Below are 56324 nucleotides of genomic sequence, written 5' to 3' on the forward strand. Positions count from 1 at the left end.
TAAAAAGGACGTGCTCAGGCACGTCCTTTGGGGAAAGGGGTTATTCGCTCCAGCTGACCCAGCCCAGCATCCAAGTAAGGAGAATCAGACCACCAAATACGATGCGGTAGTAGGCAAAAGGCACATAGTTTTTACTGGAGACAAATTTCAGCAAAGCTTTTACTGCCAATAAACCGGCGATAAATGCTGCGATAAAACCGATGGCAATTTGTCCGACATCTTGCAAGGTAAAAAGTTTGTAGTTTTTTAAGATGTCGTAACCTGTGGCCGCAATCATCATTGGTACAGCAAGGAAGAATGAAAATTCAGTAGCCGTTTTACGTTCCAGCCCCCACAGCATACCACCCATGATGGTACTGCCTGAACGTGATGTCCCAGGGATAAGGGCACAAATTTGGGCGCATCCTACAACAAATGCGTCAATTGGGCGCATATCATCGACATGGTTGACTTTAGGTTTTGCTGTTGCTTGGCGTTTTTCAACCCATAAAATGAAGAAGCCTCCCAGTACCAGCATGGTAGCAACGGTAATCGGGTTGAAAAGATGCAATTTAATTTGTTTACTGAATAAGAGGCCAACAATCGCAGCGGGGATGAATGCGATAAATAAATTCAGCACAAAGCGATTGGCTGTTCGCTCTTTGCCTAGTCCTTTTATGATATGGGTAAATCGTTGGCGATATTCGAATACGACGGCTAATACGGCACCGAGCTGGATGGCAATTTCGAATACTTTACCGTTACTTTGGAAATTCATTAAGTCGCCGAATACAATCAAGTGACCGGTACTTGAAATAGGGAGGAACTCGGTTAAACCTTCGATAATACCGAGAATAAGTGCTTTAAATAAAATCAGAATGTCCATAAGTTTTCAGACGGCCTTGAGGCCGTCTTTCTTTTGTTGAATAGTTAAAGTGGTTTTGAGGATTGTTCGCGACGGGCTTTGACGATGAGGTCATCTATGGTTTTCATACCGACTTTCCAGTCGCCACCATTGAAATTGACTTTGTATTTACCACCGACAATGACAGTTGGTGTGTTTTCAATTCGATAAGTTTCCGTCAATTGCTGCATTTTTGCAGCAGCCGACGCGGCAGCAGGGCTATTGTAGGCTTGAAGCAGTTTTTGACTGTCAAAACTTGTCTGTTTACCAACCCATGATCGGAATACATTTGCATCAGCCAGGTTGATTTTTTGTTCGTAAACTGCTTTGAAGATGACTGGATTGGCCTGATATTTTAAACCTGAAAGATTGACGGCAGCGGCTACTTTAGCCAAGCCTAACATTTCAGGCATCCAAACGACGTGTTCTGTCCGTAAGGAAACATCTTTGGCAAAGGTTTTGCTGTGTTGCAACAAAACTGGATCGAGATGGTAACAATGGACGCAGAAGTAGCCGAAAAATTCTAGCACTTCAATTTTTCCGGCTTGTTGCTGCGGAATAGGGCGACTGAGGACAGTATAGTCCACGCCCTCGGTAGCAGCCTGCGCACTCAGACTGAGCAGGCTCAGGCTGAGTGCGGAAATGGTTTGTTTTATATGCTGCTTCATCAGTGATTCCATTATTTGCTAGAACGAATCAAGCTGTTGATATTATGGCCTTGCAGGTTTTTTTGCAGTTTTACAGCGGCTTCCTGCGGCATGGTATTACTTTGAACTCGGTAAATGGTTTTGTCGCCGTTTTGCGATTCAACCACTTTGGAAGAAACACCTAAAATAGCTAGTTTTGCACGTTGTGAGTCTGCGCTGGAGCGGTCTGCATATGAACCAAGTTGCAGGAAGGCTTTTTTACCGCTGTTCACAGCTGCTTCGGCTTTTTCTGCTGACTGTTTACTTGCAGTGTTGCTGCTTTCTTTTGTTGTAGAGGCATTTGCTGCTTTACGTGCTTTTTCGATGCTGCCGCTGTTGAGGATTTGCTCAGGTGTCGGCTTGTTTTGTTTTTTGGCTTCGGCTGCTTTTTTCTCAGCCAATTTGCGCTCGGCACGCTCTTTTTGTTTGTCGGTCAGTTGGTCGGCTGCTTTTTTATCTTTTGCAGTTTTATCAGTAGCTTCTTTTTCAGCTTTGGCTTTTTCTGCGCGTTTTTTCTCTAATTCGGCTTTTTTCTCGGCCAGTTTTTTCTTGGCGGCTTCTTTTTCTGCTTCCGTTTTTGCGGCTTTTTCTTTGGCTTCACGTTCGGCTTTATCGGCGGCAGTTTTGTCTGCTCTTTCTTTGGCTTCGCGTTCAGCTTTGTCGGCGGCGGCTTTTTCAGCTTTTTCTTTAGTTTCGCGTTCGGCTTTTTCTGCTTCAGCTTTATCCGCTTTTTCTTTGGCTTCACGTTCTGCTTGTTCAGCTTTTTCCTGAGCTTCTTTGGCAGCCTTTTCAGCCTCTTCTTTAGCTTTGGCTTCTTTCTCTGCTGCTTCTTTTTCAGCAGCTTCTTTTTCTGCTTTGGCTTTTTCTTCATCTGCTTGGGTAGATGAAGTGTCGGTAGCTGGGCGTTTCTCTGTTTTGTCCTGAGGTTTCAGGATTTCAGGTTCTTCGCTTTGTTTAGGCTGAGTCAGCTCTTTGAAAACGTTTTGGTTGCCTTGGTTCAAGAAGAACAAAATACCGGCAATAATACCTGTTGCCAGTATCAGGCCGAAAAAGAAACCGGCCAAGCCTTTGCCATATTGTGTAGATTTTTTCATGACTTACCTTGTAATAATGTGTTCAGACGGCCTGAGGGGAGACTGTCTGAGTTTAGATTCGATATTTTATCAATAACCGTTATGGACGGCAAAATCCTGATGCTTTGTTTACTCTAGTTTTACTTAAACATAAAGATTCAGGCCGTCTGAAAAGTTAAAGGGCGCGACGGAAGCCGATGGCTTTCATCACATGGGTTTTGCTGACTTCTTCGTCGCCTGCCAAATCAGCCAGCGTACGGGCAACGCGCATGATGCGGTGGAAGCTTCGAGCGGAAAGGGACAGTTTTTCGAGCATGGTTCCCAAGGCTTCTTGCGCTTCTTTTTGGATGCGGGCTTTACCATCGAGCTCGCTGATACTCAGTTCGGCATTGACTTTGCCTTGTCTGTTGTATTGGATTTTGCGTGCGGCGGTAACGCGTTCCAATACTGTGGCACTGGATTCGCCTGCTTCTTGTTGCATCAATTCGGCAGCGGAAAGGCTGGGTACTTCGATGGTTAAATCAATACGGTCGAGCAATGGCCCTGAAATTTTGTTGCGGTAGCGGGCAACACTTTCAGGCGTGCAACGGCAAGGTTTGGACGGATGGCCAAGATAGCCACAAGGGCAGGGGTTCATGGCGGCGACAAGTTGGAACTTGGCCGGATAAACTGCTTGGCGTGCGGCGCGGGAAATATGGATTTCGCCGTTTTCCAAAGGTTCGCGCAATACTTCTAATACTTTACGGTCAAACTCGGGTAATTCGTCTAAAAACAACACACCGTGATGCGCCAATGAGATTTCGCCCGGACGTGGGTCTGAACCACCGCCTACCATGGCTGCCGAGCTGGCGCTGTGATGAGGGCTACGGAAAGGACGGTTGCTGTCGAGTTGCTGTTGATGGTTGGGCAGGAGCGAACGCAATGCCCATACTTCGACCAATTCGTCTTCGGTCAAAGGTGGAAGGATACCGGGCAAACGTTGCGAAAGCATGGATTTGCCTGTACCCGGCGGACCCATCATCAGCAGGCTGTGTCCGCCTGCCGCTGCGATTTCCAAAGCGAGGCGGGCGGTATGCTGGCCTTTAACATCGGCTAAATCAGGAATTTTACTTTGTTCAGAGGGCCTTTGCGTCAGCTTGCATTCGGTTTGTGTCAACGGTTCGATGCCGTTTAAATGGGCGGCCACTTCGCCTAAAGAACGCGCTCCATAAACCGCGATACCGCGCATGACGGCAGCCTGTTCGGCATTTTCTTGCGGCAAGACGAATGAACGGCCTGCCTGCATTCCCTGCCATGCCATGGCCAGCGCGCCGCGCACGGGACGCAGCAGGCCGGACAGTGCCAATTCTCCGGCAAACTCATATTGCACGAGCTTTTCAGGATTGATTTGTCCCGATGCGGCAAGAATGCCTAAGGCAATAGGCAAATCGAAACGGCCGGATTCTTTTGGGAGGTCGGCCGGTGCGAGGTTGACGGTAATTTTCTTGGCGGGAAAGTCGAAGCCGCTTTGGATGATGGCGGCACGTACACGGTCGCGGCTTTCTTTGACTTCAGTATCGGGCAAACCGACGATATTGAAATGTGGCAAGCCGTTGGCAAGGTGGGCTTCCACTTCGACCAACGGCGCATTCATGCCGCTTAAGGCGCGGCTGTAAACCAAAGCAAGCGACATGTTTCAGACGGCCTTATTCGGCAGCTTCAGTTTGTTGTTTGATTTCGGCAACAGCTTCTTCCGCAGCAGCTTCGGCAGCTTTCAAAGCAGCTTCTTCAGGCTCTTGAGCGGCTTCGAGTTTGGCCAAACGGGCTTCCAATTCGGCCAGTTTGGTACGGGTTTTAATCAAAACCTGTTGTTGGATGTCGAATTCCTCGCGGGTCACCAAATCCATGCGGTTGAATGCGCTGCCGAGCATGGCTTTAACGTTTTTTTCCATGTCTTTGGCAGGGCTGTTGGCGATGGTTTCGCTGATTTTGGAGCTGACTTCTTCAAAAAGTTGTTTGCCGAACATAATCCGTATCCTTTATTCAGAATGTATATAGAAATTCAAGTGGCTATTGTATAAGGAAAAAGGCCGTCTGAAAACGGGAATTTTGAGACGGCCTTTGCTTTCTATCGTAAATATTCCGTGTATTTTAACGTTCAACACGGGCTTCAAAAATAGGCATCAGCCACGCGCCGCCTGTGAAGCCTTTGCATGAACCGGTGGTGTGTTCCTCACTGCGGACAAACGTTTTACCATCCCACACCGCTGCATTGCCAGACCAGCAGTCGCCGATCCCTCGGCCTTTGAAGCTGCCGCTAAGGGTGGCTGTTTTCTCATCGAATCCGCCGTGCCCGCCGTATGTCATTGGCGGCAGCACTTGTTCAATTTTGGTCAATTCTTTATCGGCAATGGCATAGTAGCCGCTGGTTTGATAAGCACCGCCGATACAGATGGCCGAAATCAAAACCTGACGATCGTTGAGCGGATGGACATACAGGCTGCGGTTCCAATCCATTTGCTCTTTATTGTGCAGGGCGTAACAGTAATTATCGTCGCCTTCGGAAACGCGGTTGCTGTCGCTCAAGAGTTTCATGACGGCGCTGTGGCGTGGTGTGCCTTGTTCCAGCATATCGCCCTCTTTTTTCGGCACGGCAACGGCGCGGATGACGGGTTTGGGCTGCGGGCTGAGGACTGCCTGACTGCTGCCGCCTTTGCGAATCAGCGCGGAAGGCGTATTCAGACGACCTTGGAATTCGTCCGCTTTCAACATCGCCGCCGCTGCGCCTTTGTCGGACAAGTGCCATTCATATTTTCCAGAACGGATGCTGATTTTGCTCTCTTTTTTCAATGCTTCGAGTAAGGCGCTGGTTTGCGCGCTGCTCAATTTGCCTGTGCCTTTTTTGTTCAACGCCAATTTGCCCAGTGATTTGCCGTTCAGCATCAATTCGCTACGGGCTGCCACGCAGGCGAGTTGGCGGTCATCGTCGTTAAATGGCAGCAGGGAAACTTCGCCAATTACTGCGGCATTCGCCCCTGCTTGTCGGGTAAACAGGATAGAAACCGGCGGTTCTATTTCATCTGCTTGGTATCCGGCAAGACGGCAGGTGCCGGTATTGTCGCAAGCAATGTCCCAGTCTTTGTAATTTTGATAAAAGCCTTGAGGCGGAGCAGCCAGTGCGGTGGCAGGCAAAACAGCCAGCAGCCATTTTTTCATGATGCATTCTTTCAATTTTATTTATGTAGATTCACAAAGACAGCATAGCAATCCAAGGTTTCGTTGCGCTGTTTTTGTGAGAATACGATGTGCCGTTCGTAAAAAGGTTTTGAATTTTTAGATGTAAAAAGGCCGTCTGAAACTCCCGTTCAGACGACCTTTATTATTTTTTTACACGCCTGCGGCTGCTTTTAATGCGGCTGCTTTGTCGGTGCGCTCCCAAGTAAATTCAGGCTCCTCGCGGCCGAAGTGGCCGTAGGCGGCGGATTTTCCGTAAATTGGGCGCAGCAGGTCGAGCATTTGGACGATGCCTTTAGGGCGCAGGTCGAAATGTTCGCGAACCAGGGCGATCAGTTTTTCTTCGCTGATTTTACCGGTGCCGAAAGTATCGATGGAAATCGAAGTCGGTTCGGCAACGCCAATGGCGTAGGAAACTTGGATTTGGCATTGGGTTGCCAAACCGGCGGCTACGATGTTTTTTGCAACATAACGGCAGGCGTAGGCGGCGGAACGGTCCACTTTGGACGGGTCTTTGCCGGAGAATGCGCCGCCACCGTGCGGAGCCGCGCCGCCGTAGGTATCGACGATGATTTTACGGCCGGTCAAACCGCAGTCGCCTTGCGGGCCGCCGATAACGAAGCGGCCGGTCGGGTTGATCAGGTATTTGGTTTCGTCGGTCAGTAGTTCAGACGGCAGAACCGGTTTGATGATGTGTTCGATCACGGCGTTTTTCAGCTCTTCGTAACCGATAGACGGATCGTGCTGGGTAGACAGGACGACGGTGTCGATGCGTTTTACTTTGCCGGTTTCGCTGTCGTAAACCACGGTCAGTTGGGCTTTGGCATCAGGGCGCAGCCAAGGCAGGCGGCCGTCTTTGCGCAATTCGCTTTGACGCTGCATCAGGCGGTGGCTGTAATAGATGGCAAACGGCATCAGGGTAGGGGTTTCGTCACAGGCATAGCCGAACATCAAACCTTGGTCGCCCGCGCCTTGGTTCAAGTCGATGCCTTCGCCTTCGTTCACGCCTTGGGCGATGTCCGGAGATTGTTGGTCGTAGTACACGCCGACTGCGCAGCCGTTGGCGTCAAAGCCCAGCTCGGAGGAGTTGTAGCCGATGCGTTTGATGGTTTCGCGTGCGACTTTGATGTAGTCCACTTGGGCAGTAGTAGTAATTTCGCCTGCCAATACGCACAAGCCTGTGTTGACCAAGGTTTCTGCGGCGACACGCGCTTTGGGGTCTTGCGCCAAGATGGCATCCAAAATCGCATCGGATACTTGGTCGGCAACTTTATCCGGATGGCCTTCGGATACCGATTCGGAAGTAAACAGATATTCGCTCATTGCTATTCTTTCATTAAAAACAGGCTGCTGTGTTTTCAGACGGCCTTTTATTTCGGACAGCGGAAATCATAACAAAAACTCCGCTTTTTCTCTATACAAGTGAGAAACATTCGCACTTGTCTGCTGTTTCGGAATCCTGTTGCACGTTTCTTACAGGCAAAAAAATTCCCGCATTAAGCGGGTTTGGATTGCTCTGGCGAGCCACATCGGTTTTTCAACCGTCCACCTTACCTTTCTTTCGGAAAAGCAGGTTGGCATGGAATTCCCAACTCTTAATGCAGCGCGGATAGTAGCAGAAAAGCAGGTGTGCCGCAATATATTTGCCCGAAGTCTGTTTTGTTACCTTCCTTTTGCAAAAAAGAACTTTTAGTATTAAACTTCTAAAATGAAATAATTCCTTTATTTCACACAAAGAACGTACTTATTTACATAAAATAGTTGAGTATTCGCGCGTATATACACTTTTGCTTTTGTATGTGCATTTGTACAATTTATTGAATAAGAAGAAAAAAGTTTTGAAAAGGATAAATCATGAGTAATAGACAAAAAAGACGAAATCCTCATGCTTATAAATATGTGGATAGACCATCATCTAATAAACGTCAGCAGAATAGACAATACCGTAATCATAATGATGGTAATTATGTAATTCTTCAAAAGGATCCTTTTGAAATTGTAATGTGGCTCTGCGGTATTGCTTTTATGGCCCTTGTATTTATTTTTACTTAAATAGAATTTCCTTTCTTATATTAAATGCCTTGCGTTTTCGCAGTATTTTTTATTTGAAAGGAAATTCCTATGGACAATATGTACATTAAAAAAAATGAACACAACTCTAAAAAAGAGCTGAAAAAAGATTCGAGACCTTCTAATAGGTTCGCATCTTTTATATCATTAATGATAGTAATTGCTGCTTTTTTTATGGTTATTGTGCCTAAGAAAACAATTAAGGTTGAAAACAAGACTGGAATACCAGCCTCGTCTATACCTTATGAATTTGCAGGTAACGGTTGGAAGTCATATTTAAAACTTACTTTTACATCAACAGGTCCTAGAATAGAAAGAACGATTTTTTCACCACAAGGTGAAAGAAGTTTTGCTTTTTTCATAGGAACGTATTGTGGAAGCAATGTTTGTTTTTATGATCAAGAAACAGATTCTGACGTAGTAATCAGCCGTATTGATGATGAATCAATACAGTATGATGCATCTTTCAGAAAAAAAGGAGACAAACAAACTCTTGTTTTTTCACATTAACCACCAAAGAAGCCTTCGGGCTTCTTTTTTTTGGTTAAGCTTTATATATATCATCAATCTGAGTCATAATTTCCAGTGATTTTGATAAAATCAAAATCACCCAGACGGCCTGTTTCGTTTACAATCTGCTCACTTCATTTTGGTAAAACCTTATGCAAACGCTTGTTACCTTTGTTTTTAAATTTTTGGCCGCGCTGCCTTTGGTTTGGTTGCACAAATTAGGCAACCTGCTCGGTGGTTTGGGTTTCCGCGTGTTGTCGAAAGATCGTCGAAGGGTATTCGAGAACATGAAACTTGCCGGATTGAACCCGACGGACGAGGCGGTGAAAAAAGTTTTCCGTGAAACGGCAAAAGGCGGCTTGGAATTGCCGGTGGCGTTTTTCAGACGGCCTGAGGAAATTGAAAACCTGTTTGTCAGCGTCAACGGTTGGGAACATGTTCAGACGGCCTTGAGTGCGGGCGAAGGTTTGCTGTTTATCACGCCGCACATCGGCAGCTATGATTTGGCGGGCCGCTACATCAGCCAGCAACTGCCGTTTCCGCTGACGGCGATGTACAAACCGCCGAAAATCAAGGCTTTTGATGCAGTGATGCAGGCAGGGCGCGTGCGCGGTAAAGGCAAGACTGCACCGACCAGTATTCAGGGCGTCAAACAAATCATCAAGGCTCTGCGCGGCGGCGAAGCGACCATTGTGTTGCCGGACCATGTACCGTCTCCGGAAGAAGGGGGCGACGGCGTGTGGGTGGATTTTTTCGGCAAACCTGCCTATACCATGACGTTGGCGGGCAAGCTGGCGCAAGTCAAAGGCGTAAAGGCTTTGTTTTTCTGCGGCGAGCGTTTGCCCGACGGCAAAGGCTTTGTCCTGCACATCGAGCCTTTGCGCGGCGAATTGAACGGCGATAAGGAGAACGACGCGCGCGTGATCAATGAAAATACCGAATATTGGATACGCCGTTTTCCGGAACAATATTTGTTTATGTACAACCGCTACAAACATCCCGAAGGTGCGCCTTTCCCTCCGCCGGAAGTATAGGCTTGCCGAATGTAAAAAACCTGCTTGGACTCAAGCAGGTTTTGTATTTGGTCGGAATGAGAGGATTCGAACCTCCGACCCCTTCGTCCCGAACGAAGTGCGCTACCGGGCTGCGCTACATTCCGAATGTGGGAAATTATAGGATAGGAGAAGCCGGTTTGTACAGGGGTCGATAAATAATTAATAATTGGCTGCCGATGGGTTTGTTTTGTTTTAGGCCGTCTGAAGCGATGTGTTTCAGACGGCCTGTGTTTTTGTTTGCCGCTTCTGCTGAAGCATTTGTCCTAATGGCATTATAATGTGGGCAATTGTTTTTTAGATTGTCTGCTATGTTTTATCTTTATCAGTCCGACCGTTTGGAAGCGCTTGCCGAAATGTGCGCGCATATTCATCAGGCCTTGCCTTTGGGTGCGGTATTGGCGCAGGAAGAAGTGGTGGTGCAGAGCCAGGGGATGCGGCGGTATCTGAATGTGTTTTTTGCGCGCAAACTCGGCGTGGCGGCGAATTTGAAGTTCAGCCTGCCTGCCGGTTTGGCATGGCAGCTGATGCGTAAATTGGTTCCCGATGTGCCGCCGCTCAGTCCGTTTTTGCCTGAAGTCATGCGTTGGCGTTTGCTGGATTTGTTCCGCAGCGAAGCGTTTCAGACGGCCCCGGAATACGAAAACGTGCGCTTGAAGCTGGAAAGTTATTTGCATAGTTCGGCATCGGCGGATTATCAGCTTGCCGGACAGATGGCGGATATTTTCGACCAATATTTGGTGTACCGCCCGGATTGGATTGATGCGTGGCAGGCCGGGAAGCTGCTGGGTTTGGGTGATGATGAGGATTGGCAGGCGCGGCTGTGGCGCTATTTGGACGATGGCAGCCAATCGGCGCCGCACCGCGTGGCCTTGTGGGAAAAGCTGTTGGCGCAGTTGGATAAATCGGTCTTGCCGCAAAGGTTGTTCGTATTCGGCATCTCGACAATGGCGCCGATGTATTTACAACTGCTGCACCAAATTTCCAAGTATTGCGATGTGTTTGTGTTTGCGCTTAACCCGAGCAGCCAATATTGGGGCGAGGTCATCGATGAGGCGCAGATTTTGAAAAGGGTCGATGAGGCGGATTTGTCGCAGGCAGGGCATCCGCTGTTGGCTTCTTTGGGCAAGCAGGGGCGCGATTTCTTTGATTTTCTGTCGGAAGTGGAAACCGAGCAGGATATTCAGGTTTATGAAGAAGGAAAAGACGATACCTTATTGCATTGCCTGCAAAACGATATCCAAAACTTAATCATGCCGTCTGAACGCTTGTATCAACAGGAAGAAGGTGAAGTAGGTTTGGTTCAAGTCCACGATGCGGACGGCAATCCAGTGAGTATCGAGCCGGACAAATTGTTGAATGACGGCTCCGTCAAAATCGTCGCAGCACACAGCCCTTTGCGCGAATTGCAGATTTTGAAAGAAGAGCTGTCGCTGGTGTTGCAAAAAAATCCCGACTGGCAGCCGCACGATATTGCTGTTTTGACGCCAAACATCGAGCCGTACAGCCCGTTTATCGAAGCCGTTTTTGGACAGGAGCATGCAGGCAGTCAGGCTTTGCCGTATTCGATTTCGGATGTGAAACTCAGCCGCCGTCAGCCCTTGCTGTATGCTTTGGCGCAAACTTTGGACTTGCTGGAAAGCCGGTTTGAAGTGGACAAGGTTTTGCCTTTGCTGGAAAGCCGGTTGGTGTTGCAACGCTTCGGTTTGAGCGAGGAAGATTTGCCGCTGCTGCATGAGGCTGTTGCCGGATTAAATGTGCATTGGGGTTTGGACCAAACCATGCGCGAGGGCAAAGACAACCTCTTTACTTGGCAGCAGGCGGTAGAGCGTTTGGCCTTGGGCTGGATGCTGCCTGAAGGCGGCAACGGTATGTGGCAGGGTGTGAGCGCGTGGCATAGCAATGTCAATCAGCTGGACGTGTTCAGCGGTTTCGCCGAATTTATCCGTACTTTGGCCGATATGGCGGCGCAATGGCAAGAGCCTGCCAATGTGGAAAGCTGGGTGCAGCGTTGCCGCGATTTGCTGGAGAAACTGTTTACTCCGGATACGGACGACCAATACGCCAAGCAACAGTTTGAGCAATCTTTGGCGAAATGGCAGGAAGAGGCGCAGTTGGCCGAATTTGACGGATTGTTGCCGTGTAAAACCGTTATCCGCCATATCCGCCGCTTTTTGGACAGCGAAAGCCAAACCGGATTTTTGAGCGGTGGCATTACTTTTTGCAGTATGGTGCCGATGCGCAGCCTGCCGTTTAAAATGGTTTGCCTGTTGGGTCTGAATGACGGCGATTTTCCGCGCAATACCAAAGCGGCAGTGTTCGACCTGATTGCCAAACATCCGAAAAAAGGCGACCGCGCCCGCCGCGACGACGACCGTTATCTTTTCCTTGAAGCCTTAATCAGCGCACGTGAAATGCTGTATTTGTCTTATATCGGCCGCGATATACGCAATGATGCCGAGTTCGCGCCGTCTTCGTTAATCAGCGAGCTGCTGGATACCATTGCCGCCATGACAGGGAAAAGCGGGCGCGAGTTGTCGGAGAAATGGGTGAAACATCATCCTTTGCAGGCGTTCTCACGCCGTTATTTCCAAAAGGACGCGCTTTCAGACGGCCTCTTCAGTACGCGCCAAGATTACGCCGATGCGTTGAACCAACCGCAAGCGGAAGCGCAGCCGTTTTTCATTGAGGCTTTAAGTCAGGAAGAGCCGGGCAAAACCATTTATCAAGGCGAGCTCATCAGTTTTTGGCGCAACCCTGTCAAAGTTTGGCTGAAGAAAAATTTAAGCTGGGGTCAGCCGTATCTGGACGGTGCATGGGAGTCTGCCGAACCGTTTGAACCGCAACATGAAGGTCGGATTGCTGATGCCTATTTGGATGCGCGGCGCAAAGGGGAAGATTTTGAAGATACGGCCATTCGGCTGAATGCCGAAAGCCTGATGCCGGTAGGCGAATTGGGCGGTTTGTGGCAGAAGCAGTATCAGATATCTGCGAAAAACGTGGATACCGAGTTGATACGCAGTAACAAAAGGCCGTCTGAACCTTATGAAGAACACTTTGACGACTTGATTTTACAAGGCACCATCGGCAATCTTTACGAATGCGGCCGTATTGTGTTCCTAAATCAAAAAGACAATGCACCCAACCGCATTGCCCGTTTATTAGAGCATTTGATTTTTTGTGCCGTCGCCCCTAAATCCGTTGCAAACCGACAAACCCATATTGTCAGCTTGGGGCAGACCGAAACCTATGCCGCCATCGAGCAACAAACAGCAAAAGAACTTTTGAAAGAATGGTTGGTATATTTCCGAATCGGACAAAATACCCCCTTACCGTTTTTTGCCAAAACCAGCCTTGCCGCAGCGGAGGAGTACAACAAGAAAGAGGATTGGGATGCTGCCTTGAGAAAAGCCCATGAGGTTTTTAACGGCAACAAAATGAGCAAAGGGCAGAAAGAATATACCGAAGTGAAGCTGGTGTTTGGCCATTCGGATGAATCGCCTCTTGATGAGCCGCTATTTGAAAACCTCGTCGTCAATCTGCTTGTGCCGCTTTTGACCGGCGTGGCAGGGAAAACCGATACAACAGAACAGGAGTAAAGCATGGCCACTTATGCAGAATATTTGGATTTTGATACCGAAGAAGACAAATTGAAACAGCAGCAACTCTATCAGGCAACCGAGCTGTCGGCGCAAACGGTAGCGGCGGTCAAAAAGATCAGCCGTCTGCAAAACTGGCTGCTTGCCGCTGCGCCATATTGCCCTGATTGCCGCGTGTTTGTGCCGTTTATTCAAAAAATGACGGAGTTGAATCCCAATATCCGCGTCAACTATATTGCCCGAAACGATTTTGGCGACAGCAGCCGTTTTGAGAATCCGCGCCAACAGGAAATCGTCCGCGCCAATCAAAAAATTCCTGCGCTGTTTTTGATGGGTCATGAAGAGGAAGGGCCTGTGTTTAACGAGTTTCCGCAAGTGGTGTTGAATCAAATTGCGGCAGATGAAACCCGTCGCACGGAATTGCGCGACGCGTACCGTGCCGGCGAGTTTAATGCCGATATTGAGGCTCAGGTTGTAGCGGCCTTGGCATGGGCAGAGCAGCGTTGTTGAGTAGATATTGTTGGTGTGTAAGACTATATTTTGAGCCACTTTGATAAAGGGGACAATTTCTAGTGTAATTTAGTTCTTACCTAGATTTTCTCATTATGTATTTACGTTCTGGAACTTCAATGGTTTGAACAATTTCAAATCCCTCTTTTTGGTAGAGGTCTCTAGCTATTTGATTTGACTCAAAAACCGTTAGGGAAATACTTTCTATTTCTTCATTTTCAAACATTTCTTGAAGAAAGTATTGAAAAGCTTTTCTACCTAATCCTTTTCCCTGCTTCTGTGGAGCTATGAGAAATCTTCCAATATGAAGATTTTTATCTTCTAGTTTGATTTTCTGGATGATGCCTACAAACTCTTCTCCAACAAAAATGGAAAAAATCCCTTCCATCTTTTGCAAGGATTGGGCAATCAAGGGATAAGAAATCTTTGGCCCCATCCATTGCTTCTGAAAACTTTCTCCCAAAGCATTAGACCACTGACAAATGAGTTGGGCATTTTCTAACTGAAGTCCTTTTTCAAAGTGAATTTTCATATTTGCTCCTAAAACTTCTCTTATATCCAACTATTATACTCTTTCTCATATTTTTTCCGAATAATTAAGTATGATTCAACTTTATTTTTTTCTTGTTGGAACGATTCTTGCTTCCTTTCTTTGCTTTGTAATAAAAAGGCCGTCTGAAAAGATTTCAGACGGCCTTTTTTGATGCTTAACGCTTTATTAAATCTCGATTTTATTCGGCGTAAAGGTTTGCCATTTGTTGCAGGCAGGGCAGTGCCAGAAGAAGACTTGGGATTTGAAGTGGCAGTTGCGGCAGCGGTACATGACGCTTTTTTGCAGCTGGCGGCCGATAATGGAACGAATCATATCGGTATCGGCTTTCCATTCCGGATTCATACTGCTGAGTTTCAAGCCAAGCAGGCGGTACACGCCGTTGAGGTCGGGTTTTTGGCGGACGAGTTCGACAGCGATTTGCGCCGCTTCGGTTTCGCCTTTGAGCAGCAGAGCCTTTTCGTAGATGACGTTGATCAGGTCAAGATCGGGAAAGGTTTGCATATAGCCGATGAGGCGGTTGAGGCCTTCTTCCTGTTTGCCTTGCGCAGCATAGGCTTCATAGAGTTTCTCGCCCACCATGCTCAAATAGGCGTGGTTTTGCTGCTCGATGGCGGAATACGCTTCCACTGCGGCAGGGAAGTTACCCTGACGGTATTCGATGTCGCCGAGGATGATGTTGGCGCGCGTACATTTTTTGTTGGCTTCGAGTGCTTTGCCGATGTTGTAGCGGGCGGCGTCGAAGTTGGATTTGAACAGCGCGGCTTGGGCGATTTCGCAATAGAACTGGGCGATTTCAAACTGGTAGGTCTGTTCGTCATGGCTCAAGAGCTGCGCCATTTCGATGGCTTTTTCCCAGTCGCGGTCTTGTTGGTAGATGCTCAAAAGGTGTTGGCGGGCTTCGCGTGCCATATCGCCTTCCTGCAAGCCGAGGAAGATTTGTTCGGCACGGTCAACCAAGCCTGCGCTTTGGTAGTTTTGCGCCAATTCAAAAAGCACGCGCGCGCGTTTTTCGTTGACTGTGTCGGGCGAATCGAGCAGGGCGCGGTGCATATTGATGGCTTTGTCGTTTTCGCCGCGTTGGCGGTAGAGCTTGCCTAGGGTCAGGTTTAAGTCGTATGACTGCGGCTGCTGGTCGATTACTTCCGCCAATTCTCGCGCGGCACGGCCGCTGTTGCGGTCAACAAGGGCATCAAGGCTTTTGTAAAACCCTGCCGGTATGCTTTTGGCCTGTTTCAGGACGGTCTTCATATCGACGCGCGCGGCAAACCAGCCCATAGCGAAGAAAACGGGGAGGAGGACGATGGGCAGTAAGATGACCCACAATTCGTTGTCCATGGTATTCCTTTATTGATTGGTGGCGTTACGCTTTGGGAGTGGTTTCGGAAGTCGTTGCCGGTGTTTCGGTTTTGACCGGGGTCAGGTCTTTTTCGGAAAGGTGGGCGTATTTTTTCACTTCGGCACGCAGGCGGTTGTTTTCGCTGCGCAGGGTCAGCAGACGGCCGAAGAGGGCAAACATACCGAACACGATGCCGATAATAAAGGCGCCGAAAAGCACGACAATCAGCGGCAGATTGACGTTTTGGCCGGGCAGGTAGAAGAAGGATACGGTGTGGGTATTGGTGATGGCCAGCAGGAGGAAAACAAGAAGAATCAGGATTTTGATGATGGTAGAGATGAGTTTCATGGGTTACTCCGGGTTGGCTGCGGTTGGGGCAGGCCGTCTGAAAAATGGTATCAGTTTAAACGATTTGCCGGATTTCGGATAGGACGGCATGTTTCAGACGGCAGGGGGACGGAATCTTTAATGCTGACGGGTACTTGTCAAACCCATATTGAAAGGCGTATTGTTCAGTCTTTAATTATTATCTTACAAATCAGAATAAGAAAGGCAATCATCATGAGCAGACCAGTTCCAGCCGTATTCGGCAGCGTTTTTCACGCTGAAATGCCCGTTATCGCTTATCGTGAAGGTAAATGGCAGCCGGTAGAGTGGCAATCTTCCACAGACCTGACAATCGCCCCAGGCGCGCATGCTTTGCATTACGGCAGCGAATGTTTTGAGGGCTTGAAGGCATTCCGTCAGGCAAACGGCAAAATCGTGATGTTCCGCCCGACCGCCAACATCGCGCGTATGCAGCAAAGTGCGGATATTCTGCACCTGCCGCGCCCTGAGACTGAGGCTTATTTGGATGCTTTGATTGAATTGGTCAAACGCTCTGCCGAAGAAATTCCTGATGCGCCAGCCGCGTTGTACCTGCGTCCGACTTTGATCGGTACCGATCCTGTGATCGGCAAAGCTGGTTCTCCTTCCGAAACAGCCTTGCTGTACATTTTGGCTTCTCCTGTCGGCGACTATTTCAAAGCCGGTTCGCCCGTTAAAATCTTGGTGGAAACCGAACATATCCGTTGCGCTCCACATATGGGCCGTGTGAAATGCGGCGGCAACTATGCTTCAGCCATGCCTTGGGTGTTGAAAGCCAAAGCAGAGCACGGTGCAAACCAAGTGTTGTTCTGCCCGAATGGCGACGTTCAGGAAACCGGCGCGTCTAACTTTATCCTGATTAACGGCGATGAAATCATTACCAAACCGTTGACAGACGAATTCCTGCACGGCGTTACCCGCGATTCTGTACTGACTGTTGCCAAAGATTTGGGCTACACCGTTACCGAGCGCAACTTTACTGTCGACGAGCTGAAAGCCGCGATTGAGAATGGTGCGGAAGCGATTCTGACCGGTACGGCTGCGGTTATTTCTCCGGTAACTTCTTTCGTGATTGATGGTAAAGAAATTGAAGTGAAGAGCCAAGAGCGCGGTTATACAATCCGTAAGGCGATTACCGACATTCAATACGGTTTGGCAGAAGACAAACATGGCTGGTTGGTCGAAGTTTGTTAAATAGAACGCATTCAATAAAAAAGGCCGTCTGAAATATTTTTTCAGACGGCCTTTTTTATTGGTTTTTAGAGAGGGAAGACAAATAATAAAATGCTAAATTTTACAAACAAACGGTAGCATTTTAAGATAATCGGTATATAATGCGCAATTATGTTGTAAAAATACACATTGAAAATATCGAATTTTATTGATTTTTCGATGAAGTTAAAAACATTTATAGATATTTATTTTGTATATTTTGTAAATTTAGTTAAATGGGGAATGCTAAAAACATATTGTGTTAGAATTCCCCTCCTTTTTGGCTTCGCGGGATTAACTCTGTCACGCCAAAAAAGAAAACAATGCAAGATAAAACCATTTTTATTTTGCTATAAAAATCAAAAATAACTTAACTTTGGATGAACTAATCAATTAAAAAGGGACTCTGATACATTTTCCGTCAAAAATAACCGGATATATGGTACGCGGGCAGATTGCCTATAAAAGCCATCCAAGGGTTCTGTCCAAACACCATTACCGTTTTCAATCAGAAAATCGGCAGAAGGGGAAACGCTGCCGATTTTCTCAAAGTGGCCAGCTTCAGTTTGGCCTTTATACAGGCAATTGCTGTTACGACAGAATCCGTCTTACCTCTTTATTCATCGAACTTTTTTGTTGCACGCTTGTGCGGTGGGAAAGGACGATATTTGATACAAGGAAATACGCTGATTATGTCACATAAACTTGCCCCTCTTGGCCGTACCCATATCCGTCAAGGCTCCTCAACTCCTGAAACCACTTCCGAATCATCTTCTCCTCTAAAAGAATGGATACACACCCAAAATTTTGGGGGAAGTCCGTCTGTTTTTCCTGAACCCAAGCAATTAAGCGGTAAAAATACTGTAACGAGAGATGCGGTTCATGTGGCTGAGGCGGCAAGATTGAACAGTACCTCATCATCTTCAGACGGCGTTGTAACAAAAATGCGTGTCGTACGGGCCAGTGTTGCTTCTGCAAGTAGCGTTTCTGGTAAAAATACCATTGCGTCTAAAGTAACGGACAAACAGGTTGTTTCAAAAGAGCCGGTAAACAAACCGGTTAATCAATCGATGGAAAAAATTTTGGCTGAAAAGCAAAAAAAATACGAAGAGGCTAAAGCAAAAAAAATAGCCGAAGCCGCCACAGCCAAAGCAAACGCCGTCGAGCATGCAAAAGAAGCGCATAAAGCAGCAGTCGAAAAAGCGATTGCAGAGCGTAAAGCCAAACAAGACGCTGCCCGCAAAGAAAAAGAGGCAGAAGACAGAATTGCCGAAGGAAAAAAAACAGTCGAAATTGTGCATAAAAAGATTTTGAACGATTCAGACGGCCATAACAAAGTCGTGAGCGTTTCTTCCGGCAAAAAAACAGCCATGAGTCACGATAGCCACCTCAGTTCAGTCAAAGAAAACAAAATTGACGATCATACCGAAAACAGGGCAGGTGTCTCTGGAAAATACCGCGTGTATCAATCTAAAGAGTATGGTAATTATGTTCGTGTGAATGATTTTGGTGCCGATGCGCAGGGTAAAAAAGACAGCCTTCAGGCATTTAAAGCGGCTTTAGAGGCAGCTCATAAAGAAAAAGCTATGGTCTTCTTGGATGGGACTTACTATATTTCCAACCAGATTGTGATGGATAAAACTGTTTCCGGTGCGCGCGGTTTGTTTGGATCGGGGATGGGTAAAACCAAGGTAACGTTTGATAAAGCGCAGACAGGTGTGTTCAATCCGGATACCAACCATGACGATATTCGTCAATTTGCCGGTATTTTGGTTGATGGACAAAACAATAAAACCATTGCCGACTTGTCGGTTCAATATACCAACCCTGATTTTTACCGCAAAGGCTTAAGCTATTTTGGCAAGGTAAACGGCATTTTGGTAAACGATGCGGACAATACTTTAATCAGTAAAGTAGAGGTTTCCGGTGCCAATCGTGCTGGTGTGATGTTTACGTCGACCGCTTCTTTGGAAACGGAAAAAGGTCAAAAGCTGACTTTTAAAGCACGCGTACAAAACGGTGAAATTGATGAAAAATATGAAGCGCTGCCTTTGGGTGAAAACAACCGTATTGTCGATTCGTATCTGCACCATAACCGCGTTGCCGGTGCGCTGATCGGTTTCCAACAAAACTTTATCGGCGAGGGAAACCGTTTGGATTGGAACGGCCACGAAGCAGACGGCGGTACCGGCTACGGTATGGCTGTTGCTGCGGGCAGCTACAATTACGGCATCACATACCGTAAAAACACGACCGACCACAACTACCGCAAAGGCTTGGATGTGCATGATGGTACAGGCATTGTCATTGAAGACAATGTGTTAACGGGTGATAGGCTGTATGGTATTGTTGCCTACAACCGCCAGTTTTCTATGGATAAAGTCAAAATTACCGGCAATACCATTATCCAAGACCCGAGCTTCCGTTTGAATGTTGATGATGACTTGAGCAAGTACTACCACATGTATTCAGGGATTCAGGTGCAAACCAATACCCAATACAAAGATTTGCACTCGGCTGATAAAGGCTATTTCGATATCAGCAATAATGTCATTAAAAATCTGACGGTTTATCAAAACAATATTCAGACCTACGCGATTGAGTTCCGTAACCATGAAAGCAAAATGGATTACACGCTCAATATGGCAAACAACAAGATCAGCGGTGAATCCACCAAATATCTAATTGCCGTCATCAACGATACCTACGACCGCGTTTTATCTAAAAACGGCATTGGCAGCGGTACCATTACCATCAGCGGCAACGATTCCGATATCGGTAAGATCATGAAAGGCGCAGTACCGGTTTATGTGGAAGAACACCATGGCAATGTCGCGATGCATGGTGCGGTGACAATTCACAACAACAAAATTTCCGTGCGTGAAAAATCTGACGGCTATGTTGAATTTGCTTATTTGAAAAGCAATGCCAAAGAGTACAACATCACCAATAACACATTGAAACTTGGTGGTGCCCTGAATGATGCTTTGGTAGACGTACACAGTACCAACCCTAAGGGCAAGGCATCTTTAAATGTAGCCAATAATAAAATCATGACGGACATTAAAGGCGAACTGTATGATTCATGGCTACGCTTTGAAAACGACATCAAAACGTATTCTGAAGGCAATAGCCATAATGGCGCAGCACTGAAAAAGGTGAATACGACCGGCAGTAAAGTTGCATTGAGCGATATCTTGTCAGAAGCCAACCATATTGTTGAAACGACTAAAGAGACTGTGTATCACCATACTAAGAACGTGTATACATCAGGAGTAGAAGAACATCATACAACGACAGGGATTTTGTAAGTTGTTGAAGCCGTAAATATCGATAAATAAAAAAAGGCCGTCTGAAAATTTTCAGACGGCCTTTTAATCTAACTCACATTATTTAGCCAGTTCGGCACGCAGTTTGTGGGTTACGTTCATCATTACTTGGAGTTGTTCCAGAGTTTCTTTCCAGCCACGTGTTTTCAGGCCGCAGTCTGGGTTAACCCACAGGCGTTCAACCGGTACAACCTCGATGGCTTTGCGCAACAGGTGCTCAACTTCAGCTTCAGTCGGTACGCGAGGGCTGTGGATGTCGTAAACACCTGGACCGATGTCGTTCGGGTATTTGAATTCGCCGAATGCAGTCAAGAGCTCCATGTCGGAACGTGAAGTTTCGATGGTGATGACGTCAGCGTCCATAGCGGCGATAGCAGGCAGGATGTCGTTGAATTCAGAGTAGCACATATGAGTGTGGATTTGGGTGCTGTCTTCGCAACCGGTAGAGGACAGGCGGAAAGATTCACCGGCCCAGTTCAGGTAGGCGTCCCAATCGGCACGTTTCAAAGGCAGACCTTCGCGGATGGCAGGTTCGTCAATTTGGATGACTTTGATGCCGGCTTTTTCCAGATCCAATACTTCGTCGTTCAAAGCCAGTGCGATTTGTTTGCACACGGTAGCGCGAGGAATATCGTTGCGGACGAAAGACCATTGCAGAATGGTTACAGGGCCGGTCAACATACCTTTCATCGGGCGTTTGGTCAGGCTTTGTGCGTAAGTAGACCAAGCGACAGTCATGGCTTCAGGACGGCTGACGTCACCGAAGATGATAGGTGGTTTAACGCAACGTGAGCCGTAGCTTTGTACCCAGCCGTATTGGGTGAATGCAAAACCGCTCAACAGTTCGCCGAAGTATTCAACCATGTCGTTACGCTCGGCTTCGCCGTGTACAAGTACGTCTAAGTCCAGTTTTTCTTGCTCTTCAACCACCAAGGCGATTTCTTTTTTCATCGCGGCTTCGTAATCGGCGGCAGACAGTTCGCCTTTTTTGAAGGCTGCACGTGCTTGGCGGATTTCGGTAGTTTGCGGGAAAGAACCGATGTTGGTAGTCGGCAGCAGAGGCAGGTTCAACCATGCTTGTTGCGCTTTGATACGGTCGGCAAATGGAGATTTGCGTTGGTCTGCGTTGGCAGGCAAATCGGCCAGGCGTTTGGCAACGTCTGCACGGTGGATTTCGCTGCTGTTGGCGCGTGAGTCGGCAGCAGCTTGGCTGGCGGCCAGTTCTTCGGCAACAGAATCACGACCTTCGTTCAATGCGGCTTTTAGAACGCGCAATTCTTGGGTTTTTTGCAGGGTGAATGCCAACCAAGAGTACAGGTCAGGTTTGTTGGCTTTCAGTTTTTCTTCAACTGACAAGTCAAATGGAGTATGCAGCAGAGAGCAAGAGCTGGAGATCCACAAACGGTCGCCCAGTTTGGCTTGCAGAGGCTCAACAGTTTCCAAAACTTTGTTCAGGTTGGCGCGCCAAATATTGCGGCCGTCGATAACGCCGGCAGACAGAACTTTGTCGTAGTCGGCAAATGCGTCCAGCTGTTCAGGAGCGCGTACCAAGTCGATGTGCAGGCCGTCAACAGGCAGGGATTTCAGCAAAGCAGCGTGCTCGGCAACAGAACCGAAGTAAGTGCTCAACAGGATTTTGGCGCTTACTTTGCTCAAAGTAGCGTAAACGTCTTTGTATGCTTCTACCCATTCTTTAGGCAGGTCGACAGTCAAAGCAGGTTCGTCGATTTGAATCCACTCGGCACCGGCTTCAACCAAGGCAGTCAGGATTTCAACGTAAACAGGCAACAGTTTAGGCAGCAGGCTCAGACGGTCGAATTCGACAGCGCCTTTTTCTTTACCAACCCACAGGAAAGTCAACGGACCAACAACGGTCGGTTTGGCTTTCAGGCCCAAAGCTTGGGCTTCTTGCAGTTGTTGAACGTAGTGTTTGGCGTTGGCTTTAAATTCGGTATCGGCGTGGAATTCAGGCACCAAGTAGTGGTAGTTGGTGTCGAACCATTTGGTCATTTCGATAGCGAATTGGTCTTTGTTACCACGGGCCAGTTGGAAGAATTGTTCCAAAGACAGGTTTTGGCTGTCGAATCCGAAACGGGCAGGGATGGCACCGGTGGCAACTTGCAGGTCGAGGATGTGGTCGTAGAAAGTGAAATCGCCTACAGCAACGTAATCAGCGTTGGCAGCAGCTTGGTGTTTCCAGTTTTTCTCGCGCAAGTCTTTAGCAACAGCCAGCAATTCTTGCTCGCTGATTTCTTTGCGCCAGTATTTTTCTTGTGCGAATTTCAATTCGCGGAAGGCACCGACGCGCGGGAAGCCTGAAAAATGCAATGTTGTCATGTTAACTCTCCTAGTTGGAATTTTGAATCAGGCCGGTATGGCCTGAATGTTCGATATTGTAAATCAGAATGGGGAGGCCGTCTGTTTTATTAACGGGGGCGCACACCCAAAATATGGCAGATGGCGTAAGTCAGTTCGCTGCGGTTGAGGGTGTAGAAGTGGAAGTCTTTGACACCTTCGCGCGAGAGGACTTTGACCATGTCGATGGCGATGCTGGCGGCAACAAGGTTGCGCGTGCCTTGGTCGTCATCCAAACCTTCGTACATTTTAGACAGCCAGCTTGGGATTTTGACGTTGGTCACTTGGGCCATTTTGGTCAATTGTTTGAAATTGGTTACAGGCAGGATGCCGGGAACGATTTCAACGTCAATGCCCATCATCACGCAACGGTCGCGGAAGCGCAGATAGCTTTCCACGTCGAAGAAGAATTGGGTAATAACGTGGTTTGCACCCGCATCGATTTTGCGTTTCAGATTGATCAAGTCGGCTTGTGCGGATTTGGCTTCCGGGTGCACCTCTGGATAGGCCGCTACGGAAATGTCAAAGTCGGCAACGGAGCGCAACAGTTTGACCAAATCTTCGGCATAGAAAGGTTTTTTCTCGTAGCCGGGCGGCTCGTCGCCACGCAGGGCGACAATGCGGCGGATACCGCTGTCCCAATAATCTTTGGCGATTTGGCGCAACTCGTCAGGGCTGGCGTCGATACCGGTCAGGTGGGGGGCGGCGTCAAGGCCGGTTTCTTGTTTGATGCGTTTGACGATGCTGTGTGTGCGGTCGCGTTCGCCGGAGTTTGCACCATAGGTTACGGAAACGAATTTCGGATGCAAGGTTTGCAGGCGATGGATGGAATCCCACAGCATGGTTTCCATTTGTTCGTTTTTCGGCGGGAAAAATTCGAACGAAACATTGATGTCGCCTTTCAAATCAGAAAGGCTGTTGTTTAAAGCGGCGATTTCTCGAGCGTGATTCATGGTTATGCACCTTCTGCATATCTTTTATTTGTTGTCAGGTTGCATAATAAATTTGAGGTTGGTATGAGTCAATTTCGAAATTTTCCGAAATTGTATGAATAGATTTAATAAAGACCTCAGGCCGTCTGAAAAACTGCCTGAGGTCTTGTTTGATAGGGAAGGGGGGAAAGATTATTCTGCTTCATCTATCCACGCTTGTTGCACGGCTTCGAGAATACGCTCGCCGCAACGCGCCGGATTATCGTCAAATTCAGGCAAAGCCATAATCAAATCACGCAGTTGGGTAAAACGTACGGTTTTCGGATCGATGCTGTCGCCGTGTAAGTCGTAGAGTTCTTCGGCGATGCGTTGGGTATCTGTCCATTTCATGAGGTGTTCCTTTATTGGGTTTGGGCTATTAGTAATTATTTTAATCAAGAAGAAGTCGGACTGCCAGATTGTTTTACGGAAGATGGGCAGATAAATGATGGCGCTATTTTTTAACAAAATAGCATAGTTGCGTTAAAATACGGCAAGACACTTAAAATTCACGGCAATCTGCCGTTTTATACTTTCTATTCCGCTTTGTATGATTTGGTTTTCATACAAAATTTACACTTTGTTATGCAACCAAATTTTTTGGAATGGCTCTTAAGAAAATCCATCGCTTAAAAATAAAAGGAAAAAAAGATGAATAACGCACTCAACGCCAAGCTGTCCAAACTGATTTACGCGCTTGCTTCCGATGATCCGGAGTATCTGTCTAAAGCAGGCGCATTTGACCGTTTGCTGTTGTTGGTTCGCGAATTTTATCGGATGCTGGACGAAACAGAAGGTTTGAAGCAGCTGGTGTTCCGTCTGTATTACGGCAAGCATTATGGTTTGATTAAACTGGATGCCGCTTCACCCAATGACGATGCAGGCGCGTTGAGGTTGAAACGTTGGATGGTTTATTCGCGTATCGCAGAGCGTATCGAAAATTGCGGCAAGCATTTGTCGGTCGTGCTTGAAGATACGGTGTTGGAAAATGGCACGGACAAATCTCATTATATAGATGAAGCCACTGCCATTATCGAGCGTTTCGGTTTGGTAAGGGATGAGGCTGCACTTTCGGCCATTGAGGCGGAGGAAGCGTTGAAGGCAGAGGCTGAACTGCCGACAGTAAACAAATCTCAAAACACGGCTCCCCGTTATAACGACAATGTGCATCAAATCAGAATGCAAGAAAAAATTGAAAATTATTCAGCTACGCAGAAGGTGGCTTCCATGCAGATTTCGCGTATGCGTTTTATTTTTCCTCATATCAAATAGTTTGCTGCATAACCAAAAGGCCGTCTGAAACCACAAATTCATGGTTTTCAGACGGCCTTTTTCATTAAGCCTTGTTCTAGTGGTCTTCACGTGCATGGTTGATCGTATATTTGGGAATTTCTACGACCAAATCTTCATCGGCAACGACTGCCTGACAGCTCAAGCGTGAATCGGCTTCCAAGCCCCATGCCTGGTCGAGCAGGTCTTCTTCCAATTCGGTCGGCTCTTCTAAGCTGTCAAAACCTTTGCGGATGATGACGTGGCAAGTGGTGCAGGCGCAGGATTTTTCGCAGGCGTGATCGACTTCGATGTCGTGGTCGAGCAGCACGTCAAGGACGGTTTGGCCTTCCGGCGCGTCTTCGATAACCGCGCCTTCAGGGCATAATGTCGCGTGTGGGAGTACGGTAATTTTTGGCATTTTTATTGTCTCGGTTGTTTAAGAGTGGTTGTGGTTAAAGTGGTTTCAGATGGCCTTGGATATTCAATATTCAGGCCGTCTGAAAAATAGGTTTATAACATGATGCCTTTACTTTTTAAATTTTCCAGACATTCGTCCAAGTAAGCATCATCATGTTCGGCATAAATCGGCGAAGTAGCTGTTTCAGCCGCGTGCGAATGGTATGGGGCAACGGCTTTGCCGCGGTACAGCGGGTCTTTCCACAACGGGTCGGGTTTGTAGCCGCGTTTTTCCATTTCTTCCATAATCAGCGTGTGATAAAGATAGAGCTTGTTAGGCGAATGGGTAAAAACGTAATTAACCGTCGCATGCGGCCTGCCCCAGCCCGCTCCGCGTAAAGCAGCGCATTCACGGTGTTGCCCCAAAAGCTGGGCGCGGGGGAGTAGGGGGATAAGGGTTTGGTGCCAGAGTCTCATTGTGATTCAAATAATTTTGAGTAATCTTCGTAAGCTATCTTCAAATCCTTTTTTGAGTAGGTAGTATAAATGTGAAGACCTTCTTCAATTTCAGTAGTTAGCTTTGAACCACTTGTCCCAAAGTATTCGTCTTTATATAAACGGACTTTGGAATTTTTGGGTTTATATGCATTTTCTGAAGAGATGAGATTTCTTAATATGGAAGGATTTTGTTGGTGCTTTTCCTTGATAAAGTCGATAAATGCACTTCTGTTTACTTCAAAGATTTTTTCTTGATGATGTTCTTCGACGGTTTTTTCAAAACCTAACTCTGCTATTTCATTTTTAGGAAATACAATTTCGCCTCTTAATGAGAGAAAAAGCCTTTTCGCAAGATTTTCATCAATTGCAAAAAGCTCAGTTTCTCCTATTTGGCTTTTGCCGAAAATTTCATGAAGTAAGGTTTCTTTTTCTTTATAGTTGTCGGTTTTAATGGCTAGAATGCGTTCTAACCCGGCAACGTTTGCGTAGCCGTTGTTTTCCAAATGGCGCATTCTAGTTTCAAAATTATTTTCGTCAGTAATACCAATTTTATATACGCCTTTGATGACGGTTTTCATCAGGTAGACAATGCCTGCTTTTTCCATTGTTGTCCTTTATTTTTATTTCTGTATGAAGATATCTTTTCAGACGGCCTTTTTATCAAAGGCCGCCTGAAACCATTTGCCGTCAAATATTATCAACGCTTTGTCCTGTCAATGCGCGTTGGATGTTGCGGTTCATGCGTTTGGCGGCGAAGTTGTCGGTGCTGTGGCTGAGCTTGGTGACGGCGGCACGGATGTCTTCGGCTTTGCCGTCTTTCAGACGGCCTTGCAAGTTGGCGATGTCTTGTTGAATCTGTTGCAATTCTTCGGCTTCCAACAAATCTCTGTCTAACTCAAGGGCTGCGTTGACGGCGTCGGTCAGGCTTTCGGCTTCGACTACGGCTTCGGCGCGTGCGCGTGCGGCCATGTCTTCGGCAGCGTTGCTCATGCTGTCTTTGAGCATTTGGGTAATGGTGCCGTCGTCCAAGCCGTAGGAAGGTTTGACTTCGATTTGCGCCTGTACGCCGGTGCTTTGTTCTTGTGCGGAAACGGACAGCAAACCGTCGGCATCAACTTGGAAGGTCACGCGGATACGCGCTGCGCCTGCTGCCATGGGCGGAATACCGCGCAGGGTAAATTTGGCAAGGCTGCGGCAGTCGGAAACGAGTTCGCGCTCGCCTTGAACGACGTGTATCGTCATGGCAGTTTGACCGTCTTTGAAAGTGGTAAAGTCCTGCGCACGCGCGGTAGGAATGGTAGAGTTGCGAGGAATGATTTTCTCGGCAAGACCGCCGTAGGTTTCCAGACCAAGCGATAAAGGTGTAACGTCAAGCAGTAGCCATTCGCCGTCGGTTTTGTTGCCGGCAAGGACGTTTGCTTGTATGGCGGCACCGAGTGCAACCACTTCGTCAGGATTGAGGTTGTTCAGCGGGGTTTGGCCAAAGAATGTGGCAACTGCTTGTTGAACGTGCAACATGCGGGTAGAGCCGCCAACCATAATCACGCCTTTGACATCTGCCTTGGTTACGCCTGCGTCTTTCAAAGCCTGTTTGACGGGCTCGATGGTTTTTTGTACCAGATTTTGGGTCAGATTGTGAAACTCTTGGCGGGTAATGACGGTATGAACTTTATGGCCGTCTGAAAGTGTGGTTTCGATGACGGCTTCGGTTTGAGTGGTCAGTTTTTCTTTGGCGGTACGGACAAGGGAAAGCAGAAGTTGGCTGTCTTGTTCGTTGAGTTTGGAAAGGTCGTTTTGTTCGAGCAGGTAGCAGAACAAACGATGGTCGAAGTCATCGCCGCCCAATGCGCTGTTGCCGCCGGTGGCTTTAACTTCAAACAATCCTTTGGTCAGTTGCAATACTGATACGTCGAATGTACCACCGCCCAGGTCGTAAACGACAAACGTGCCTTCTGAAGCGTTGTCCAGTCCGTAGGCGATTGCGGCGGCGGTCGGCTCGTTGAGGAGGCGCAATACATTCAAGCCTGCCAAGCGTGCGGCATCTTTGGTGGCTTGACGTTGGGCATCGTCGAAATAGGCAGGTACGGTAATGACGGCACCGACCAAATCGCCGCCTAATGTTTCTTCGGCACGCGATTTAAGGGCTTTGAGGATTTCAGCCGATACTTCGATAGGCGTTTTTGCACCTTGACGGGTGTTTAACTCGACCACGCGCTCATTGGGTGTAAATCGATAGGGCAGGTATTGCGCCTCTTGTGCGAGGTCGGTAAGGGTGCGGCCGATCAGGCGTTTGGCAGAGCTGACTGTATTTAGCGGATCGGTTTTTTGGGCAGAAAGGGCGTTTTTGCCGACTTCAACTTCGCCATCCAAATAACGGACAACCGAAGGCAGGGTGGCGCGGCCGTCTGAATCAGGCAGGCAGACTGCGCTGCCGCTGCGGACTGTGGCAACCAAGCTGTTGGTTGTGCCTAAATCAATGCCTACGGCGAGGCGGTGTTGATGGGGGGCGGCGGACATGCCGGGTTCTGAAATCTGCAAAAGAGCCATGATTGTGTGCCTTCTGATGCTGTATTTATTAGGATGGGGCAGATTTTAGCAGATTTTTGGCAGATAGTTGAGTGGTTTGCTAGGAAATAACCATAAGGCCTATTGTTGTTTTTTAATTGAAAAGAAAGTGGATTTTGAATCCGGACTTGTATTTTTTAAGAAATGCGGATAAAATTCAGCCTCTTTGCCTTGCCTTTTACTTCGCATGGTGAAAGGCTGTTTTTAATCATCCATAAGGAGATAACATGCGTCATTACGAGATCGTGTTTATCGTTCATCCTGATCAAAGCGAGCAAGTGCCTGCTATGGTTGAGCGTTACAAAACCATGATTACTGAAGCCAGCGGTAAAATCCACCGTTTGGAAGACTGGGGCCGTCGTCAATTGGCTTACCCAATCAACAAAATCCACAAAGCACATTATGTTTTGATGAATATCGAAACTACTCCTGAAGTGGTTGAAGAGCTGGAAACTGCTTTCCGCTTCAATGATGCCGTACTGCGTCACCTGACCATCAAAACAAAACACGCTGTAACTGAAGCTTCTCCAATGTTGGGCGGCGAAAAAGCAAAAAATTTGCTGAACGGTGCAGCTGAAGAAGTTGCAGCAGCCGAATAAGATTGAACAATCTGATTAAGCTTACCGCCCGTATCTTACAGGTTCAGCCTTTGAGATACACGCCGGCAGGAATTCCTGTTTTAGATGTTGTGTTGCAACATGAATCTTGGCAGGAAGAAAACGGACAGAAATGTCTGGTCAAATTTGAAATTCCTGCGCGGATTTTAGGTAAGCAGGCTGAGGAATGGCAGTATCGGCAAGATGCCGTCATCGAGTCGGAAGGATTTTTGGCGCAACGCAGCCAACGCTTCCCCAAGCCGGTACTACGCATACAGAACATTAAAGAATATAAAGGTTAAACGACAATGGCTCGTCAATCATTCAAACGTAGAAAATTCTGCCGCTTTACGGCTGAAAAAATCCAAGAAGTTGATTACAAACAAGTTGATTTGTTGAAAGACTTCATCTCTGAAAACGGCAAAATCATCCCTGCCCGCATTACTGGTACTAAAGCACACTACCAACGTCAGTTGGCTACTGCTGTGAAACGTGCCCGTTTCCTGGCTCTGTTGCCTTACACCGATCAACACAAATAATTTTGGAGTTTAAATCATGCAAATTATTCTGTTAGAAAAAATCGGCGGTCTGGGTAACTTGGGTGACATCGTAACCGTTAAAAACGGTTACGCACGCAACTTCCTGATCCCTGCCGGTAAAGCAAAACGTGCAACCGAAGCCAACATGAAAGAATTCGAAGCACGCCGCGCTGAATTGGAAGCCAAACAAGCTGAAATCTTGGCTGATGCTAAAGCACGTCAAGAAAAACTGGAAGGCCAAACCATTACTGTTGCTCAAAAAGCCGGTGTTGATGGTCGTCTGTTCGGCTCTGTTACCAATGCTGACATCGCTGAAGCAATTGTTGCTGCCGGTATCCAAGCTGCTAAAGCAAACGTACGTCTGCCTAACGGCCCATTGAAAGCTGTTGGCGAATACGAAGTTGAAGTGGCTCTGCACACTGACGCTGTTGCTAAAATTACCGTTGCTGTTGTTGCAGCCGCTGAGTAATTGATTCATTCAAGGCCGTCTGAAAATCAAGGGTTTCCTTGGATTTCAGACGGCCTTGTCTATGTGCTTGAGTCGAAGCAAATAGGTACCGAGTTTCTATATTTTTTGGCTGATTAAAAAGATGGCAGTTGGCATAGAGAGATGATGTGTTGGACGAATATTCTTTCGTATTCGGATTTATCATAGTATTTAATAAAGAGATTATTTATGAATAAAATCAAAATCTTTGGGATGGGTCTGGCTGCTTTGGCTCTAGCTTCATGTAGTACCCCGCAAAAGCCTGCTGTCGATACAGCGAAACCTGTTGAGCCTGTTTCTTCTGCAAAACGCCCTGTATTTGATGCAGCGGCTGAATCTGTTGCCAGCAGCGGTTTTAATGAGAACGTCAATGTTCAGCAGTTTATCCAATATGAAGTAAAAAACCGCCGTTTCAGTGCGGAAGAGTTGCGCAATTTCTTTAATGGCGTGGTGTATAAAGGCAACATTATTACCATTATGTACCGCCCAAGCACTTCGCGTCCTTGGTATGAATTCCGCACCGGTAACTCTGGTGCAGCCAAATTTAACGGCGGCAGACAATTCTATGCGGCAAACCGTGCCGTAATCGATGATGTGGCACGCAAATACGGCGTACCTGCCGAATTGATTGTGGCGATTCTCGGTATCGAAACCAATTACGGCAAAAATACGGGTAGCTTCCGCGTTGCCGATGCCTTGAGTACATTGGCCTTTGATTATCCACGCCGTGCCGAGTTCTTCCAAAACGAATTGAGCGAACTTTTGCTGATGGCAAAAGAAGAAAAAGAAAATATCTTTGACTTCAAAGGCAGCTATGCCGGCGCGATGGGCATGCCGCAATTTATGCCTTCCAGCTACCGTAAATGGGCGGTGGACTATGATGGTGACGGGCATCGTGATATTTGGAATAATGTCGGCGATGTGGCGGCTTCTGTCGCCAATTATATGAAACAGCATGGCTGGCAGACCAGCGGTAAGATGGTTGTGCCGGTCAGTCTGACGATTACTCCGCACTTGCAGGCGATTATCGATGAGAAAACTGCCTTGACGCGCACTGTCGCAGATTTCAAAGCTTTGGGTGTCGTGCCTCAAGCTGCTGTTGCCGATAATGAAAAGGCAGTATTGTATGCTTTGGAAACCAGCCCGGGCGTATTTGAATACTATTTGGGCCTGAATAACTTCTACACAGTATGGCAATACAACCACAGTCGCATGTATGTAACAGCGGTACGCGATATTGCGAATGCAATCAATAACAATGGCCTGTAAGCCATAAGAAAACCACCCTCCGGGGTGGTTTTTAAATATTGAGGATTTGTAAGGGGGTTAAGCCATCAGTCTGATTTTCATGGCGTAACGTTTTTTGCTGTGTCCTGAAACAAACTGTCCTCCTCGGGCAGGGGATAAAAACGCATTGCCTTCTGCGGTTGGCTCGGCACAAGTATATTGGCCGTTTCGATCGCTCCAAAGGGCATACACAGGCAGATTGTGGGTGCGGATATCCAGTTTCAAGCCGTTAAATGCAACGTGTGCATCCTGGTCGGAGGAAACAAATTCGGTATGGGAGATATAGTCGGCATCGTATGGCGCGCCGTTGAAATCAAATTGTGTACCTGCGGCGGTAAAGTAGGGGTGGAATCCCGGAGACGTGCGGATGGGTGATTCGCCGTAATTGCAGACAGTTAGGATGGCGATGGCTTCATTTTCGTTAGGCAGACTGTAATCGAGCAACCATTCGACGTGTTCATAGCCTTTTTCTGTGCTGATTAATTTTAAGCCGATATCTGATTCATTTTGATGGCGGATTTCCCAGTCTGAAGTTCTGCCGAAACCATGTTGGGCCAGATGATTTTTGCTGTCAGGTCCGAATTGAGGTAGGCAGACGTGCATGCCGCCGCGTAATTTTGTGTCATCGCCTACTTGAACGCTGGTTTTCGGAAATAAGACTTCCCATCCTTTTAGAATCAGGGAATCAATATATCCGCCCATTGTATTTACTTGCATAGTGGCTGATTGGTTGCGTAGTATGATTTCGGACATGATGTTTCAAACTTCAAATTACTTATCATTTATGTAGCATTCTAACATTGCAATGACATGCTGTCGCTGTCGGTTTGATAGAAAATCCTTAATAAAAATCAAAAAAATGCTAGAATATATGCCATTTTCTGAGGCCGTCTGAAGAGCGGATAATTCTTTTCAGACGGCCTTCCGATTTATTTCCCGTAGAGAAACAACATGGCTTATCAAGTTCTTGCACGAAAATGGCGTCCGAAAACCTTTGCCGATTTGGTCGGTCAGGAACACGTCGTCAAAGCCCTGCGCAACGCGCTGGACGAAGGCCGTCTGCACCATGCCTATCTGCTGACAGGGACGCGCGGTGTGGGTAAAACCACGATTGCTAGGATTTTGGCCAAGAGTTTGAACTGCGAAAATGCCGTGCATGGCGAACCATGCGGTCAGTGTGAAAGCTGTACGCAAATCGACAGCGGCCGTTATGTGGATTTATTGGAAATCGACGCGGCATCGAATACCGGTATCGACAATATCCGCGAAGTGTTGGAAAACGCACAATACGCGCCGACTGCGGGTAAATACAAAGTCTATATCATCGACGAAGTGCATATGCTTTCCAAAAGCGCATTCAATGCCATGCTGAAGACTTTGGAAGAACCTCCTGAACACGTTAAATTTATTTTGGCGACCACCGATCCGCACAAAGTCCCCATTACCGTATTGAGCCGCTGTCTGCAGTTTGTTTTGCGCAACATGACAACGCAGCAGGTTGCGGAGCATTTGGCGCATGTCCTGGATCGTGAAAACGTTCCTTATCAGCCACAGGCTTTGCAACTTTTAGGCCGTGCCGCCGCCGGCTCGATGCGCGATGCGTTGAGCCTTTTAGATCAGGCGATTGCCATGGGTTCGGGTAAGGTTGCCGAACAAGATGTCCGCCAGATGATCGGAGTGGTCGATAAACAATACTTGTTTGAATTGCTTGAAGGAATCATCAATCAAAACGGTGAGGCCTTGCTGGAAAAAGCTCAGGAAATGTCCACCAGAGCGATTGGTTTTGACAGCGCATTGGCAGAATTGGCCATGCTGTTGCAACGTTTGGCTTTGATTCAAACCATTCCTTCCGCCTTGGCAAATGACGACCCTGAACGTGAAACCTTGCTGCGATTAAGTCAGGCTTTGAGTGGCGAGCAAATTCAGCTTTATTATCAATGTGCTATTCATGGCAAACAGGATTTGCCGCTGGCTCCGGACGAATATGCCGGTTTTGTCATGACGCTTTTGCGCATGCTTGCATTTGCGCCGTTGGCTGCTTCGGGCTGTGATACACAAAGTCAGATTGAACACACGGATTTGCATTCCGACCATCAGAAAGCTGAGGCCGAAAAAAAGCCTTTTCAGCTGCCGAAATCTGAGCTGATAGCAGCACCGGCGGTTGAGAAAGGGGTTGTTCCGAGCAAACAGGATATCGTTGAAAGGCTGTCTGAAGAAACTATTCAGTCTGCTCAACAACAGACGGATGTACCGCCTTGGGAAGACATGCCGAGCCAAGTATCGGCTGAGCCGCCTCAAATTCAAGCGGCGCAGAAGCAAGAAGCTGCGGAGCCATTGCCTGTTGCAAAAGTTCAGACGGCCCCTGAGCTGGAAGAATATCCGCACATGGATGAGGAAATTCCGCCTCCGTATTTTGATGAAGCATATACATATGAAGATTCGCATCATGCTGATGTGATGGAAGTACCACAGCCGGTTGTGTCTGAAGAAGAGGAGGGAGATGAAGAAGAGCTTCAGTTCGCTCCTTTGCCTGAGTTTAAAACTGAGAATTGGCACAGCATTATCGAACGCTTTGCCCGTAAATTAGGCGCGGCGCAGATGTTAGCGCAAAATGCGGCATGGACGAGTTATGATGCGGAAGCAGGTTTAATCATGCTGTCGTTGACGGATGAGGCCAAAGCTACTGCCAATAAAGAGCGCTTGGACAAAATCTGCCAGACGTTGAGCGAGGCATACCATCTTGGTAATTTAAGGCTGCAAACTGAGCCTTGGCAGGATGATAAAGGCTGGGAAACGCCGGTGATGCGCCGCAAACGTATTCAAGAAGAAGGGCGGCAGCAGGCGCAAGATTTGCTGGAAGCGGATACAACGGCGCAGAAAATCTTGCAAACCTTTGAAGCGCAATGGCTGCCGGATTCTTTAGAGTTGGCAGGACATTCTTAAAATACTGATATACAAGGCCGTCTGAAAGGCAATAGCGTTTTTCAGACGGCATGAGTGAAACCCATTTATTCAAACCCATAGGAGTAAAACATGTTCGGAAAAGCCGGATTAGGCGGCCTGATGAAACAGGCTCAACAAATGCAGGAAAACATGAAAAAGGCACAAGCCAAGCTGGCTGAAACCGAAGTTGAAGGTGAAGCAGGCAATGGTTTGGTGAAAGTTGTGATGACGTGTTCGCATGTTGTCCGCAAACTTGAAATCAGCCCTGATTTGATTCAAGAAGCCGCTGACGACAAAGAAATGCTGGAAGATTTGGTATTGGCCGCCATTAATGCCGCTTCTGAAAAAGCCGAAGAAACCACCAACAAAACCATGGGTGCATTCACCCAAGGCCTGCCTGCCGGTATGGGCGATTTCTTCCGTTGATTTAAAAATAAATAAAAGGCCGTCTGAAGCCAGATTTGGGTTTCAGACGGCCTTTTTTATTATGAGGACTCATGGGCTTTCTTTGGGAAAGAACAATCGTTCCTGATTGATGTAAAAAAGCCTGAACAGCAGTTCAGGCTTTTGAAATTTGGCTCCCCGACCTGGGCTCGAACCAGGGACCTGCGGATTAACAGTCCGTCGCTCTACCGACTGAGCTATCGGGGAATGGGGCGTATTATAATGGCTGGAAAAAATGTGTCAATCCATATTTTCAAGAAAATGGTGCAAAATATTTCAAATGTTTGAATGTTAAAAATATTTTGTAATCAAGTTTCACATACTCCCCAGCCGTTTCAGACGGCCTTTAGTATTTGGCGTTAACCAATTTGCCGTTTTGGAATACTTGTTGCTGCATCACCGTGCCGTTGTAAGCGTAAGTGGTTAACGAGCCGTTACTTGGCGTGGCACGGAACTGCATCAGTTGGTTGCGGCTGAGGACGTAGGGGTCCGTGCGTTTTTGGCTGTTGTCGCTGTAAAAGTCTTGCACGACATATTCGTTGTTGCGTTTGCTGATCAGTTGGCGATGGAAACCGCCTTTGACTGCACTGTTGCTGGGTGTGCCGTGTGCATCAAAATAGGTCACGATTTGTTCTTCTGAGATACGGATGCCGTCTGAATCCGTGCCTTTGGTGGTTTTGGTTTTGTCCAAGCCGACAGGGATGTTGATGGATGTACCCAAGCCAACGTGGCGGCCGATGCTGGTGCCGACACCTAAGCCGACGGAAACGCCGGGTGTGCCGACTGTACATGCGCTGAGTGAAGCGACCAAAAGGGCAGGTAAGAGAACTTTTTTCATAATGTGTATCCTTGTAATAAGAAATGTTTGTAATGTGGGAAGTATAGTATTTTTGCGGGGTGGCTGGTGTTAGTATTGGTAAAAGGGCGCAAGGCCGTCTGAAAAACAAGATAGAAACGAATATATCATTCTGGTGTAGAATGTGCCGAAATAATGATTTAATAAGAATGTGAATGAATAATGAAAACTTTGAAATTTACGAAGATGCACGGCTTGGGCAATGATTTTATGGTGGTCAATGCCATCGAACAGGACTTTGATCCATTGGCTGCGCCGCTTGCACAATGGGCAGACCGCTATCGCGGCGTGGGTTTTGATCAGTTTTTGGTAGTGGAGAAGCCTTCTTCTGATGCGGTCGATTTTCGGTACCGCATTTTCAATGCCGATGGTCGGGAAGTAGAGCAGTGCGGCAATGGAGCGCGTTGTTTTGCGCGTTTTGTCGCGGATAAGGGTTTGACGGATAAAACGGAAATTTTGGTCGAAACGGCCAAAGGGATTATTGTACCGAAGCTGTTGGATAACGGTTTGGTTACCGTCAATATGGGTAAACCGCGTTTCATGCCGTCTGAAATTCCGTTTGTGCCTGCACATGGTGAAAATGAAGATGCGCTGACACATATTGTCTTGGTCGGTTTGGAGTCTGTACCGGTAAGCTGTGTGAATATGGGTAATCCGCATGCGGTGATTTTGGTTGATGATGTTGAGACTGCGCCGGTGGAATATTGGGGCGGCGCTATTGAATCGCACGAGCAGTTTCCTGAACGGGTCAATGTCGGCTTTTTGCAGGTTGAAGATGAATTGTCAGTCCGCCTGCGCGTGTTTGAACGCGGGGTGGGGGAAACTCAGGCTTGCGGCACTGGAGCGTGTGCGGCCGTGGTGGCAGGCTTGCGCAATGGCTTGCTGAAAGCGGGTGCGCCTGTGCGTGTTACTTTGCCTGGCGGCGAATTGTTTATCAGTTGGGAAGAAGGTGGCGATGTGCAAATGACCGGCCCTGCGGAAACCGTTTTTGAAGGCGAGTTGCAGTATTCATGATGGTTTCTTTGGATTTTTGGTGTGCCATTGCGTATGCTGCGGTATCGTTGGCGTTTATTTTTCGCGCGCAGCGGTTTCAATGGCTTTGGGCTGCGGTGTTGTTGTGGCTGGGGATTTCGGCACTGGGCGCGCAATTGTTGCCCGGAATGTGGGGCTTTACGCATACAGGCCCTTTGTTCATCCCTCATTTTTACCTGACCGCCGCCAGTATTTTCTTCTTTATTGACGATTGCAGTAAAACGGAAGACAAAAAGTTTTGGTCGGCAGGCGAATATGCCGGTTTGACCTTATTTGCGGTTTCCAATGTCGTCATGACTTTGGCTTTTATTTTCTTGGCAGGCGTGGTTTATTTCATCTTGCCATTAGCAGGCGCGGTTTTTGCATGGGCGGCCTTGCTGAAAATTTATGCTTTGAAACCTATTTATTGGTTTGCATTGCAGGGCGTCCTGATGTTGGTGTTTTATCTGCACAGAGTGGTTGTTTGCAAGCAGCCTGCCTCTCTTTTCAGTATGCGGCAGATGTGGGCAGGCTGGATGGTTGCCGTCGTGATGCAGGCTGTGGTTGCCGTTGCATTGATTTTTGAGCGCAGTGGATATTGACCGCGCTTGAACCAAAAGTTATAAAGAAAGAAATTTTCGATATTGGTTTTTCAGACGGCCTGAGTTTAATATGCAGGCTGTATTACATCTAAATCAGGAGCAGGAAATGAAAATTGCAAATAATATTACCGAGCTGATCGGCAACACACCTTTGGTGAAACTGAACCGCCTGACCGAAGGTTTAAAAGCGCAAATCGTCGTTAAACTTGAATTCTTTAATCCGGGCAGCAGCGTGAAAGACCGTATTGCCGAATCTATGATTGAAGCGGCCGAGCAAGCCGGTAAAATCAATAAAGATACCGTTATCGTCGAGGCAACTAGTGGCAATACCGGTATCGGTTTGGCCATGGTGTGCGCGGCCCGCGGTTATAAATTGGCCATCACCATGCCTGAAAGCATGAGTAAAGAACGCAAAATGCTGTTGCGTGCGTTTGGTGCAGAATTGATTTTGACTCCTGCTGCTGAAGGCATGGCAGGCGCTATCGCTAAAGCCCAGTCTTTGGTGGACGAACATCCAGATACTTACTTTATGCCGCGCCAATTTGATAACGAGGCTAATCCTGAAGTTCACCGCAAAACCACTGCCGAAGAGATTTGGCGCGATACAGACGGTAAAGTGGATATTTTCGTGGCCGGCGTGGGTACGGGCGGTACGATTACCGGCGTGGGTGAAGTATTGAAAAAACACAAACCCGAAGTTCAAATCGTGGCTGTCGAGCCTGAAGCTTCTCCGGTATTGAGTGGTGGCGAAAAAGGCCCACATCCGATTCAAGGTTTGGGCGCAGGCTTTATCCCTAGCGTTTTGAATACTACTGTTTACGACAGTATTGTCAAAGTACCTAACGAAGCAGCGTTTGAAACTGCGCGCGCTATGGCTGAAAAAGAAGGCATTTTGGTAGGTATTTCTTCCGGTGCTGCGGTATGGAGCGCATTGCAACTGGCTAAAAAACCTGAAAACGAAGGCAAGCTGATTGTTGTCTTGTTGCCATCGTATGGCGAACGCTATCTTTCTACACCTCTGTTTGCCGATTTGGCATAATATAGGATTGTCGTTAAAAGGCCGTTTTCAGACGGCCTTTTTTGCGTATGGGCTTGAGATATCGTATGAAATCTGTTGTAATTCAGTTAATGAGCTTTGAATACCATTATTCAAAAGTTGGTTTCTTTAACGAATCATGCTTATAATGCGCATTATGAAAAAATACATTCTTCCTATCCTTGCTGTGGCGGCACTTGCCGGTTGTGAATCGATTTATGTTCCAACATTGAAAGAAGTGCCAGTTCGACCAACCAACGTTAAGAAACCTAAGGCTGATTCACAAGTTTCAGCTACCGGTTATCATTTAGCTCCTTCGCATTGGGCAGATGTTTCCAAGATTCATGATGAAGCACGTCGCTTGAGTACCCAAGTGAGCCAAGGTAGTCTGACCAAAGTTCAGGCCGCCCAATATTTGAACCGCTTCCGTATCCAACAAGTGGGACGCAACTCCGTCGATGACAGTATGTACGAAGTTTATCTGCGTTCTGCCGTTGACAGCCAACGTGGTGAGATTACTACCGAGCAATCCAAACAGTACATCCAAGGTGCTTTGCGCGGTTGGCAACAACGTTGGAAAAACATGGATACCAAACCAAGCAATCCTGCGTTTACCAACTTCCTGATGGAAGTTATGGGTATGCAGCCTTTGAAATAAAAAGTCATAAACCGAGAAGGCCGTCTGAATATTCAGACGGCCTTCTTCTCATATTTATATATGTGTAGTCGAATTGTATCCAATTAAGAACCAAACAGCTTGTCAGCCGCTTGGCGGGCTTTTTCTTGAATATCTTCGGTCAGGTAGTTTTTCATTTGGGAATAAACCAAAGCAATGACGGCAATGTCATCACTGAAGCCAAATGGAATCAAAAGGTCGGGAATGCTGTCGATAGGGCTTAGAAAATAAACCAGTGCACCGACAATAATCATTTTAGCCCGTTTGGGCGTGTGTTCGGATTCCCAAAGGTAATAAAGTGCATAAAGCTGTCGGACGACAGGTTTGCCCAGGCGGCCGGCAAAGCGTCCGAGTTTTTTCATAAAACCGGATGTGTCCAATTTTCGACGGCGGAAGGAGGGGATGTAGTCTTCCGGATCGGGTGTGTTTTGATGAGGGGAGTGTGTCATGATGCAGCTTCCTTATAAGGTATGGAAACATTGTTGGTGTTGTGCTGTATTTTAGTCCATCTAGAGATGGATGAAATGTCTTTGAATGTATAACTATGTAAGAGTAGTGGTGATAATGCAATGGTAATAAGTTAAGAATGGCTTATGCCTTTGTAAAGATTAGGTATCAAGAGTGAGAATTTATCTCACAATAGATACAATTCTCAAACAATAATGATGTTATCGTAAGTGCTTTGATGGGGAGATGGCTTAATTGCAGGAAAGTAACAAAAAAGGCTAGCCACGCAAAAAAAAATCTAAGAATGATTGTTTGATTTTATTAGTCTTTTGGTAAAAATCATTAGAGCATTCATAAATTGCACTGTTCAAAATGAGATAAAACAGGTAAATTATGGTTTATGTAGCTTATTGTAGTGCTGAGCTATAGGTTTTGAGCTGATAATAAATCTAGAGGAACTGACCATGTCCGCCAAATCACGCCCGGTATTTTTGGAAATTCCGAATATCCGATTGCCCATACCGGGGATTGTATCTATTCTTCACCGTATCAGCGGCGTCGGCTTGTTTGTGATGCTGCCTGTTCTCTTGTATTTCTTCTCCGGAACGCTGGATCGCGAAGCATCGTTTGAAGCATATCGTTCTGCTATCTCCAATCCGTTTGTGAAGCTGATTCTTATTGGTCTGTTGTGGGCATATCTGCACCACTTTTTGGCCGGTATCCGCTTTCTGTTTTTGGATGTGCATAAAGGCTTGGAATTAAATACTGCCCGTGCTACTGCTAAAGTTGTATTTGCTTCTGCTTTGATTCTGACCGTCGTTTTGGGAGCTTTGTTATGGTAGAACGTAAATTGACAGGTGCGCATTATGGTTTGCGCGATTGGGCAATGCAGCGTGCAACTGCGGTCATCATGTTGGTGTACACCGTAGTTCTTTTGGTTGTTTTGTTCACGTTGCCTAAAGAATATTCGGCATGGCAGGCATTTTTTGATCAAACTTGGGTGAAAGTGTTTACCCAAGTGAGCTTCTTGGCCGTATTTTTGCATGCGTGGGTAGGTATCCGTGATTTGTGGATGGACTACATTAAGCCTTTCGGCGTGCGTTTGTTTTTACAAGTTGCTACCATCGTTTGGTTGGTAGGCTGCTTGGTGTATTCAGTTAAAGTAATTTGGGGGTAAATATGAGTTTTCCTGTTCGTAAGTTTGATGCCGTGATTGTTGGCGGTGGTGGTGCAGGTTTACGCGCAGCCCTCCAATTGTCTAAATCTGGTTTGAATTGTGCTGTTTTGTCTAAAGTGTTCCCGACCCGTTCTCATACCGTGGCGGCTCAGGGCGGTATTTCTGCTTCATTGGGTAATGTGCAGGAAGACCGTTGGGATTGGCACATGTACGATACCGTAAAAGGTTCCGACTGGCTGGGCGACCAAGATGCGATTGAGTTTATGTGTCGCGCCGCGCCTGAGGCAGTGATTGAATTGGAACACATGGGTATGCCTTTTGACCGTGTGGAAAGCGGTAAAATCTACCAGCGTCCTTTCGGTGGCCATACTGCCGAACACGGTAAACGTGCGGTAGAACGTGCATGTGCGGTTGCCGACCGTACCGGTCATGCGATGTTGCATACTTTGTACCAACAAAACGTCCGTGCCAATACACAATTCTTTGTGGAATGGACAGCGCAAGATTTGATTCGTGATGAAAACGGCGACGTAGTCGGTGTAACCGCCATGGAAATGGAAACCGGCGAAGTTTATATTTTCCACGCTAAAGCCGTGATGTTCGCTACCGGCGGTGGCGGTCGTATTTATGCGTCTTCTACCAATGCCTATATGAATACCGGCGACGGTTTGGGTATTTGTGCGCGTGCGGGCATTCCGTTGGAAGATATGGAATTCTGGCAATTCCACCCGACCGGTGTGGCAGGTGCAGGCGTGTTGATTACCGAAGGCGTACGCGGTGAGGGTGGTATTCTGTTGAATGCCGACGGCGAGCGCTTTATGGAACGCTATGCACCGACCGTAAAAGACTTGGCTTCGCGCGACGTGGTTTCCCGTGCGATGGCGATGGAAATCTACGAAGGTCGTGGTTGTGGCAAAAACAAAGACCATGTATTGCTGAAAATCGACCATATCGGCGCTGAAAAAATTATGGAAAAACTGCCGGGCATCCGCGAGATTTCCATCCAGTTTGCCGGTATCGACCCGATTAAAGACCCGATTCCCGTTGTGCCGACTACTCACTACATGATGGGCGGTATTCCAACTAACTATCACGGCGAAGTTGTTGTTCCGCAAGGTGAAGATTACGAAGTACCTGTAAAAGGTCTGTATGCGGCAGGTGAATGCGCTTGTGCTTCCGTGCACGGTGCAAACCGCTTGGGTACTAACTCCCTGTTAGACTTGGTGGTATTCGGTAAAGCTGCCGGCGACAGCATGATTAAATTCATCAAAGAGCAAAGCGACTGGAAACCTCTGCCTGCTAATGCCGGTGAATTGACCCGCCAACGTATCGAGCGTTTGGATAATCAAACTGGCGGCGAAAACGTTGATGCATTGCGTCGCGAACTGCAACGCTCCGTACAACTGCACGCCGGTGTGTTCCGTACCGATGAGATTCTGAGCAAAGGCGTTCGAGAAATCATGGAGATTGCCGAGCGCGTGAAACGTACTGAAATCAAAGATAAGAGCAAAGTGTGGAATACCGCGCGTATCGAAGCTTTGGAATTGGATAATCTGATTGAAGTAGCGAAAGCGACTTTGGTGTCCGCCGAAGCGCGTAAAGAATCGCGCGGCGCACACGCTTCAGACGACCATCCTGAGCGCGATGACGAAAACTGGATGAAACATACCCTGTATCATTCAGATACCAATACTTTGTCTTACAAACCGGTACATACCAAGCCTTTGAGCGTGGAATACATCAAACCGGCTAAACGCGTTTATTGATGAGTTTTCAGACGGCCTTTACCTTAAAGGCCGTCTGAAACCTAACCATACCCACATTGAACTGCTTGAATTCATAATACAAAATCATTGAGCAGTTTATGAGAAAAGGAACACTTCTCATGGAAAAAATGAGTTTTGAAATTTACCGTTACAACCCGGACGTTGATGCCAAACCTTATATGCAACGTTACGAGTTGGAATTGGAACCAACCGACGTTAAGCTTTTGGACGCTTTAGTGCGCCTGAAAGCACAAGACGATACATTGTCTTTCCGCCGTTCTTGCCGCGAAGGTATTTGCGGTTCTGACGGTATGAACATCAACGGTAAAAACGGCTTGGCATGTCTGACCGATCTGCGCAGCCTGAAACAGCCGGTTAAAATCCGTCCTCTGCCAGGTCTGCCTGTTATCCGCGACCTGATTGTGGATATGACCCAGTTCTTCAAACAATATCACTCCATCAAACCTTACGTTGTCAACGATAATCCTATCGATGCGGACAAAGAGCGTCTGCAAACTCAGGAAGAGCGTAAAGAGTTGGACGGTTTGTACGAGTGTATTTTGTGCGCCTGCTGTTCGACTGCCTGCCCATCATTCTGGTGGAATCCTGATAAATTCGTTGGTCCGTCTGGCTTGCTGAATGCTTACCGTTTCATTGCGGATAGCCGTGATACCATCACTAATGAGCGTTTGGATAACCTGAACGACCCATACCGTTTGTTCCGTTGCCACACCATTATGAACTGCGTAGACGTATGTCCTAAACACTTGAATCCGACCCGAGCCATCGGTAAGATTAAAGAGATTATGTTGAAACGAGCCGTTTAAGAAATGATGGTTTTTGACGATATTGCCAAACGGAAAATCCGTTTTCAAACCCGCCGGGGATTGTTGGAATTAGATTTAATCTTCGGCAGGTTCATGGAAAAAGAATTCGAGCACCTGAGTGATCAGGAGTTGTCCGAATTTTCCGAAATCCTCGAATTTCAAGACCAAGAGTTGCTTGCCTTGATTAACGGACATTCGGCGACGGACAAGAAACACCTGATTCCCATGCTTGAAAAAATCAGACAGGCATGACGTGTTATAGAGCTTGTTTGCGATGCCAATCCGAACAAGCTCTTTCCATACTGAGGCCGTCTGAAAAAAAGGACCGTGCCGCTTGGGCGGCAACGAAAGCCCCAACTTACAAAGGAGTTTAAGAATGTCTAAATCAGTCAAGCTCACCACCCCAAATCAAGAGACCTTGGAACTGCCAGTATTGGAAGCAAGTATCGGCCATGATGTGGTTGATATTCGTACTTTGACTAAAAATACAGGTCTGTTTTCCTTCGATCCCGGATTCGTGTCCACTGCAAGTTGCGAATCTAAAATCACTTATATTGATGGCGATGAAGGTCTGTTGTATTACCGTGGTTATCCTATCGAGCAGCTGGCCGAAAAATCTGATTACTTGGAAGTTTGCTACCTGTTGATTTACGGCGAACTGCCTACCCCTGAACAGAAAAAAGAATTTGATGCTACAGTCAGCCACCATACTATGGTGCATGAACAGTTGACTTGGTTCTTCCGCGGTTTTCGCCGTGATGCGCATCCGATGGCAATGATGGTGGGTGTGGTTGGCGCGCTGTCTGCGTTCTATCAAGACAGCTTGGATATTACCAATCCTGAACACCGCAAAATCGCGATTTACCGCTTAATCTCCAAAATTCCGACCATTGCGGCAATGTGTTACCGTTATTCCAACGGTTTGCCGTTCAATTATCCAAAAAATAACCTTTCTTATGCTGAAAACTTCTTGCACATGATGTTTGCCACACCGTGTGAAGAATACAAACCTAATCCAGTATTGGCTCGCGCGCTCGACCGTATCTTTATTTTGCATGCCGATCACGAGCAAAACGCGTCAACTTCAACCGTACGTTTGGCCGGTTCTTCCGGCGCGAACCCGTTTGCCTGTATCGCTGCCGGTATCGCCTGTCTGTGGGGTGCTTCACACGGCGGTGCAAACGAGGCCGTGTTGAAAATGTTGGATGAAATCGGCGATGTTTCGAATGTTGCTGAATACATGGAAGGCGTGAAACAACGCAGATACCGTCTGATGGGATTCGGTCACCGCGTATACCGCAATATGGACCCTCGCGCCAGTATCATGCGCGAGACCTGTTATGAAGTCTTGAAAGAATTGGGCTTGGAAGATAGTCCTAAATTCAAGCTGGCGATGGAATTGGAACAAATTGCACTGAAAGACCCATTCTTTGTTGAACGCAAGCTGTATCCAAACGTCGATTTCTACTCCGGTATCGTCTTGTCCGCATTGGGTATTCCAACTGAAATGTTTACCGTTATCTTCGCATTGTCGCGCAGTGTAGGTTGGATTTCTCATTGGCATGAAATGATTAGCGATCCGGCACTGAAAATCGGTCGCCCACGTCAACTGTATACCGGTGCAGAGCGTCGCGATTACGTTCCGGTAGATAAACGCTAATAAACAATACATTAATATATTGTTGAAAAGTCGTTTGAAAAAATCGAATTGCCGTTTTCAATGAGGTTGGTCGTAATTAATTAAGTTGATAGCAGGTAATTTGATTTGAAATAGGGTAGAATAAAGTGTCATTTCAGACGGCCTGAATTCCGTTCGGAGAACACGGGATTCTACCCTTTGTTTATATTTTAAAGAAAAGAGCTCACGCCATGATGGACGAAAAACTCAATTTCTCTTATCTGTTTGGTTCTAATGCGCCATACATCGAGGAGTTGTATGAAAAGTTTCTGGATAATCCGGAATCTGTCGATGAAAAATGGAAACAGTACTTTACCGATTTGAGTAAACAGCCGGGCGCAGTCGCTGTCGATGTTGCCCATACACCGATTCGTGAATCATTTGCCACTTTGGCTAAAAAGAAAATTGCCGCAGCCGTCGCAGGCGGTGTGGATGAGGCAATGATGAAAAAGCAAGTCAGTGTTTTGCGACTGATTTCTGCCTATCGTATCCAAGGCGTGGGTGCAGCCCAACTTGATCCGCTCAAACGTATTCCTCCTCAAAATATTGAAGCTCTCGATCCTAAATTCCACGGTCTGTCAGATGCCGATATGGCGCTTCAGTTCAATATGGGTGAGGGCGATTTTTCCGGTCAGAGCAAACTGCCTCTGTCCCAAATCATCAGCAACCTCAAACAAACCTACTGCGGCCATATCGCGGTAGAGTACATCTACATTCCAAATACCGAAGAGCGCCGCTGGGTTCGCAATTATTTTGAAAGCGTACTGTCTACGCCAAGCTACAACGTTGAACAAAAACGCCGTATCTTGAAAGAAATGACTGCTGCCGAAACTCTGGAACGTTACCTGCATACCAAATATGTTGGTCAAAAACGCTTTGGTGTAGAAGGCGGCGAAAGCGCGATTGCCGGTTTGAACTACCTGATTCAAAACGCCGGTAAAGATGGTGTGGAAGAAGTCATCATCGGTATGGCACACCGTGGCCGTCTGAATGTTTTGGTTAACATTTTAGGCAAAAAACCGGCTGATCTGTTTGCCGAATTCGAAGGCCGTGCCGAAATCAAATTGCCTAGCGGCGACGTGAAATACCATATGGGCTTCAGCTCCGATATCGCCACTCCGCATGGCCCGATGCATGTTTCTTTGGCGTTCAACCCGTCACACTTGGAAATTGTTAACCCGGTAGTGGAAGGTTCTGCACGCGCCAAACAAAAACGTTTGGGCGAAAACGGTCGCGATAAAGTCTTGCCGGTATTGATTCACGGTGACTCCGCATTTATCGGTTTGGGTGTTAACCAAGCGACATTCAACCTGTCTAAAACACGCGGTTATACCACCGGCGGTACTGTTCACATCGTGATCAACAACCAAATCGGCTTTACGACTTCTGATACCCGCGATACCCGTTCAACCGTACACTGTACCGATATCGCGAAAATGGTTTCCGCTCCGGTTATCCATGTGAACGGCGATGATCCTGAACGCGTTTGCTTTGCCATCCAAGCTGCCTTGGATTACCGCAAAAAATTCCATAAAGACATCGTGGTCGACGTTGTCTGCTACCGTAAATGGGGCCACAACGAGGGCGATGATCCGACCTTGACCCAACCGATGATGTACAAAAAAGTATCGCAACACCCAGGTGCGCGTGCTTTGTACACCGAGCAACTGATTGCTGAAGGCGTGGTAACTCAAGCTGAGGCTGACGGTTACATCCAAGCCTACCGTGATGCTTTGGACAAAGGCGAACATGTTGAACAAACAACTTTGAGCAACTTCCAACGCACACAAATCGACTGGAGCAAATACCAAGGCAAAGATTGGCGCGAAAAAATCGAAACCGGTTTGCCTGCCGCCGACATTGAGCGTCTTACCGAGAAGTTTACCGCCGTACCAGAAGGCTTTGCCCTGCATCCGACTGCAAAACGTGTGATTGAAGCGCGTAAAGCAATGGCATCCGGCAAGCAAGCCATCGACTGGGGTATGGCCGAAACCTTGGCATACGCAAGCCTGCTGACCAAAGGTCATGGCGTGCGTATCTCTGGTGAGGACTCCGGCCGCGGTACATTCTCACACCGTCATGCCGTTCTGCACGATCAAAAACGCGAAAAATGGGACGACGGTACTTATGTTCCTCTGCGCCATATGGGCGAAGGCATGGGCGAGTTCCTGGTTATCGACTCCATTTTGAACGAAGAAGCCGTGATGGCGTTCGAGTACGGCTTTGCCTGCTCCGCACCTGACAAGCTGACCATTTGGGAAGCTCAATTCGGTGACTTCGCCAACGGCGCGCAAGTGACTATTGACCAATTCCTGTCTTCAGGCGAAACCAAGTGGGGTCGCTTGTGCGGTCTGACCACCATCCTGCCGCACGGCTACGATGGTCAAGGCCCTGAGCACTCTTCTGCACGCGTAGAACGTTGGTTGCAACTGTGTTCTGAGAACAATATGCAAGTCATCATGCCGTCTGAAGCGTCGCAAATGTTCCACCTCTTGCAACGTCAAGTCTTGGGTTCATACCGCAAACCGCTGGTGATTTTCATGTCCAAACGCCTGTTGCGCTTTAAAGGTGCAATGAGCCCGCTGGAAAACTTCACCGAAGGTTCGACTTTCCGTCCGGTTATCGGCGATACCGCCGAACGCGCAAGCAACGATAGCGTGAAACGCGTGGTATTGTGTGCCGGTCAGGTTTACTATGACTTGGAAGCTGGCCGTGCCGAGCGTAAACTGGAAGATGATGTTGCTATCGTCCGCGTTGAGCAGCTGTATCCGTTCCCATACGACGAGGTTAAAGCTGAACTGGCGAAACATCCGAACGCAAAATCTGTGGTTTGGGCACAAGAAGAGCCGAAAAACCAAGGAGCGTTCTACCAAATCCGCCACCGCATCGAAGACGTTATCAGCGAAGAGCAAAAACTGTCTTATGCCGGTCGTCCAAGCAGCGCATCGCCTGCAGTGGGCTACTCAAGCAAACACATTGCTCAATTGAAACAATTGGTTGAAGACGCTTTGGCATTGTAAACCAAGTAGCATTCCGTCTGAGTCTGCTCAGGCGGAATGCCCATATGCAGAATTAAAAACACACAACAGGCCGTCTGAAAGGGCCATTGGAGACACAAAATGATTATTGATGTAAAAGTACCTATGCTGTCTGAAAGCGTATCTGAAGGCACGCTCTTGGAATGGAAGAAAAAAGTTGGCGAAGCAGTTGCCCGTGACGAAATCCTGATCGATATCGAAACTGACAAAGTGGTTTTGGAAGTACCTTCTCCACAAGCCGGCGTATTGGTTGAAATCGTAGCGCAAGACGGTGAAACCGTTGTCGCCGACCAAGTTTTGGCCCGTATCGATACAGCTGCTACTGCCGCTGCTGAAGCACCTACAGCCGCTCCTGTAGAAGCAGCCCCAGCTGCCGCTCCTGCTGCTGCACAAAACAACGCCGCGATGCCTGCCGCCGCCAAACTGGCTGCCGAGACCGGTGTTGACGTGAACGCATTGCAAGGTTCTGGCCGTGACGGTCGCGTATTGAAAGAAGACGTACAAAATGCCGCTGCCAAACCTGCAGCAGCCGCAGCCCCTGCCGTTGCACTTCCTGCCGGCGCACGTCCTGAAGAACGCGTACCAATGAGCCGCCTGCGTGCCCGTGTTGCAGAACGCCTCTTGGCTTCTCAACAAGAAAACGCCATTTTGACTACATTCAACGAAGTCAACATGAAACCGATCATGGACTTGCGTGCGAAGTACAAAGATAAATTCGAGAAAGAACACGGCGTGAAATTGGGCTTTATGTCCTTCTTCGTTAAAGCCGCTGTTGCCGCCCTGAAAAAATACCCGGTTGTGAATGCTTCTGTTGACGGCAAAGACATCGTTTACCACGGCTACTTCGACATCGGTATCGCAATTGGCAGTCCACGCGGTTTGGTTGTACCAATCCTGCGCGATGCCGACCAAATGAGCATTGCCGACATCGAACAAGCAATTGTTGATTACGCGAAAAAAGCAAAAGACGGCAAAATCGCTATCGAAGATCTGACCGGCGGTACATTCAGTATTACCAACGGCGGTACTTTTGGTTCTATGATGTCCACCCCGATCATCAACCCGCCTCAATCTGCGATTTTGGGTATGCACGCTACTAAAGAGCGTGCCGTGGTTGAAAACGGTCAAGTTGTTGTCCGTCCAATGATGTATCTGGCTCTGTCTTACGACCACCGTATCATCGACGGCCGCGAAGCTGTATTGACCTTGGTAGCCATTAAAGACGCGTTGGAAGACCCAGCTCGCCTGTTGTTGGATCTGTAATCGTTTCAGACGGCCTTTTATTTGTTAATGAAAAGGCCGTCTGAATTTTTATTTAGATGTAGCGTAATGTAGTATCGTGCTACAATAGGCTCAACGAACGATTGAGGCCGTCTGAAACATTTGATTCGAATGAATCGACAGATATGGACTTTCAGACGGCCTTTTCTTAAAACCATCAAAACGCAGTCATTCAAAATAAAAAAGAAACAAAAAGTATCGTTTTTATTTTGAGATACTGCAAAAAGCAAAGGATGACACGATGTCTCAATATGATGTAGTAGTGATTGGTGCTGGCCCGGGCGGATACGTTGCCGCCATCCGTGCCGCGCAACTGGGTTTCAAAACCGCTTGCGTTGATGCAGGCGTTAACAAAGCAGGCAATGCCCCTGCATTGGGCGGTACTTGCTTGAACGTAGGCTGTATCCCTTCTAAAGCCCTGTTGCAATCCAGCGAACATTTTCATGCTGCGCAACACGATTTTGCCGAACACGGTATCACTGTCGGCGACGTAAAATTCGACGCGGCCAAAATGATTGAGCGCAAAGATGCCATCGTGACCAAGCTGACCGGCGGCGTGAAATTCCTGTTCCAAAAAAACAAAGTAACCAGCCTGTTCGGTACTGCTTCCTTTGCCGGTAAAAATGGCGATGCTTACCAAATCGAAGTTGATAACAAAGGCGAGAAAACTGTTATTGAAGCCAAACACGTCATTGTAGCCACCGGTTCCGTACCGCGTCCGCTGCCACAAGTCGCTATCGACAACGTGAACGTGTTGGACAACGAAGGCGCATTGAACCTGACCGAAGTACCTGCCAAACTTGGCGTGATCGGTTCCGGCGTGATTGGTTTGGAAATGGGTTCCGTATGGAACCGCGTGGGTGCAGAAGTTACTATTCTTGAAGCTGCGCCGACCTTCCTGGCTGCCGCAGACCAACAAATCGCCAAAGAAGCCTTCAAATACTTCACTAAAGAGCAAGGTTTGAGCATCGAATTGGGCGTGAAAATCGGCGACATCAAATCTGAAGGCAAAGGCGTTTCCGTTGCTTACGAAACTGCTGCCGGCGAAGCCAAAACCGAAGTATTCGACAAACTGATCGTTGCCATCGGCCGTATTCCAAACACCAAAGGCCTGAACGCCGAAGCCGTAGGCTTGGAAAAAGACGAACGCGGCTTTATCAAAGTGGATGGCGAATGCCGTACCAACCTGCCTAACGTATGGGCAATTGGCGACGTGGTTCGCGGCCCGATGTTGGCACACAAAGCCAGCGACGAAGGCGTTGCCGTTGCCGAGCGCATTGCCGGTCAAAAACCGCATATCGACTTCAACAACGTACCATTCGTGATTTACACCGACCCTGAAATCGCTTGGGTGGGTAAAACTGAAGAGCAGCTCAAAGCCGAAGGCGTGGAGTACAAAAAAGGTACTTCAGGTTTCGGTGCAAACGGTCGCGCATTGGCAATGGGCAAAGCCAAAGGTACGGTTAAAGTATTGGCAGATGCCAAAACCGACCGCATCTTGGGCGTACACATGATCGGCCCGGTTGTCAGCGAATTGGTTACCGAAGGCGTGACTGCGCTCGAATTCTTCGCCAGCAGCGAAGACATCGCACGCATTATCCATGCCCACCCAACCTTGTCCGAAGTGGTTCACGAAGCTGCATTGGCGGCCGACAAACGCGCTTTGCACGGTTGATAGACATTAAGGCCGTCTGAAACTTTTCAGACGGTCTTAAGGCCTTTGACAAATTGAATGTTCCGAGAGCTTCGTTTTCTGATTTATAATTCCGTCAGACAAACAAACAGCATTTACATTCATTATGAACAAAGAAATAGTCGGTATTTTCTTTATACCGATGGGCATCATCAGCATGTGTATGGCCGCATTGTGGCAGATGTATGTGATGATGACCGAAACTTATACGCTCAACCGTTTCAAAGATAAAGAATTGGTTTGGCGCGTGGCATTGTTGTTTATCAGTTTCAGCCTTGCCGTTTATCTGCTCTGCCCGAATTCGCGTAAAAAAGGCATTGTCTTTTTTATTCTCGGAGGAGGCGGCGCAACCATGTATCTGCTGGCGCGGATGTGGTTGCCCTTCAGTAAATAGTAGGGCCGTCTGAAAATATGGGATTGGCCGCAGGGCGATTCCTAAAACCCACTCACCTTAAGGAGAAATCCATGAATTTACACGAGTATCAGGCTAAAGAACTGCTGGCTAGCTACGGTTTGCCCGTACAAGGCGGTATTTTGGCACACAACGGCGAAGAAGCCGCTGCAGCTTACGACAAATTGGGCGGCAAATTCGCTGTTGTCAAAGCACAAGTACACGCCGGCGGCCGCGGTAAAGCGGGCGGCGTAAAAGTCGTTAAAAGCCGCGAAGAAGCTAAAGAAGTGGCTGAAAGCCTGATTGGCACCAACTTGGTAACTTACCAAACCGATGCCAACGGCCAACCTGTCAACAGCGTTTTGGTTTGCGAAGACATGTATCCTGTTCAAACCGAGCTGTACTTGGGCGCAGTGGTTGACCGTTCTACCCGCCGCATTACATTCATGGCTTCTACCGAAGGCGGCGTGGAAATCGAAAAAGTTGCTGCCGAAACTCCAGAAAAAATCTTCAAAGTAACCGTTGATCCGCTGGTCGGCCTGCAACCTTGCCAAGCTCGCGAAGTTGCGTTCCAACTGGGCTTGAAAGACAAACAAATCAACGAGTTTGTTAAACTGATGACCGGCGCGTACAAAGCGTTTGTCGAAAACGACTTCGCACTGTTTGAAGTAAACCCATTGGCAGTTCGCGAAAACGGCGCACTGGCTTGCGTGGACGGCAAAATCGGCATCGACAGCAACGCGCTCTACCGCCTGCCAAAAATCGCTGAATTGCGCGACAAATCTCAAGAAAACGAACGTGAGCTGAAAGCTTCTGAATTCGACCTGAACTATGTTGCCTTGGAAGGTAACATCGGCTGTATGGTTAACGGTGCCGGTTTGGCGATGGCTACTATGGACATCATCAAACTCAAAGGCGGCCAGCCTGCCAACTTCTTGGACGTTGGTGGTGGCGCAACCAAAGACCGCGTGGTTGAAGCGTTCAAACTGATTCTGGAAGACAAATCCGTTAAAGGCGTATTGATCAACATCTTCGGCGGTATCGTACGTTGCGACATGATTGCGGAAGCCATCGTGGCAGCCGTTAAAGAAATCAACGTCAACGTTCCTGTCGTTGTTCGTTTGGAAGGTAACAACGCCGAACTCGGCGCGAAAATCCTGAACGAATCAGGTCTGAAACTGACTTCTGCAGACGGCCTGAATGACGCAGCCGAAAAAATTGTTGCAGCCGTAAACGCCTAAGGAGAAAAGAATGAGCGTATTGATTAATAAAGACACCAAAGTATTGGTTCAAGGTTTCACCGGTAAAAACGGTACTTTCCACTCCGAACAAGCTCTGGCTTACGGCACTAAGGTTGTCGGCGGCGTTACTCCAGGTAAAGGCGGTCAAACCCACCTGGATCTGCCTGTATTCAACACCATGAAAGAAGCCGTTAAAGAAACCGGCGCGGACGCATCTGTAATTTACGTCCCAGCTCCGTTTGTTTTGGACTCTATCGTTGAAGCAGTTGATTCAGGCGTAGGCTTGGTCGTTGTGATTACCGAAGGCGTGCCTACTTTAGACATGCTCAAAGCCAAACGTTACTTGGAAACCAACGGCAACGGTACCCGCTTGGTCGGCCCTAACTGCCCGGGCGTGATTACTCCGGGTGAGTGCAAAATCGGTATTATGCCGGGCCACATCCACACTCCAGGCCGCATCGGTATTATTTCTCGTTCCGGTACATTGACTTACGAAGCCGTGGCACAAACCACCAAACTGGGCTTGGGTCAATCAACCTGTATCGGTATCGGCGGTGACCCGATTCCTGGTATGAACCAAATCGACGCACTGAAACTCTTCCAAGAAGACCCAGATACTGACGCCATCATCATGATCGGTGAAATCGGCGGTACTGCGGAAGAAGAAGCAGCCGAATACATCCAATCCAACGTAACCAAACCTGTTGTAGGTTACATCGCTGGTGTTACCGCTCCTAAAGGCAAACGTATGGGCCACGCCGGTGCGATTATTTCCGGCGGTAAAGGTACTGCCGAAGAAAAATTCGCCGCTTTCGAAAAAGCCGGTATCGCTTACACCCGCAGCCCTGCCGAGTTGGGCACTACCATGCTGGAAGTGTTGAAAGCAAAAGGTTTGGCATAAGACTTAAATCTTTAAGCTGAATTGAAAAGGCCGTCTGAAGTTTTCAGACGGCCTTTAATTTAAGGGATAAATGGCAGATAAGAATACATTTTTGCAAATCAAACCAATGTTGGGAATGACAGTGCCGAAAGGGCATATGGATAGAATCCCCTAATTGTTAAACTGTTTTACTTCATCAGTTTTTGAACGATTTTCCCAGTTGTGTTGTCCATTCGGTATTGGTTAATTGTACCGTTGACAATATATTCAGCGGCTTTTTCAATGACATCCAATCCGACATCAAACCATTCGTTTGGGATGTAACTTTTCCCGTCTTTTCCCATTAAACGGATATTCAGTTTTTGCGCAGCAAAGAAGGCGTGCAATAAACGCTCGAACGTATGCGGATTGATATTGCGACATTCAAAAGACAATACAGGGACAACTTTGCTTTCCAAGAAAGCAGTATCGCTTTCCGCATTAGCGATTCTGTTTTCCACCGTATCCGTCGTGAAGCCTATTTTATAGAGATTTTTATAGGCGGCAAACTGCGGTTTGGGCTGAAGCAGTTTAACGATGTAAAGGTGTCCTGTTACCAAATCCGGCTGAATATCGGCGGTCAAAATATCCGGCAGGGCTTCAGTATCAGCCAGCATGACTTTTTTACCGTTTTCATCTTTATAGACAGCGCGGGCGAGCGAGCGGGTTAGGATGTTGGATTCCGTCCCATTTTCATAAATAACGCGCAACCGTCTGTTTCCTCTTGTACTTTTCCTGTCTTCCGTCTCCGCAAAATCAGCGACGTAACACAAGGCCCCGTGTAATAGGAACACATCGCCCGGCTGAAGGAAGGTTTCAGTTTTGAGGCGTTCAAAATGGGCTTTACCGTGTTTGAGCATGTGGTGGATTTGTTTGAACCAAGCTTCAAACCGCCAAAAGTCCGTACAGGGTTGCCGTACCGCATTGTCTTCGTCCGTATAGGGAGCCCCATTTATCGTCCGCTGTTGGATGTGTTCTATCCTGAAAATATCCGTATTGCCCACGTCAAGCAGGTTTAAATCGTCATTGTTGAAGATGTCTTCCAGCGTAACCACATTTTCAGCTTTGCAGCATTCCGTTTTTTCAGACGGCCTTAGCAGATTGAGCGTATCGTATTGTCGGAGGGTTTCACAATGCTGTTTGTTGTTCAGCAAGGCTTGCCATTTTCTGTCTAAAATTTTTTCATCCAAATTACCGTCTTTATTCGGTAAACGTCCATGCCGTCTGAAAAACGATTCGACTTCGCCGAATGTTTGTAAAACCATCGCATCGGCATCGGCTTTGGCGGCAATCGGTTTGACATCGGCAAGCAGGCCTAAATCGTCATGATTGAAAATATCGTCCAAGCTGTTAATTTTAGAATCAACGCGCATACCTTTTAGCAACATATTCAGCCCCTTGCCATGCGTTCCGCTTTTTTGTTGCGGATATAGATTAAGGCCTCGCCCATGCGTTTTTCCAAGGGGTCGTCTGAATCTTTGTCAGGCATCCGATTGTTGGTGCGGACAAATTCATTGATACGCGGCCACAGCATAGCGGCTTCGTCTTCCGTCATTTGGATGCGGTCAGCCTGTACATAATCCTGAATCGCTTTCAACAGCGGCGCGTCCACATTTTTGGACAAGACTTCATATGCGTCCCTGAAAGGATTGACTTCGCGGATTAAATCCACATTCAACCTATCTACATTGATAAATTTTTCGCCGACTTTGACAAAGCGGTTGTCAGCGGTTTTGACTTCGCCTGTTTGCAGATTTTTGATTTTCGCGTTGTCAGGCAAATCTCGTTCCCTGACAGTTTCTTCAACAGAATAACTCTGCCCGGCTTCTTGCAACTTAACCGTATCGACAAAAAAATCTCCCTGCCTGATATAGGTTTTTTCGCCTTCGATAAGCGCGTTGTCGGGCAAATCCTTGCCGTCTTTGATACCGCCGCCCTGCGTTACCGCCATTTTAGTCAGCGTCCCTTGCACGATTTGGTCTTGCTCTTCTACCGACAGCTCGGGATAACGGCAGGCAACAATCTTCGGAAGCGCGGTTTCATTGATGGCAGAAGCAGGCGTGTCTTCCTGAATATAGCGTTTGGCATTTTGCGTATCCTGTACCAACGCAGCGATAAGGTCGTCTGAATCCTTATTCAGAATATCGACGACTTTTTTAGAGGCGGACAGCGTCGTATCGTCGATAATCACATCGCCCGGATTGGGCTGTTCATCCGGCCTCATATCAGAGCGGCGGCGGAAAGTGATATTGGGCGCCAACACCTGCTCCATCAGCAGCGACAGCGTAATCGCCTTCAAAAGATTATTAACCGACACTTTGACATCTTCATCTGTCGCATCAGGCTGCGCAATCAGATTGGTAAATTGAGCATGGGTTTTCCCCTCGCAATCCCGAGTGGCGCGACCGATGATTTGGACGACTTCCGTCATCGAGCTGCGGTAGCCTATGGTCAGCACATGCTCGCAATAGGGCCAGTCGAACCCCTCCTTCGCCATACCCAGCGCAATAATAATATCCATATCATCGCGCGATTTGATATTGCGTAAATATGCCTGGATTAAAGAACGGTCGGATGTTTTACGGTCGTCCACCAAGTCCGCCAGTTTCAGCAGCCTGCCGTCATGGGCTTTGACCGTGATGATGCCTGTTTCGCGGTCTTTTTCCACAAATTCGCCCAAGGTGTCGATGATATGGTCGACTGCCGAATACTTATCGACCGCCGCTTCGCCTGAATTGACGTTGGGAATATGGATAATCGTCTTTTTCGACGGATCGAGCACTTCGCCCAAAGCATCGAGATAGCGGCCTTGGTAGAAGTGGTAGCCCAATCCCAGAGATTTCAAATATCGGTAGCCGTTGAGTTGTTCGTAGTAGGTATAGGTTACTTTTTCAAACTTAGCTTCGTCTTCTTCGCTCAAAATCGGTACAGCGTCGCCTC

The 56324-nt window shown here is 47.6% G+C and carries 53 protein-coding genes, 2 tRNA genes and 1 riboswitch (1 of these 56 running past the window's edge); of the genes, 31 read left to right on the plus strand and 24 right to left on the minus strand.

The window, feature by feature from the left end; translation table 11 throughout:
* Window positions 1–40: 40 nt before the first annotated feature.
* The 7 genes from HMPREF2560_RS08770 to metK all read right to left on the minus strand — a co-directional run bounded on the left by HMPREF2560_RS08770 (window position 41) and on the right by metK (window position 7178).
* Complete coding sequence (locus HMPREF2560_RS08770) at window positions 41–865, minus strand: undecaprenyl-diphosphate phosphatase (RefSeq protein WP_070608078.1); 825 nt, start codon at window positions 863–865, stop codon at window positions 41–43.
* A 44-nt stretch (window positions 866–909) separates the two neighbouring features.
* The gene (locus HMPREF2560_RS08775; RefSeq protein ID WP_070608096.1) at window positions 910–1551 is read right to left on the minus strand and encodes a thiol:disulfide interchange protein DsbA/DsbL; all 642 of its coding nucleotides are present in this window, start codon (window positions 1549–1551) and stop codon (window positions 910–912) included.
* An 11-nt stretch (window positions 1552–1562) separates the two neighbouring features.
* On the minus strand, window positions 1563–2663 hold the full coding sequence (locus HMPREF2560_RS08780; RefSeq protein WP_070608077.1) for an SPOR domain-containing protein: 1101 nt from the start codon (window positions 2661–2663) through the stop codon (window positions 1563–1565).
* Between the two features lie 154 nt (window positions 2664–2817).
* Window positions 2818–4314: a YifB family Mg chelatase-like AAA ATPase gene (locus HMPREF2560_RS08785; protein ID WP_070608076.1), complete on the minus strand. Its 1497-nt coding sequence runs from the start codon at window positions 4312–4314 to the stop codon at window positions 2818–2820.
* 13 nt (window positions 4315–4327) lie between these two features.
* Window positions 4328–4648, minus strand: coding sequence for an accessory factor UbiK family protein (locus HMPREF2560_RS08790; protein WP_003684455.1), 321 nt, complete (start codon window positions 4646–4648; stop codon window positions 4328–4330).
* 124 nt (window positions 4649–4772) lie between these two features.
* Entirely contained in the window at window positions 4773–5837 is a 1065-nt protein-coding gene (locus HMPREF2560_RS08795) for a DUF1176 domain-containing protein (RefSeq protein ID WP_070608075.1), read from the minus strand.
* Window positions 5838–6008: 171 nt separating this feature from the next.
* Window positions 6009–7178 (minus strand): methionine adenosyltransferase, encoded by a 1170-nt coding sequence (metK, locus tag HMPREF2560_RS08800; protein ID WP_070583688.1) that lies wholly within the window; start codon window positions 7176–7178, stop codon window positions 6009–6011.
* A gap of 173 nt (window positions 7179–7351) precedes the next feature.
* Window positions 7352–7462, minus strand: a riboswitch (SAM-I-IV-variant riboswitch).
* A 247-nt stretch (window positions 7463–7709) separates the two neighbouring features.
* On the opposite strand from metK, the gene HMPREF2560_RS08805 reads away from it, so the two are divergent.
* The 3 genes from HMPREF2560_RS08805 to HMPREF2560_RS08815 all read left to right on the plus strand — a co-directional run bounded on the left by HMPREF2560_RS08805 (window position 7710) and on the right by HMPREF2560_RS08815 (window position 9469).
* Complete coding sequence (locus tag HMPREF2560_RS08805) at window positions 7710–7907, plus strand: hypothetical protein (protein WP_070734683.1); 198 nt, start codon at window positions 7710–7712, stop codon at window positions 7905–7907.
* A 69-nt stretch (window positions 7908–7976) separates the two neighbouring features.
* The gene (locus HMPREF2560_RS08810; RefSeq protein WP_070734681.1) at window positions 7977–8435 is read left to right on the plus strand and encodes a hypothetical protein; all 459 of its coding nucleotides are present in this window, start codon (window positions 7977–7979) and stop codon (window positions 8433–8435) included.
* A gap of 152 nt (window positions 8436–8587) precedes the next feature.
* Entirely contained in the window at window positions 8588–9469 is an 882-nt protein-coding gene (locus HMPREF2560_RS08815; protein WP_070608074.1) for a lysophospholipid acyltransferase family protein, read from the plus strand.
* Window positions 9470–9517: 48 nt separating this feature from the next.
* Here the strand turns inward: HMPREF2560_RS08815 and HMPREF2560_RS08820 are convergent.
* Window positions 9518–9594: transfer RNA gene (locus HMPREF2560_RS08820), tRNA-Pro, on the minus strand.
* 204 nt (window positions 9595–9798) lie between these two features.
* On the opposite strand from HMPREF2560_RS08820, the gene recC reads away from it, so the two are divergent.
* Together recC and HMPREF2560_RS08830 are read left to right on the plus strand one after the other, a co-directional pair.
* Window positions 9799–13086: an exodeoxyribonuclease V subunit gamma gene (gene recC / locus HMPREF2560_RS08825; protein ID WP_070608073.1), complete on the plus strand. Its 3288-nt coding sequence runs from the start codon at window positions 9799–9801 to the stop codon at window positions 13084–13086.
* A gap of 3 nt (window positions 13087–13089) precedes the next feature.
* On the plus strand, window positions 13090–13596 hold the full coding sequence (locus tag HMPREF2560_RS08830; protein WP_070608072.1) for a thioredoxin family protein: 507 nt from the start codon (window positions 13090–13092) through the stop codon (window positions 13594–13596).
* A gap of 76 nt (window positions 13597–13672) precedes the next feature.
* Here the strand turns inward: HMPREF2560_RS08830 and HMPREF2560_RS08835 are convergent, their stop codons facing one another.
* From HMPREF2560_RS08835 to HMPREF2560_RS08845, 3 genes are all read right to left on the minus strand, one after another.
* On the minus strand, window positions 13673–14128 hold the full coding sequence (locus HMPREF2560_RS08835; protein WP_004521061.1) for a GNAT family N-acetyltransferase: 456 nt from the start codon (window positions 14126–14128) through the stop codon (window positions 13673–13675).
* Window positions 14129–14314: 186 nt separating this feature from the next.
* Window positions 14315–15484 carry a lipopolysaccharide assembly protein LapB gene (gene lapB / locus HMPREF2560_RS08840; protein ID WP_003684462.1) on the minus strand — a complete coding sequence of 390 codons (1170 nt, stop codon included), beginning with the start codon at window positions 15482–15484 and terminating at the stop codon, window positions 14315–14317.
* 25 nt (window positions 15485–15509) lie between these two features.
* Complete coding sequence (locus HMPREF2560_RS08845) at window positions 15510–15833, minus strand: LapA family protein (protein WP_070873824.1); 324 nt, start codon at window positions 15831–15833, stop codon at window positions 15510–15512.
* Between the two features lie 213 nt (window positions 15834–16046).
* Between HMPREF2560_RS08845 and ilvE the strand changes: the two genes are divergently transcribed.
* Window positions 16047–17045, plus strand: coding sequence for a branched-chain-amino-acid transaminase (gene ilvE, locus HMPREF2560_RS08850; protein ID WP_070873825.1), 999 nt, complete (start codon window positions 16047–16049; stop codon window positions 17043–17045).
* Window positions 17046–17755: 710 nt separating this feature from the next.
* A complete protein-coding gene (locus HMPREF2560_RS08860; protein WP_349267279.1) occupies window positions 17756–20374 on the plus strand; it encodes a right-handed parallel beta-helix repeat-containing protein in 2619 nt (872 codons plus the stop codon).
* A 78-nt stretch (window positions 20375–20452) separates the two neighbouring features.
* Here HMPREF2560_RS08860 and metE read toward each other — a convergent pair whose 3' ends face one another.
* The 3 genes from metE to iscX form a co-directional block, all read right to left on the minus strand.
* The gene (gene metE / locus HMPREF2560_RS08865) at window positions 20453–22729 is read right to left on the minus strand and encodes a 5-methyltetrahydropteroyltriglutamate--homocysteine S-methyltransferase (RefSeq protein ID WP_070873826.1); all 2277 of its coding nucleotides are present in this window, start codon (window positions 22727–22729) and stop codon (window positions 20453–20455) included.
* Between the two features lie 89 nt (window positions 22730–22818).
* A complete protein-coding gene (gene metF / locus HMPREF2560_RS08870; RefSeq protein WP_049323818.1) occupies window positions 22819–23700 on the minus strand; it encodes a methylenetetrahydrofolate reductase in 882 nt (293 codons plus the stop codon).
* A 171-nt stretch (window positions 23701–23871) separates the two neighbouring features.
* Complete coding sequence (iscX, locus tag HMPREF2560_RS08875) at window positions 23872–24069, minus strand: Fe-S cluster assembly protein IscX (protein WP_070608068.1); 198 nt, start codon at window positions 24067–24069, stop codon at window positions 23872–23874.
* 300 nt (window positions 24070–24369) lie between these two features.
* Here iscX and HMPREF2560_RS08880 point away from each other — a divergent pair, with 300 nt between their 5' ends.
* Window positions 24370–24990, plus strand: coding sequence for a hypothetical protein (locus HMPREF2560_RS08880; protein ID WP_070608067.1), 621 nt, complete (start codon window positions 24370–24372; stop codon window positions 24988–24990).
* A 76-nt stretch (window positions 24991–25066) separates the two neighbouring features.
* On the opposite strand, the gene fdx is transcribed toward HMPREF2560_RS08880, so the two are convergent.
* The 4 genes from fdx to hscA all read right to left on the minus strand — a co-directional run bounded on the left by fdx (window position 25067) and on the right by hscA (window position 28431).
* Entirely contained in the window at window positions 25067–25408 is a 342-nt protein-coding gene (gene fdx / locus HMPREF2560_RS08885; RefSeq protein ID WP_003686005.1) for an ISC system 2Fe-2S type ferredoxin, read from the minus strand.
* Window positions 25409–25500: 92 nt separating this feature from the next.
* Entirely contained in the window at window positions 25501–25863 is a 363-nt protein-coding gene (locus HMPREF2560_RS08890; RefSeq protein WP_070608066.1) for a TIGR02328 family protein, read from the minus strand.
* Window positions 25860–26489 carry a GIY-YIG nuclease family protein gene (locus HMPREF2560_RS08895; RefSeq protein ID WP_070873827.1) on the minus strand — a complete coding sequence of 210 codons (630 nt, stop codon included), beginning with the start codon at window positions 26487–26489 and terminating at the stop codon, window positions 25860–25862. Before HMPREF2560_RS08895 ends, HMPREF2560_RS08890 begins: the two co-directional genes overlap by 4 nt.
* Window positions 26490–26571: 82 nt before the next feature.
* Window positions 26572–28431, minus strand: coding sequence for a Fe-S protein assembly chaperone HscA (gene hscA, locus HMPREF2560_RS08900; RefSeq protein ID WP_070461315.1), 1860 nt, complete (start codon window positions 28429–28431; stop codon window positions 26572–26574).
* 245 nt (window positions 28432–28676) lie between these two features.
* Here hscA and rpsF point away from each other — a divergent pair, with 245 nt between their 5' ends.
* From rpsF to mltB, 5 genes are all read left to right on the plus strand, one after another.
* Complete coding sequence (gene rpsF, locus HMPREF2560_RS08905; protein ID WP_003686150.1) at window positions 28677–29048, plus strand: 30S ribosomal protein S6; 372 nt, start codon at window positions 28677–28679, stop codon at window positions 29046–29048.
* Window positions 29045–29347: a primosomal replication protein N gene (gene priB, locus HMPREF2560_RS08910; RefSeq protein WP_191620531.1), complete on the plus strand. Its 303-nt coding sequence runs from the start codon at window positions 29045–29047 to the stop codon at window positions 29345–29347. The genes rpsF and priB overlap by 4 nt, the downstream gene beginning before the upstream one ends.
* A gap of 6 nt (window positions 29348–29353) precedes the next feature.
* The gene (gene rpsR, locus HMPREF2560_RS08915) at window positions 29354–29584 is read left to right on the plus strand and encodes a 30S ribosomal protein S18 (protein ID WP_003678863.1); all 231 of its coding nucleotides are present in this window, start codon (window positions 29354–29356) and stop codon (window positions 29582–29584) included.
* A gap of 16 nt (window positions 29585–29600) precedes the next feature.
* The gene (rplI, locus tag HMPREF2560_RS08920; protein WP_003678862.1) at window positions 29601–30053 is read left to right on the plus strand and encodes a 50S ribosomal protein L9; all 453 of its coding nucleotides are present in this window, start codon (window positions 29601–29603) and stop codon (window positions 30051–30053) included.
* A gap of 207 nt (window positions 30054–30260) precedes the next feature.
* Entirely contained in the window at window positions 30261–31340 is a 1080-nt protein-coding gene (gene mltB / locus HMPREF2560_RS08925; RefSeq protein ID WP_070873828.1) for a lytic murein transglycosylase B, read from the plus strand.
* Window positions 31341–31397: 57 nt separating this feature from the next.
* Here the strand turns inward: mltB and HMPREF2560_RS08930 are convergent, their stop codons facing one another.
* On the minus strand, window positions 31398–32111 hold the full coding sequence (locus HMPREF2560_RS08930; protein WP_070873829.1) for an aldose epimerase family protein: 714 nt from the start codon (window positions 32109–32111) through the stop codon (window positions 31398–31400).
* A 198-nt stretch (window positions 32112–32309) separates the two neighbouring features.
* Here HMPREF2560_RS08930 and dnaX point away from each other — a divergent pair, with 198 nt between their 5' ends.
* Together dnaX and HMPREF2560_RS08940 are read left to right on the plus strand one after the other, a co-directional pair.
* Window positions 32310–34301, plus strand: a complete 1992-nt coding sequence (gene dnaX, locus HMPREF2560_RS08935; protein ID WP_070873830.1) for a DNA polymerase III subunit gamma/tau — start codon at window positions 32310–32312, stop codon at window positions 34299–34301.
* Between the two features lie 90 nt (window positions 34302–34391).
* Window positions 34392–34727 carry a YbaB/EbfC family nucleoid-associated protein gene (locus tag HMPREF2560_RS08940; protein ID WP_003678854.1) on the plus strand — a complete coding sequence of 112 codons (336 nt, stop codon included), beginning with the start codon at window positions 34392–34394 and terminating at the stop codon, window positions 34725–34727.
* 149 nt (window positions 34728–34876) lie between these two features.
* On the opposite strand, the gene HMPREF2560_RS08945 is transcribed toward HMPREF2560_RS08940, so the two are convergent.
* Window positions 34877–34952, minus strand: a tRNA-Asn gene (locus tag HMPREF2560_RS08945).
* Window positions 34953–35091: 139 nt separating this feature from the next.
* Window positions 35092–35583, minus strand: coding sequence for a NemA protein (locus HMPREF2560_RS08950; RefSeq protein ID WP_070608060.1), 492 nt, complete (start codon window positions 35581–35583; stop codon window positions 35092–35094).
* Between the two features lie 180 nt (window positions 35584–35763).
* Here HMPREF2560_RS08950 and dapF point away from each other — a divergent pair, with 180 nt between their 5' ends.
* The 4 genes from dapF (at window position 35764) to HMPREF2560_RS08970 (ending at window position 38908) form a co-directional block, all read left to right on the plus strand.
* Window positions 35764–36615: a diaminopimelate epimerase gene (dapF, locus tag HMPREF2560_RS08955; protein ID WP_070608059.1), complete on the plus strand. Its 852-nt coding sequence runs from the start codon at window positions 35764–35766 to the stop codon at window positions 36613–36615.
* Window positions 36612–37214, plus strand: coding sequence for a hypothetical protein (locus HMPREF2560_RS08960; RefSeq protein ID WP_070608058.1), 603 nt, complete (start codon window positions 36612–36614; stop codon window positions 37212–37214). The genes dapF and HMPREF2560_RS08960 overlap by 4 nt, the downstream gene beginning before the upstream one ends.
* A gap of 106 nt (window positions 37215–37320) precedes the next feature.
* A complete protein-coding gene (cysK, locus tag HMPREF2560_RS08965; RefSeq protein WP_141748418.1) occupies window positions 37321–38253 on the plus strand; it encodes a cysteine synthase A in 933 nt (310 codons plus the stop codon).
* A 145-nt stretch (window positions 38254–38398) separates the two neighbouring features.
* On the plus strand, window positions 38399–38908 hold the full coding sequence (locus tag HMPREF2560_RS08970) for a membrane lipoprotein lipid attachment site-containing protein (RefSeq protein ID WP_049344413.1): 510 nt from the start codon (window positions 38399–38401) through the stop codon (window positions 38906–38908).
* Between the two features lie 83 nt (window positions 38909–38991).
* Here the strand turns inward: HMPREF2560_RS08970 and HMPREF2560_RS08975 are convergent, their stop codons facing one another.
* Entirely contained in the window at window positions 38992–39375 is a 384-nt protein-coding gene (locus tag HMPREF2560_RS08975) for a YkvA family protein (RefSeq protein ID WP_070608056.1), read from the minus strand.
* Between the two features lie 462 nt (window positions 39376–39837).
* Here HMPREF2560_RS08975 and sdhC point away from each other — a divergent pair, with 462 nt between their 5' ends.
* The 12 genes from sdhC (at window position 39838) to sucD (ending at window position 53366) form a co-directional block, all read left to right on the plus strand.
* The gene (sdhC, locus tag HMPREF2560_RS08980; RefSeq protein WP_003678839.1) at window positions 39838–40215 is read left to right on the plus strand and encodes a succinate dehydrogenase, cytochrome b556 subunit; all 378 of its coding nucleotides are present in this window, start codon (window positions 39838–39840) and stop codon (window positions 40213–40215) included.
* Window positions 40209–40550: a succinate dehydrogenase, hydrophobic membrane anchor protein gene (gene sdhD / locus HMPREF2560_RS08985; RefSeq protein WP_004519264.1), complete on the plus strand. Its 342-nt coding sequence runs from the start codon at window positions 40209–40211 to the stop codon at window positions 40548–40550. Before sdhC ends, sdhD begins: the two co-directional genes overlap by 7 nt.
* A gap of 2 nt (window positions 40551–40552) precedes the next feature.
* Window positions 40553–42316 carry a succinate dehydrogenase flavoprotein subunit gene (gene sdhA / locus HMPREF2560_RS08990; RefSeq protein ID WP_070608055.1) on the plus strand — a complete coding sequence of 588 codons (1764 nt, stop codon included), beginning with the start codon at window positions 40553–40555 and terminating at the stop codon, window positions 42314–42316.
* 119 nt (window positions 42317–42435) lie between these two features.
* The gene (locus HMPREF2560_RS08995; protein ID WP_003678833.1) at window positions 42436–43143 is read left to right on the plus strand and encodes a succinate dehydrogenase iron-sulfur subunit; all 708 of its coding nucleotides are present in this window, start codon (window positions 42436–42438) and stop codon (window positions 43141–43143) included.
* Window positions 43144–43146: 3 nt separating this feature from the next.
* Window positions 43147–43395, plus strand: coding sequence for an FAD assembly factor SdhE (locus HMPREF2560_RS09000; protein ID WP_003678830.1), 249 nt, complete (start codon window positions 43147–43149; stop codon window positions 43393–43395).
* Window positions 43396–43519: 124 nt separating this feature from the next.
* Window positions 43520–44803: a citrate synthase gene (gene gltA / locus HMPREF2560_RS09005; protein WP_070608054.1), complete on the plus strand. Its 1284-nt coding sequence runs from the start codon at window positions 43520–43522 to the stop codon at window positions 44801–44803.
* Window positions 44804–45012: 209 nt separating this feature from the next.
* Window positions 45013–47841 (plus strand): 2-oxoglutarate dehydrogenase E1 component, encoded by a 2829-nt coding sequence (locus HMPREF2560_RS09010; protein WP_070734680.1) that lies wholly within the window; start codon window positions 45013–45015, stop codon window positions 47839–47841.
* A gap of 99 nt (window positions 47842–47940) precedes the next feature.
* Complete coding sequence (gene odhB / locus HMPREF2560_RS09015) at window positions 47941–49122, plus strand: 2-oxoglutarate dehydrogenase complex dihydrolipoyllysine-residue succinyltransferase (RefSeq protein ID WP_070734678.1); 1182 nt, start codon at window positions 47941–47943, stop codon at window positions 49120–49122.
* 259 nt (window positions 49123–49381) lie between these two features.
* Window positions 49382–50815 carry a dihydrolipoyl dehydrogenase gene (gene lpdA, locus HMPREF2560_RS09020; protein ID WP_002217382.1) on the plus strand — a complete coding sequence of 478 codons (1434 nt, stop codon included), beginning with the start codon at window positions 49382–49384 and terminating at the stop codon, window positions 50813–50815.
* A 124-nt stretch (window positions 50816–50939) separates the two neighbouring features.
* Entirely contained in the window at window positions 50940–51227 is a 288-nt protein-coding gene (locus HMPREF2560_RS09025) for a hypothetical protein (protein ID WP_004519272.1), read from the plus strand.
* A gap of 17 nt (window positions 51228–51244) precedes the next feature.
* Window positions 51245–52465, plus strand: coding sequence for an ADP-forming succinate--CoA ligase subunit beta (gene sucC / locus HMPREF2560_RS09030; RefSeq protein ID WP_349267193.1), 1221 nt, complete (start codon window positions 51245–51247; stop codon window positions 52463–52465).
* 10 nt (window positions 52466–52475) lie between these two features.
* Window positions 52476–53366, plus strand: coding sequence for a succinate--CoA ligase subunit alpha (gene sucD / locus HMPREF2560_RS09035; protein ID WP_002244992.1), 891 nt, complete (start codon window positions 52476–52478; stop codon window positions 53364–53366).
* Window positions 53367–53533: 167 nt separating this feature from the next.
* On the opposite strand, the gene HMPREF2560_RS09040 is transcribed toward sucD, so the two are convergent.
* Together HMPREF2560_RS09040 and HMPREF2560_RS09045 are read right to left on the minus strand one after the other, a co-directional pair.
* Entirely contained in the window at window positions 53534–54772 is a 1239-nt protein-coding gene (locus tag HMPREF2560_RS09040) for a GIY-YIG nuclease family protein (RefSeq protein ID WP_079453799.1), read from the minus strand.
* Between the two features lie 2 nt (window positions 54773–54774).
* A protein-coding gene (locus tag HMPREF2560_RS09045) for a helicase-related protein (RefSeq protein ID WP_210400421.1) crosses the window boundary here: on the minus strand, window positions 54775–56324 show its 3' portion. Its footprint extends 589 nt past the window's final position; the window shows 1550 of its 2139 coding nt (coding positions 590–2139); the start codon falls outside the window, past its right edge; the stop codon is at window positions 54775–54777.

It is taken from the genome of Neisseria sp. HMSC078H04, assembly GCF_001838135.1.
Classification (GTDB): Bacteria; Pseudomonadota; Gammaproteobacteria; order Burkholderiales; family Neisseriaceae; genus Neisseria.

What these genes read in the sequence shown, in the direction of transcription:
- HMPREF2560_RS08770 (WP_070608078.1), bottom strand. Translation starts at nt 865, where the DNA reads ATGGACATTCTGATTTTATTTAAAGCACTTATTCTCGGTATTATCGAA.
- HMPREF2560_RS08775 (WP_070608096.1), bottom strand. Translation starts at nt 1,551, where the DNA reads ATGAAGCAGCATATAAAACAAACCATTTCCGCACTCAGCCTGAGCCTG.
- HMPREF2560_RS08780 (WP_070608077.1), bottom strand. Translation starts at nt 2,663, where the DNA reads ATGAAAAAATCTACACAATATGGCAAAGGCTTGGCCGGTTTCTTTTTC.
- HMPREF2560_RS08785 (WP_070608076.1), bottom strand. Translation starts at nt 4,314, where the DNA reads ATGTCGCTTGCTTTGGTTTACAGCCGCGCCTTAAGCGGCATGAATGCG.
- HMPREF2560_RS08790 (WP_003684455.1), bottom strand. Translation starts at nt 4,648, where the DNA reads ATGTTCGGCAAACAACTTTTTGAAGAAGTCAGCTCCAAAATCAGCGAA.
- HMPREF2560_RS08795 (WP_070608075.1), bottom strand. Translation starts at nt 5,837, where the DNA reads ATGAAAAAATGGCTGCTGGCTGTTTTGCCTGCCACCGCACTGGCTGCT.
- metK (WP_070583688.1), bottom strand. Translation starts at nt 7,178, where the DNA reads ATGAGCGAATATCTGTTTACTTCCGAATCGGTATCCGAAGGCCATCCG.
- HMPREF2560_RS08805 (WP_070734683.1), top strand. Translation starts at nt 7,710, where the DNA reads ATGAGTAATAGACAAAAAAGACGAAATCCTCATGCTTATAAATATGTG.
- HMPREF2560_RS08810 (WP_070734681.1), top strand. Translation starts at nt 7,977, where the DNA reads ATGGACAATATGTACATTAAAAAAAATGAACACAACTCTAAAAAAGAG.
- HMPREF2560_RS08815 (WP_070608074.1), top strand. Translation starts at nt 8,588, where the DNA reads ATGCAAACGCTTGTTACCTTTGTTTTTAAATTTTTGGCCGCGCTGCCT.
- recC (WP_070608073.1), top strand. Translation starts at nt 9,799, where the DNA reads ATGTTTTATCTTTATCAGTCCGACCGTTTGGAAGCGCTTGCCGAAATG.
- HMPREF2560_RS08830 (WP_070608072.1), top strand. Translation starts at nt 13,090, where the DNA reads ATGGCCACTTATGCAGAATATTTGGATTTTGATACCGAAGAAGACAAA.
- HMPREF2560_RS08835 (WP_004521061.1), bottom strand. Translation starts at nt 14,128, where the DNA reads ATGAAAATTCACTTTGAAAAAGGACTTCAGTTAGAAAATGCCCAACTC.
- lapB (WP_003684462.1), bottom strand. Translation starts at nt 15,484, where the DNA reads ATGGACAACGAATTGTGGGTCATCTTACTGCCCATCGTCCTCCTCCCC.
- HMPREF2560_RS08845 (WP_070873824.1), bottom strand. Translation starts at nt 15,833, where the DNA reads ATGAAACTCATCTCTACCATCATCAAAATCCTGATTCTTCTTGTTTTC.
- ilvE (WP_070873825.1), top strand. Translation starts at nt 16,047, where the DNA reads ATGAGCAGACCAGTTCCAGCCGTATTCGGCAGCGTTTTTCACGCTGAA.
- HMPREF2560_RS08860 (WP_349267279.1), top strand. Translation starts at nt 17,756, where the DNA reads ATGTCACATAAACTTGCCCCTCTTGGCCGTACCCATATCCGTCAAGGC.
- metE (WP_070873826.1), bottom strand. Translation starts at nt 22,729, where the DNA reads ATGACAACATTGCATTTTTCAGGCTTCCCGCGCGTCGGTGCCTTCCGC.
- metF (WP_049323818.1), bottom strand. Translation starts at nt 23,700, where the DNA reads ATGAATCACGCTCGAGAAATCGCCGCTTTAAACAACAGCCTTTCTGAT.
- iscX (WP_070608068.1), bottom strand. Translation starts at nt 24,069, where the DNA reads ATGAAATGGACAGATACCCAACGCATCGCCGAAGAACTCTACGACTTA.
- HMPREF2560_RS08880 (WP_070608067.1), top strand. Translation starts at nt 24,370, where the DNA reads ATGAATAACGCACTCAACGCCAAGCTGTCCAAACTGATTTACGCGCTT.
- fdx (WP_003686005.1), bottom strand. Translation starts at nt 25,408, where the DNA reads ATGCCAAAAATTACCGTACTCCCACACGCGACATTATGCCCTGAAGGC.
- HMPREF2560_RS08890 (WP_070608066.1), bottom strand. Translation starts at nt 25,863, where the DNA reads ATGAGACTCTGGCACCAAACCCTTATCCCCCTACTCCCCCGCGCCCAG.
- HMPREF2560_RS08895 (WP_070873827.1), bottom strand. Translation starts at nt 26,489, where the DNA reads ATGGAAAAAGCAGGCATTGTCTACCTGATGAAAACCGTCATCAAAGGC.
- hscA (WP_070461315.1), bottom strand. Translation starts at nt 28,431, where the DNA reads ATGGCTCTTTTGCAGATTTCAGAACCCGGCATGTCCGCCGCCCCCCAT.
- rpsF (WP_003686150.1), top strand. Translation starts at nt 28,677, where the DNA reads ATGCGTCATTACGAGATCGTGTTTATCGTTCATCCTGATCAAAGCGAG.
- rpsR (WP_003678863.1), top strand. Translation starts at nt 29,354, where the DNA reads ATGGCTCGTCAATCATTCAAACGTAGAAAATTCTGCCGCTTTACGGCT.
- rplI (WP_003678862.1), top strand. Translation starts at nt 29,601, where the DNA reads ATGCAAATTATTCTGTTAGAAAAAATCGGCGGTCTGGGTAACTTGGGT.
- mltB (WP_070873828.1), top strand. Translation starts at nt 30,261, where the DNA reads ATGAATAAAATCAAAATCTTTGGGATGGGTCTGGCTGCTTTGGCTCTA.
- HMPREF2560_RS08930 (WP_070873829.1), bottom strand. Translation starts at nt 32,111, where the DNA reads ATGTCCGAAATCATACTACGCAACCAATCAGCCACTATGCAAGTAAAT.
- dnaX (WP_070873830.1), top strand. Translation starts at nt 32,310, where the DNA reads ATGGCTTATCAAGTTCTTGCACGAAAATGGCGTCCGAAAACCTTTGCC.
- HMPREF2560_RS08940 (WP_003678854.1), top strand. Translation starts at nt 34,392, where the DNA reads ATGTTCGGAAAAGCCGGATTAGGCGGCCTGATGAAACAGGCTCAACAA.
- HMPREF2560_RS08950 (WP_070608060.1), bottom strand. Translation starts at nt 35,583, where the DNA reads ATGAAAAAAGTTCTCTTACCTGCCCTTTTGGTCGCTTCACTCAGCGCA.
- dapF (WP_070608059.1), top strand. Translation starts at nt 35,764, where the DNA reads ATGAAAACTTTGAAATTTACGAAGATGCACGGCTTGGGCAATGATTTT.
- HMPREF2560_RS08960 (WP_070608058.1), top strand. Translation starts at nt 36,612, where the DNA reads ATGATGGTTTCTTTGGATTTTTGGTGTGCCATTGCGTATGCTGCGGTA.
- cysK (WP_141748418.1), top strand. Translation starts at nt 37,321, where the DNA reads ATGAAAATTGCAAATAATATTACCGAGCTGATCGGCAACACACCTTTG.
- HMPREF2560_RS08970 (WP_049344413.1), top strand. Translation starts at nt 38,399, where the DNA reads ATGCGCATTATGAAAAAATACATTCTTCCTATCCTTGCTGTGGCGGCA.
- HMPREF2560_RS08975 (WP_070608056.1), bottom strand. Translation starts at nt 39,375, where the DNA reads ATGACACACTCCCCTCATCAAAACACACCCGATCCGGAAGACTACATC.
- sdhC (WP_003678839.1), top strand. Translation starts at nt 39,838, where the DNA reads ATGTCCGCCAAATCACGCCCGGTATTTTTGGAAATTCCGAATATCCGA.
- sdhD (WP_004519264.1), top strand. Translation starts at nt 40,209, where the DNA reads ATGGTAGAACGTAAATTGACAGGTGCGCATTATGGTTTGCGCGATTGG.
- sdhA (WP_070608055.1), top strand. Translation starts at nt 40,553, where the DNA reads ATGAGTTTTCCTGTTCGTAAGTTTGATGCCGTGATTGTTGGCGGTGGT.
- HMPREF2560_RS08995 (WP_003678833.1), top strand. Translation starts at nt 42,436, where the DNA reads ATGGAAAAAATGAGTTTTGAAATTTACCGTTACAACCCGGACGTTGAT.
- HMPREF2560_RS09000 (WP_003678830.1), top strand. Translation starts at nt 43,147, where the DNA reads ATGATGGTTTTTGACGATATTGCCAAACGGAAAATCCGTTTTCAAACC.
- gltA (WP_070608054.1), top strand. Translation starts at nt 43,520, where the DNA reads ATGTCTAAATCAGTCAAGCTCACCACCCCAAATCAAGAGACCTTGGAA.
- HMPREF2560_RS09010 (WP_070734680.1), top strand. Translation starts at nt 45,013, where the DNA reads ATGATGGACGAAAAACTCAATTTCTCTTATCTGTTTGGTTCTAATGCG.
- odhB (WP_070734678.1), top strand. Translation starts at nt 47,941, where the DNA reads ATGATTATTGATGTAAAAGTACCTATGCTGTCTGAAAGCGTATCTGAA.
- lpdA (WP_002217382.1), top strand. Translation starts at nt 49,382, where the DNA reads ATGTCTCAATATGATGTAGTAGTGATTGGTGCTGGCCCGGGCGGATAC.
- HMPREF2560_RS09025 (WP_004519272.1), top strand. Translation starts at nt 50,940, where the DNA reads ATGAACAAAGAAATAGTCGGTATTTTCTTTATACCGATGGGCATCATC.
- sucC (WP_349267193.1), top strand. Translation starts at nt 51,245, where the DNA reads ATGGGATTGGCCGCAGGGCGATTCCTAAAACCCACTCACCTTAAGGAG.
- sucD (WP_002244992.1), top strand. Translation starts at nt 52,476, where the DNA reads ATGAGCGTATTGATTAATAAAGACACCAAAGTATTGGTTCAAGGTTTC.
- HMPREF2560_RS09040 (WP_079453799.1), bottom strand. Translation starts at nt 54,772, where the DNA reads ATGTTGCTAAAAGGTATGCGCGTTGATTCTAAAATTAACAGCTTGGAC.